This window comes from Bacteroidota bacterium, assembly GCA_013696965.1.
In the GTDB taxonomy this organism is placed as follows: Bacteria; Bacteroidota; Bacteroidia; order JACCXN01; family JACCXN01; genus JACCXN01.
The window spans coordinates 57,672-115,342 of sequence record JACCXN010000091.1; the positions used below are offsets into that span (position 1 = coordinate 57,672).

At 33.5% G+C, this 57,671-nt stretch carries 53 protein-coding genes (2 of these 53 cut by a window edge); 27 read left to right on the top strand and 26 right to left on the bottom strand.

Translation table 11 applies throughout. The annotated features are described in order from the left end of the window. A protein-coding gene (locus tag H0V01_13165) for a ring-cleaving dioxygenase (GenBank protein MBA2584326.1) crosses the window boundary here: on the bottom strand, window positions 1-47 show its 5' portion. The gene continues 910 nt to the left of window position 1, outside the view; 47 of the gene's 957 nt are visible here — the first part of the coding sequence; it begins with the start codon at window positions 45-47; its stop codon lies off the left edge, out of view. 189 nt (window positions 48-236) lie between these two features. Between H0V01_13165 and H0V01_13170 the strand changes: the two genes are divergently transcribed. The 3 genes from H0V01_13170 to H0V01_13180 all read left to right on the top strand — a co-directional run bounded on the left by H0V01_13170 (window position 237) and on the right by H0V01_13180 (window position 3,659). Continuing rightward, on the top strand, window positions 237-1,751 hold the full coding sequence (locus H0V01_13170) for an MCP four helix bundle domain-containing protein (protein ID MBA2584327.1): 1,515 nt from the start codon (window positions 237-239) through the stop codon (window positions 1,749-1,751). A gap of 290 nt (window positions 1,752-2,041) precedes the next feature. Beyond that, window positions 2,042-2,578: a 16S rRNA (guanine(966)-N(2))-methyltransferase RsmD gene (gene rsmD, locus H0V01_13175; protein MBA2584328.1), complete on the top strand. Its 537-nt coding sequence runs from the start codon at window positions 2,042-2,044 to the stop codon at window positions 2,576-2,578. A gap of 157 nt (window positions 2,579-2,735) precedes the next feature. Beyond that, the gene (locus tag H0V01_13180) at window positions 2,736-3,659 is read left to right on the top strand and encodes a hypothetical protein (GenBank protein ID MBA2584329.1); all 924 of its coding nucleotides are present in this window, start codon (window positions 2,736-2,738) and stop codon (window positions 3,657-3,659) included. A 10-nt stretch (window positions 3,660-3,669) separates the two neighbouring features. Here the strand turns inward: H0V01_13180 and H0V01_13185 are convergent, their stop codons facing one another. Together H0V01_13185 and H0V01_13190 are read right to left on the bottom strand one after the other, a co-directional pair. Further along, complete coding sequence (locus tag H0V01_13185) at window positions 3,670-5,349, bottom strand: PD40 domain-containing protein (GenBank protein MBA2584330.1); 1,680 nt, start codon at window positions 5,347-5,349, stop codon at window positions 3,670-3,672. 117 nt (window positions 5,350-5,466) lie between these two features. Then, on the bottom strand, window positions 5,467-6,225 hold the full coding sequence (locus H0V01_13190) for a menaquinone biosynthesis protein (GenBank protein MBA2584331.1): 759 nt from the start codon (window positions 6,223-6,225) through the stop codon (window positions 5,467-5,469). Window positions 6,226-6,322: 97 nt separating this feature from the next. On the opposite strand from H0V01_13190, the gene purB reads away from it, so the two are divergent. Continuing rightward, window positions 6,323-7,666, top strand: coding sequence for an adenylosuccinate lyase (gene purB, locus H0V01_13195; GenBank protein MBA2584332.1), 1,344 nt, complete (start codon window positions 6,323-6,325; stop codon window positions 7,664-7,666). Between the two features lie 66 nt (window positions 7,667-7,732). Here purB and H0V01_13200 read toward each other — a convergent pair whose 3' ends face one another. Genes H0V01_13200 through hemE form a run of 4 tightly spaced genes read right to left on the bottom strand, consistent with a single transcriptional unit; the run spans window position 7,733 to window position 12,022 of the window. After that, window positions 7,733-8,455, bottom strand: a complete 723-nt coding sequence (locus H0V01_13200) for a (Fe-S)-binding protein (GenBank protein ID MBA2584333.1) — start codon at window positions 8,453-8,455, stop codon at window positions 7,733-7,735. A gap of 7 nt (window positions 8,456-8,462) precedes the next feature. Then, window positions 8,463-9,791, bottom strand: coding sequence for an MFS transporter (locus H0V01_13205; GenBank protein ID MBA2584334.1), 1,329 nt, complete (start codon window positions 9,789-9,791; stop codon window positions 8,463-8,465). Window positions 9,792-9,849: 58 nt separating this feature from the next. After that, the gene (locus tag H0V01_13210) at window positions 9,850-10,983 is read right to left on the bottom strand and encodes an OmpA family protein (GenBank protein ID MBA2584335.1); all 1,134 of its coding nucleotides are present in this window, start codon (window positions 10,981-10,983) and stop codon (window positions 9,850-9,852) included. A 10-nt stretch (window positions 10,984-10,993) separates the two neighbouring features. Continuing rightward, window positions 10,994-12,022, bottom strand: a complete 1,029-nt coding sequence (gene hemE, locus H0V01_13215; protein ID MBA2584336.1) for a uroporphyrinogen decarboxylase — start codon at window positions 12,020-12,022, stop codon at window positions 10,994-10,996. A 319-nt stretch (window positions 12,023-12,341) separates the two neighbouring features. Between hemE and H0V01_13220 the strand changes: the two genes are divergently transcribed. Beyond that, window positions 12,342-12,614 carry an HU family DNA-binding protein gene (locus H0V01_13220; protein MBA2584337.1) on the top strand — a complete coding sequence of 91 codons (273 nt, stop codon included), beginning with the start codon at window positions 12,342-12,344 and terminating at the stop codon, window positions 12,612-12,614. Window positions 12,615-12,698: 84 nt separating this feature from the next. Here H0V01_13220 and H0V01_13225 read toward each other — a convergent pair whose 3' ends face one another. From H0V01_13225 to aroC, 3 genes are all read right to left on the bottom strand, one after another. Further along, window positions 12,699-14,228, bottom strand: coding sequence for an NAD(P)H-hydrate dehydratase (locus H0V01_13225; protein ID MBA2584338.1), 1,530 nt, complete (start codon window positions 14,226-14,228; stop codon window positions 12,699-12,701). A gap of 279 nt (window positions 14,229-14,507) precedes the next feature. After that, the gene (locus H0V01_13230) at window positions 14,508-15,788 is read right to left on the bottom strand and encodes a dicarboxylate/amino acid:cation symporter (protein ID MBA2584339.1); all 1,281 of its coding nucleotides are present in this window, start codon (window positions 15,786-15,788) and stop codon (window positions 14,508-14,510) included. 5 nt (window positions 15,789-15,793) lie between these two features. Then, window positions 15,794-16,891: a chorismate synthase gene (aroC, locus tag H0V01_13235; protein ID MBA2584340.1), complete on the bottom strand. Its 1,098-nt coding sequence runs from the start codon at window positions 16,889-16,891 to the stop codon at window positions 15,794-15,796. Window positions 16,892-17,022: 131 nt separating this feature from the next. Between aroC and H0V01_13240 the strand changes: the two genes are divergently transcribed. From H0V01_13240 to H0V01_13250, 3 genes are all read left to right on the top strand, one after another. Then, window positions 17,023-18,279 (top strand): imidazolonepropionase, encoded by a 1,257-nt coding sequence (locus H0V01_13240; GenBank protein ID MBA2584341.1) that lies wholly within the window; start codon window positions 17,023-17,025, stop codon window positions 18,277-18,279. A 76-nt stretch (window positions 18,280-18,355) separates the two neighbouring features. After that, a complete protein-coding gene (locus H0V01_13245; protein ID MBA2584342.1) occupies window positions 18,356-20,083 on the top strand; it encodes a T9SS type A sorting domain-containing protein in 1,728 nt (575 codons plus the stop codon). A gap of 393 nt (window positions 20,084-20,476) precedes the next feature. Beyond that, window positions 20,477-22,240: a T9SS type A sorting domain-containing protein gene (locus H0V01_13250; GenBank protein MBA2584343.1), complete on the top strand. Its 1,764-nt coding sequence runs from the start codon at window positions 20,477-20,479 to the stop codon at window positions 22,238-22,240. 629 nt (window positions 22,241-22,869) lie between these two features. Here H0V01_13250 and H0V01_13255 read toward each other — a convergent pair. The 3 genes from H0V01_13255 to H0V01_13265 form a co-directional block, all read right to left on the bottom strand. After that, complete coding sequence (locus tag H0V01_13255) at window positions 22,870-23,625, bottom strand: hypothetical protein (protein MBA2584344.1); 756 nt, start codon at window positions 23,623-23,625, stop codon at window positions 22,870-22,872. Between the two features lie 197 nt (window positions 23,626-23,822). Then, window positions 23,823-24,539: a bacillithiol biosynthesis deacetylase BshB1 gene (bshB1, locus tag H0V01_13260; protein MBA2584345.1), complete on the bottom strand. Its 717-nt coding sequence runs from the start codon at window positions 24,537-24,539 to the stop codon at window positions 23,823-23,825. Window position 24,540: 1 nt separating this feature from the next. After that, a complete protein-coding gene (locus tag H0V01_13265) occupies window positions 24,541-25,119 on the bottom strand; it encodes a glutathione peroxidase (GenBank protein MBA2584346.1) in 579 nt (192 codons plus the stop codon). 107 nt (window positions 25,120-25,226) lie between these two features. Between H0V01_13265 and H0V01_13270 the strand changes: the two genes are divergently transcribed. The 13 genes from H0V01_13270 to rplT all read left to right on the top strand — a co-directional run bounded on the left by H0V01_13270 (window position 25,227) and on the right by rplT (window position 36,335). Continuing rightward, window positions 25,227-25,889: a heme exporter protein CcmB gene (locus H0V01_13270; GenBank protein MBA2584347.1), complete on the top strand. Its 663-nt coding sequence runs from the start codon at window positions 25,227-25,229 to the stop codon at window positions 25,887-25,889. A 174-nt stretch (window positions 25,890-26,063) separates the two neighbouring features. Continuing rightward, a complete protein-coding gene (ccsA, locus tag H0V01_13275; protein MBA2584348.1) occupies window positions 26,064-26,732 on the top strand; it encodes a cytochrome c biogenesis protein CcsA in 669 nt (222 codons plus the stop codon). A 5-nt stretch (window positions 26,733-26,737) separates the two neighbouring features. After that, window positions 26,738-26,956: a CcmD family protein gene (locus H0V01_13280; GenBank protein MBA2584349.1), complete on the top strand. Its 219-nt coding sequence runs from the start codon at window positions 26,738-26,740 to the stop codon at window positions 26,954-26,956. Between the two features lie 106 nt (window positions 26,957-27,062). After that, window positions 27,063-27,470: a cytochrome c maturation protein CcmE gene (locus tag H0V01_13285; GenBank protein MBA2584350.1), complete on the top strand. Its 408-nt coding sequence runs from the start codon at window positions 27,063-27,065 to the stop codon at window positions 27,468-27,470. Between the two features lie 11 nt (window positions 27,471-27,481). Further along, window positions 27,482-29,893, top strand: a complete 2,412-nt coding sequence (ccsA, locus tag H0V01_13290; GenBank protein MBA2584351.1) for a cytochrome c biogenesis protein CcsA — start codon at window positions 27,482-27,484, stop codon at window positions 29,891-29,893. 4 nt (window positions 29,894-29,897) lie between these two features. Continuing rightward, window positions 29,898-30,695, top strand: a complete 798-nt coding sequence (locus H0V01_13295) for a DUF2520 domain-containing protein (protein ID MBA2584352.1) — start codon at window positions 29,898-29,900, stop codon at window positions 30,693-30,695. Between the two features lie 8 nt (window positions 30,696-30,703). Beyond that, window positions 30,704-31,234 carry an HAD hydrolase family protein gene (locus H0V01_13300; GenBank protein ID MBA2584353.1) on the top strand — a complete coding sequence of 177 codons (531 nt, stop codon included), beginning with the start codon at window positions 30,704-30,706 and terminating at the stop codon, window positions 31,232-31,234. A gap of 216 nt (window positions 31,235-31,450) precedes the next feature. Next, the gene (locus H0V01_13305) at window positions 31,451-32,398 is read left to right on the top strand and encodes a geranylgeranylglycerol-phosphate geranylgeranyltransferase (GenBank protein MBA2584354.1); all 948 of its coding nucleotides are present in this window, start codon (window positions 31,451-31,453) and stop codon (window positions 32,396-32,398) included. A 211-nt stretch (window positions 32,399-32,609) separates the two neighbouring features. Next, window positions 32,610-33,080 (top strand): hypothetical protein, encoded by a 471-nt coding sequence (locus H0V01_13310; GenBank protein ID MBA2584355.1) that lies wholly within the window; start codon window positions 32,610-32,612, stop codon window positions 33,078-33,080. 95 nt (window positions 33,081-33,175) lie between these two features. Continuing rightward, window positions 33,176-35,116 carry a threonine--tRNA ligase gene (thrS, locus tag H0V01_13315; GenBank protein ID MBA2584356.1) on the top strand — a complete coding sequence of 647 codons (1,941 nt, stop codon included), beginning with the start codon at window positions 33,176-33,178 and terminating at the stop codon, window positions 35,114-35,116. 18 nt (window positions 35,117-35,134) lie between these two features. Then, a complete protein-coding gene (locus H0V01_13320; protein MBA2584357.1) occupies window positions 35,135-35,692 on the top strand; it encodes a translation initiation factor IF-3 in 558 nt (185 codons plus the stop codon). 21 nt (window positions 35,693-35,713) lie between these two features. Further along, window positions 35,714-35,914, top strand: a complete 201-nt coding sequence (gene rpmI / locus H0V01_13325) for a 50S ribosomal protein L35 (protein MBA2584358.1) — start codon at window positions 35,714-35,716, stop codon at window positions 35,912-35,914. A gap of 76 nt (window positions 35,915-35,990) precedes the next feature. Next, window positions 35,991-36,335, top strand: coding sequence for a 50S ribosomal protein L20 (gene rplT, locus H0V01_13330; protein MBA2584359.1), 345 nt, complete (start codon window positions 35,991-35,993; stop codon window positions 36,333-36,335). Window positions 36,336-36,781: 446 nt separating this feature from the next. Here the strand turns inward: rplT and H0V01_13335 are convergent, their stop codons facing one another. From H0V01_13335 to H0V01_13360, 6 genes are all read right to left on the bottom strand, one after another. Beyond that, the gene (locus H0V01_13335) at window positions 36,782-37,804 is read right to left on the bottom strand and encodes a tetratricopeptide repeat protein (GenBank protein MBA2584360.1); all 1,023 of its coding nucleotides are present in this window, start codon (window positions 37,802-37,804) and stop codon (window positions 36,782-36,784) included. A gap of 54 nt (window positions 37,805-37,858) precedes the next feature. Further along, window positions 37,859-38,896 carry a recombinase RecA gene (recA, locus tag H0V01_13340; protein MBA2584361.1) on the bottom strand — a complete coding sequence of 346 codons (1,038 nt, stop codon included), beginning with the start codon at window positions 38,894-38,896 and terminating at the stop codon, window positions 37,859-37,861. A 35-nt stretch (window positions 38,897-38,931) separates the two neighbouring features. Next, window positions 38,932-39,393, bottom strand: a complete 462-nt coding sequence (bcp, locus tag H0V01_13345) for a thioredoxin-dependent thiol peroxidase (GenBank protein MBA2584362.1) — start codon at window positions 39,391-39,393, stop codon at window positions 38,932-38,934. Between the two features lie 78 nt (window positions 39,394-39,471). Next, window positions 39,472-40,140, bottom strand: a complete 669-nt coding sequence (nth, locus tag H0V01_13350) for an endonuclease III (protein ID MBA2584363.1) — start codon at window positions 40,138-40,140, stop codon at window positions 39,472-39,474. Window positions 40,141-40,215: 75 nt separating this feature from the next. Next, window positions 40,216-40,416, bottom strand: a complete 201-nt coding sequence (locus H0V01_13355) for a hypothetical protein (GenBank protein MBA2584364.1) — start codon at window positions 40,414-40,416, stop codon at window positions 40,216-40,218. A gap of 150 nt (window positions 40,417-40,566) precedes the next feature. Further along, complete coding sequence (locus tag H0V01_13360; protein MBA2584365.1) at window positions 40,567-41,148, bottom strand: sigma-70 family RNA polymerase sigma factor; 582 nt, start codon at window positions 41,146-41,148, stop codon at window positions 40,567-40,569. A 227-nt stretch (window positions 41,149-41,375) separates the two neighbouring features. Here H0V01_13360 and uvrA point away from each other — a divergent pair, with 227 nt between their 5' ends. After that, window positions 41,376-44,228 (top strand): excinuclease ABC subunit UvrA, encoded by a 2,853-nt coding sequence (gene uvrA / locus H0V01_13365; protein ID MBA2584366.1) that lies wholly within the window; start codon window positions 41,376-41,378, stop codon window positions 44,226-44,228. Between the two features lie 80 nt (window positions 44,229-44,308). On the opposite strand, the gene H0V01_13370 is transcribed toward uvrA, so the two are convergent. The 3 genes from H0V01_13370 to truA form a co-directional block, all read right to left on the bottom strand. Continuing rightward, on the bottom strand, window positions 44,309-45,343 hold the full coding sequence (locus tag H0V01_13370; protein MBA2584367.1) for a hypothetical protein: 1,035 nt from the start codon (window positions 45,341-45,343) through the stop codon (window positions 44,309-44,311). Between the two features lie 136 nt (window positions 45,344-45,479). After that, the gene (locus H0V01_13375; protein ID MBA2584368.1) at window positions 45,480-47,249 is read right to left on the bottom strand and encodes an ABC transporter ATP-binding protein; all 1,770 of its coding nucleotides are present in this window, start codon (window positions 47,247-47,249) and stop codon (window positions 45,480-45,482) included. Next, window positions 47,246-47,995 carry a tRNA pseudouridine(38-40) synthase TruA gene (gene truA, locus H0V01_13380; protein ID MBA2584369.1) on the bottom strand — a complete coding sequence of 250 codons (750 nt, stop codon included), beginning with the start codon at window positions 47,993-47,995 and terminating at the stop codon, window positions 47,246-47,248. The genes H0V01_13375 and truA overlap by 4 nt, the downstream gene beginning before the upstream one ends. An 862-nt stretch (window positions 47,996-48,857) precedes the next feature. Between truA and H0V01_13385 the strand changes: the two genes are divergently transcribed. The 4 genes from H0V01_13385 to H0V01_13400 all read left to right on the top strand — a co-directional run bounded on the left by H0V01_13385 (window position 48,858) and on the right by H0V01_13400 (window position 51,674). Then, the gene (locus H0V01_13385) at window positions 48,858-49,562 is read left to right on the top strand and encodes a carboxypeptidase regulatory-like domain-containing protein (protein ID MBA2584370.1); all 705 of its coding nucleotides are present in this window, start codon (window positions 48,858-48,860) and stop codon (window positions 49,560-49,562) included. A 2-nt stretch (window positions 49,563-49,564) separates the two neighbouring features. Beyond that, on the top strand, window positions 49,565-50,134 hold the full coding sequence (locus H0V01_13390) for a hypothetical protein (protein MBA2584371.1): 570 nt from the start codon (window positions 49,565-49,567) through the stop codon (window positions 50,132-50,134). An 8-nt stretch (window positions 50,135-50,142) separates the two neighbouring features. Then, window positions 50,143-50,877, top strand: a complete 735-nt coding sequence (locus tag H0V01_13395; protein MBA2584372.1) for a polyphosphate polymerase domain-containing protein — start codon at window positions 50,143-50,145, stop codon at window positions 50,875-50,877. Between the two features lie 248 nt (window positions 50,878-51,125). Further along, window positions 51,126-51,674, top strand: coding sequence for a DUF4956 domain-containing protein (locus H0V01_13400; protein ID MBA2584373.1), 549 nt, complete (start codon window positions 51,126-51,128; stop codon window positions 51,672-51,674). Between the two features lie 9 nt (window positions 51,675-51,683). Here H0V01_13400 and H0V01_13405 read toward each other — a convergent pair whose 3' ends face one another. Both H0V01_13405 and H0V01_13410 read right to left on the bottom strand, forming a co-directional pair. Continuing rightward, complete coding sequence (locus H0V01_13405) at window positions 51,684-52,355, bottom strand: DUF2490 domain-containing protein (GenBank protein MBA2584374.1); 672 nt, start codon at window positions 52,353-52,355, stop codon at window positions 51,684-51,686. A 212-nt stretch (window positions 52,356-52,567) separates the two neighbouring features. Next, window positions 52,568-53,359, bottom strand: a complete 792-nt coding sequence (locus H0V01_13410; GenBank protein ID MBA2584375.1) for a pseudouridylate synthase — start codon at window positions 53,357-53,359, stop codon at window positions 52,568-52,570. 663 nt (window positions 53,360-54,022) lie between these two features. On the opposite strand from H0V01_13410, the gene H0V01_13415 reads away from it, so the two are divergent. Further along, window positions 54,023-55,453 carry a TIM44-like domain-containing protein gene (locus tag H0V01_13415; protein MBA2584376.1) on the top strand — a complete coding sequence of 477 codons (1,431 nt, stop codon included), beginning with the start codon at window positions 54,023-54,025 and terminating at the stop codon, window positions 55,451-55,453. A gap of 162 nt (window positions 55,454-55,615) precedes the next feature. Here H0V01_13415 and H0V01_13420 read toward each other — a convergent pair whose 3' ends face one another. Next, window positions 55,616-55,951, bottom strand: coding sequence for a hypothetical protein (locus H0V01_13420; protein ID MBA2584377.1), 336 nt, complete (start codon window positions 55,949-55,951; stop codon window positions 55,616-55,618). Window positions 55,952-56,153: 202 nt separating this feature from the next. Continuing rightward, window positions 56,154-57,671 carry the 3' end of a lamin tail domain-containing protein gene (locus tag H0V01_13425; protein MBA2584378.1) on the bottom strand. 1,890 nt of this gene lie beyond the right edge of the window, so the window shows 1,518 of its 3,408 coding nt (coding positions 1,891-3,408); its start codon lies off the right edge, out of view — the gene reads right to left on this strand; it ends in the stop codon at window positions 56,154-56,156.

Consider the following 57,671-nt stretch of genomic DNA (forward strand, 5'->3'; position numbering starts at 1 on the left):
ATAGCAGTTATGTGATGTATTCCGGTAATTTTATTCTGTTTGTACATCCCTTACATTTAGAAAAATTTATACAATTCTTAAACTTCACATGCTTATCTAATTTAAGAAATTTAAAAGAGTTAAAAAAACCGGATGTATTCTTATTCCATAAAATCAAAAAAAAACCTCTAGAAATGTATTTTAACAGGATATAATTATTAAGAATAAATGACTAAATTTAAAGAAAGAGCAAAATTGTGAAACAATTAAAATTTATTCCGATAAAGAGGCAAATCATTTTGTTGTTCCTTGTAAATTCGATCCTCATTATATTGCTTGGCGTGCTCAATTTTATTGGCTTAAGACATTACGAAAGAAATATATCTTACATTAAAAATTCATCACTTTCCCAACTCTCCTTATTAAGGAGAATCGAATACAATACTGGCACTAATTACATCTATTTATTACACAATTTGTATTCAACTGAACCCGAAAAAAAAATATTTTATGCGATTAAAATACGTGAACTATTATTTCAGAATGATTCACTTTTTAAAGAATTAACTGATAAAATAACCAGATCAAGCACCAAAAACAGCCTTGAGGAAGTATTAAAATGGAAAAACCTGTATCAGAAAAAGTTAATAACAGCCCTTGAAATTAGCTGGGAAGAACAGGATGTTATGCCTTTTGAATATGAGGAACATGAAATAAGACCTTTAGCGGGAATTTACAAACAAAAATTAGAAGATTTCGCCCAACTTGTAGTGTATAATACAGAACAAGACATAACAACTACTTTGGAGAAAATAAGCAATACAAGATTATTAAGCAGGTTGATAGTTGCTTTCGGTATTCTTTTTCTATTATTAATCAGCAATTTAATGATAAGAATATCAAAAAGACTTACTAAAGATTATATTACATTAAAGCAACAAACAATTGAAAGGGAAAAAGCTCAAAAAGAGTTGCAATTGCTCAATGAAGAGCTCGAAGAAAAGGTAAAAAAACGTACTGAAGAGCTTAATGGTGCCTATGAAAACATATGTCAATATAATGATGAATTAAAGGAAGTTACACAGGCAAAAGATAAATTTATATCTGTAATTTCACATGATTTACGCAATCCTATTAACACTATTCTAAGTTCTTCAGAAATCCTGATGAATATGCTAAAGGAATCACCAGTTAATGAGCAGATAAAACATTTTGCATCCATAATTAACAACTCCTCAAATAAATTAATTGTTCAACTCAATGAACTATTAGAGTGGGCAAAAATTAAGAATAAAAGCATGATCTTTAACCCCCAAAAATTAAATTTAAAGGAAACTGTAACAGAATCATTCAAATTAATACAATCAAATGCAGAAGAAAAATACATAGAATTATTAAATGAAGTTCCGGGAAATATTTTTGTTAAAGCAGATAAACTCATGCTGCGATCAATATTTCAAAATCTTGTGACAAACGCAATTAAATTTACATTACAAGGAGGATCAGTTACTGTAAAAGCTGAAGAAAATGCTGAATTTGTAATAATTAATGTAACAGACACTGGAATTGGCATGACGGAAATTATAAAGGATTTATTGTTTAACGAAAGTAAAACTGTTTCTCATACAGGAACTGCCATGGAACATGGTTCTGGACTTGGACTTGTTTTGGTAAAGGATTTTGTTTCTACACATGGTGGAACTATAACTGTTGATAGCGAGATTGACAAAGGCAGTACTTTTACTTTTACTATTCCAAAGGCTGGGCGATAATAAAAATTTCCAGTGAAATGGAAAAAATAACAAAATCATGTATAATATTTTGTTTAAAGAAAATCGAATATTAAAGGAATTCACAAAATTACGAACAGGCTTTAGGCTTTATCCATAGAATTAACTTTGTTGTTTTTGCAATCTCTAAAACCTTAAGAATCATAAATATTTTAGACTCTATTGCAATTCTTCCTGAAAGGTTCGTATATTTCCCATTTCACCCTATTTTCATCCGTTTTACATGTGTATATATTCAAATGTAAAAGGAGTAATACTAAAAATTTGCATTAATGAGAATAATAAGTGGAAAATACAGAGGAAAAAAAATAAATCCTCCCAATAATCTACCAGTTCGTCCTACAACAGATTATGCGAAAGAGGCCTTATTTAATTGTTTAGCAAATAAAATTGATTTTGAAGACATTAAAGTCCTGGATCTTTTTTGCGGTACTGGTAATATCACCTTTGAATTTGCATCCAGAGGTGTTGAGGATTTAACTTGTGTGGAGATTAACTTTAAATGCGCTGAATTCATTAAACGAACCGTTTTAGAACTAAAAGCTAAAGGCATAAAAGTTATAACGAGTGATGTTTATAAATTCATTTCTTATAGCAGTGATAAGTATGACCTTATTTTTGCTGACCCACCTTATGATATGCAGGAAACACTATTCCTGGCTGATAGAATATTCGAAAAACAGTTGCTAAATAAAAATGGATATCTGGTTATTGAACATCCAGAGGATAAGGACTTTTCAAATAATCATTTCTTTGAAGAAAGACGCAAGTATGGAAAAGTAAATTTCAGTTTTTTTCACAATAAATAATTGCAGCAAGTTAATTGCGTTTGTTTAAAGTAAATTAGCAATTAAATTTTTTTAAAATTATCCTGTACCAATAGTTATTGCTAATGATATGTGAATTTGAATTAAAGCATACTTTTCTTACAAATAAAACATGATTTTTCGCTTGTGTTTGATCAATATGGGAGTGATACTAACTTCCCTAATTAATCCACTATATGCAATAAATCCAATTTGGAATGCAGGCGGAATAGTTGGAATATCTGCTACTTTTGGTACTAAAGTTAACCGTATTGGCTTTTTAACTGGAGCTTACATTGTCTGTGAAAATATTCAGCTTAATGCTTATGCAAACAGACTATATTGTTTCAACAGTTATGGTCCAGATTTAAAAAGAATAGAAAACCAGTTTAACCTGGGCATTACAGGAGCTTTTGGGCCTGAAACATTAACCCTTTCCAGGGAAGCAGTTTTCTTTAGTCCTGTTAGTAATTTCACTGGAAAAAGTAATAGCTTATCTTATGTTTTTAAAATTTATTCTGATAATATTTCTACTTCCCAAAATACTGGAATTATTGGCTTTCAATCCGGAAATTTTCATTTCTTTACTGAAAATGATCTGTTTATTTTTAAAGGATCAGATAAATATAGAACAGGTGCAGTTTCGGTAATATATCAAAACATGAATATGCAACTTGGAGTTAATCTATTGTTGTGGACTGGCAATAACAACGATGAAAAAAAGATAAAAATAAAACCAGGGGAATCTGATTATCGTTCAGAGTTTGGTTATTATGATCTTTCAGAGACAAAATACGGCAAATTTTCTCATGGAATACTTGCTTTTTCCGGGGCTTATGCTCTGCCTTATTCACAAACCATTAGCGCAATGGCAGGAATTGATTCAGAACAAATAAGGCATGTTGTGCAAAATAAATTTTTACACGATATGCCTTTTATCCCAAAAAAATTGAATAAAGCAATAAATCCTCATTTTCCTAAGCTGGATTCAAATGGTTTGCCCTATTTAAAAAAACAAGATCAAACCATGAAAAAATCAAAATTTTTTGGAACAGTATCAGTTAATCCTACCCTTTTCTATTAAAAATCCTAAACTAATCTTTTGGGAAGTTAAATTCCTTTGAAATCTTTTTTACCAAAAAATGCTTTACCATAACATAGGTTTTAGTATTATCTAATGGAAGATTAATTTTTTCACTTACCTTTTCGAATTCTTCTGCTGATATTACCAATTGGTAATTGATTCCCCCTGGCAGAGTTACAAAGTATTCACCATCTGAGTTTGTAAAAATAGAGGAAACTTTTTGTCCGGATAAATCCAAAACATCAATTGTTGCTTCTACTGCCTGGGCTGCATCCATATCAAAAACACTTCCTTTTAATATGGACAAACCATTGCTTTTGTAAACCTGGTTTTCTTTAAGATGAACAGCATAATTCTTCATGTCAATTCGATAGATATCCCGCTCCCCTAGTCCATTTTCTTTTATTGATGAATAGTAGGCTGTGCTGTTATCTGAGGACAATACAAAATGCAAATCGTTATGAAATGTATTAATGGGATAACCTAAATTTTCTGGAACAGACCAGCTCCCATTGTTATAAACGGATTTAAAAATATCATAACCACCCATGGTATTATGACCTTTTGAACTGAAAAACAAAGTTTTTCCGTCAGGATGAATAAAAACACTTACTTCATCTTCAGTAGTATTAATTACTGGTCCTAAATTTTCAGCTTCACCCCAAACGTTTTTTGATAATCTTTTACTTCTGTAAATATCCCCATTGCCAAAACCTCCCCTTTTTTCACTAACAAAATAAAAATAACTCTCATCAGCACAAATGCTTGCAGAACTTTCGAAATAGGAAGAATTTATTTCTTTTGCCATAGGTTTTGGAGCTGCCCAGACTTGCTTATTGTTTAATTTTGAAACATAAATATCGCCACTTCCTGTTTCTCCCGGTACATTTCTATATACAAAAATTTGAGTGCCATCAGGTGAAATACTTAAGGCTGCATCATGAAAATCAGTATTTAATCTACCTGGAACAGGTTTTGCCTCAGACCAAGTATTAGAAGCATCATTCCAAGAAGAAATGAAAATATCCTCATAAAATTTCCCATCACCAGGATCAGTTCTGCCTCCAGTTGTTTCTGGTCTTCTTGAAGTAAAAATCAAGGTTTTTCCATCACCAGATATGGAGGGTCCATAATCCTCAAAAGGTGAATTAATAAAGACCCCTGGATTGCTTATTTTCACGTTAACAGGATTAGCCATTAATTTTTTAGCTGTTTTACACTGCTCTATAAATGTCAAAGCATCTTTATTTTCTTCCAGAATTTCTTTAGAAGAATTCACGAATTCCTGTAATACCTCAATAGCCTTATCAATTTTCCCTGTTCTATGATATGCTTGTCCTAATATAAAATTCAAATTTTTATGAACCAATGAATTTTGAGCTTTTGAATTCTCTAAAAACTCAACGGTAGCAGCAAAATTGAGCAAAGCAAAGTAACATTCCCCCACTCTGAAATTTGCCATAGCATCATTCGGATAGGAGCTTTGCAACTCCCTGTAATTTTCTAAAGCAAGTTGATAATTCTCTGCCAAAAAATTATTTCTGGCTTGCTTGAGTTTAACTTGGTTGGATAGGCTGTTAAATCCTTTTTGGGAAGTTGTATCTTTTACGCTTATTATTGAAGCGTTTGAACACTCTGTTAACAGAATAATGGAAAATATTAAGAGAACTAAGTTTTTAATATAATTCATTCCACGTTTTTTAAAGATGTTTTCATATGACATTTAACAAATTTAAAAATAACTAAAAATTATGATAGTTAATAATCCTTTTAATTATTAACAATATAATAAAGTTTTCAAGAAAAATTAAAGCAGATTAATCTCAGAGGCTTTGTGTAAAAACAAGGCAAGTGCATCTTTTTTTTCTTTATCAAATTCATATTTAATATGTTTTGTAAAGTATTCCAACAGATTATTGTTTTTTAAAGCATGCAAATTAGCCACATGCTCCAAATTTTCTAATCCATGTTTTAGAGCATGATTAAAATCACGGACAAAATCATCGGGAAGTTTTTTATTTGCAACCCAGCAAGCAAAAACAAAAGGCATGCCGGTTAAGATTTGCCATTGTTCCGACAAATCATATTCATATTTATATTTGCCATTCATTTCAAAGGCTCTGTCACCAATTACAACAGCAGCAGTGGTTTTGCTTATCAAATTTTCATACCCATTTAAAGCGGGAATCCATTGAGGGTTAATATCCCATAGTTCTGATGCTAGTATTCTTGTTAACATAACAGAACTTTTTGATTGGTAATCTAAATAAATCTGTTTAATTTCTTTTACAGGAACCTCACTGTATAACATTACTGTCTTTACTGGGCCATTTGCACCTATGCAAAATTCGCTTATTATATAGGATTCCTTTAACTTAGGAATAACTATCACAGGAACCAATCCAATGTCGACCTTTCCATTAATAAGTTTTTCCGCACATTGTGCTGGAAGATCCAGCTGTAATTCAAAATCATGCTTTTTTAATTCTGGTGAATCCTGAATTCCATATATAAATGGCTTGGAATTAAGATAGGATACTACAGATATTTTAATTTTCGAAATCATTGCTTGCACTCATTAATGTGGGTATGGAATACAAATTTATCAATATAATCTCAAACAATTTGTAAATTCGTTGCCCTAAAAGAATAAACATTTTAAAATGAAACTATCCCAACTCACTGCAATATCACCTGTTGATGGCAGATATAGAAAATCCACCGAACAACTTGCCGACTTTTTTTCTGAATCAGCATTGATAAAATACCGTCTTTTAATCGAGGTTGAATATTTTATTTCTCTATGTAAACTGCCATTGCCACAATTAAAATCCGTTAAGCATGAGGTTTTTGAAAAGTTAAGGCTGATTTATACAGATTTCACTTTAGAAGATGCACAAAAAGTTAAGGACACAGAAAGTATCACCAACCATGATGTAAAAGCTGTTGAATATTTTTTGAAAGATAAATTTGAACAACTTGGTTTGGGTGAATCAATTGAATTCATCCATTTTGGATTAACTTCCCAGGATATTAACAATACAGCAATTCCTTATTCAATAAAGGAAGCCCTGGAAAAATGTTTTTATCCTGTTTTAGAAGAAACAATTTCAAAAATAAAAGAATTTGCAATTCAGTGGAAAGAAATACCAATGCTGGCCAAAACACATGGACAACCTGCCTCACCTACCAAGCTTGGTAAGGAATTAATGGTATTTGTGGAAAGGCTTGAAAAGCAAAAATCACAATTAAAAGCAGTACCAATGTCAGCTAAATTCGGTGGTGCAACAGGTAATCTTAATGCACATTTTGTAGCCTATCCTAAAACAGATTGGGTAAGCTTTGCCAATGATTTTGTAAATCATACTCTTGGCCTTGATCGCTCCCAATATACAACCCAAATTGAGCATTATGATAATATTGCTGCACTTTGCGATGCAATTAAAAGAATCAATACTATTCTAATTGATCTTAACAGGGACATGTGGATGTACATTTCAATGAATTATTTTAAACAACAAATAAAAGCAGGTGAAATTGGATCTTCAGCAATGCCGCATAAAGTAAATCCAATTGACTTTGAAAATTCAGAAGGAAACGCAGGAATTGCAAATGCTTTATTTGAGCATTTTTCCGCCAAATTACCTGTATCCAGGTTACAAAGAGATTTAACTGATTCTACAGTTTTAAGAAATATTGGGCTTCCCTTTGCCCATACGCTCATCACTCTTATATCCTTAAATAAGGGCTTAAGTAAAATAATACTCAATGAACAAGCATTGCATGATGATTTGGATGCAAATTGGGCTGTGGTAGCTGAGGCTATACAAACTGTTTTAAGAAGAGAGGGCTATCCTAAACCTTATGAAAAACTAAAGGATTTAACACGTATTAATACCCAAATAAATAAAGAGGCTATTCAAAGCTTTATTTCTACTCTTGATGTAAAGGATGAAATAAAAGAGGAGCTAATGAAAATATCTCCTTTTAATTATACCGGGGTTTAATTTTCTTAAAAAACAACAGGACACATAAAAGGAACAAAAACAATCTTCTTTTTATTCAAATAAGGATTACTCAATGCCCGAAGCAAGCACATCAACTAGATGCATAATCTTGATTTGATGATTTTCTTTTTGGAGATAAGTATCCAAGTGCATCAGACAGGACATATCAGTGGAAACAATATATTTTGCACCTGTTGCAACTGCATTGTCAACTTTTTGCTGAGCCATACCAATTGAAATAGATTCAAATTTTGCAGCAAAGGTACCACCAAAACCGCAACATGTTTCTACATCATGCATTTCAATTAATTCAAGGCCTTTCACTTTTTCCAACAAAACCCTTGGCTCTCTTTTAATGCCATATTCTCTTAGTGCTGCGCAGGAATCATGGTAGGTGGCTATTCCATCCAGTTTTGCACCCAAATCAGTAATTTTAAGAATGTTTACTAAAAAATCGCTGAATTCGAAAAGGTTCTTCTTCACTTGTTTGTATTCATTGTGCAGGGATGAATTGTGAAACATTTCTCCGTAATAGTTTTTAACCATGCCTGCGCATGAGGCCGAAGGAGTAATGATGTACCTGTCTTCGGGAAATTCTTTAATGAACTTTTCTCCCACCTCTTTGCAATGATCCCAATAACCCGCATTAAAAGCGGGTTGGCCGCAACAGGTTTGTTCAACATTGTAATTTACCTTACAGCCTACATGCTCAAGAATTTTGACCATATTAAGGGCTGTTCCTGGGTAAATCTGATCCATAAAACAGGGAATAAAAATATCTACAATCATAGGAAAACTAGTGTTTAACGGCTTTTACTCCGGGTATGCGAAGTAACAAAATAAAACCAACAACAAAAAATACAATCAGGGCCAAAACTGAATTTCGCATGCTTCCTGTTATCCCTTCTATTAAACCAAAGGAAAACATACCGATAACAATACCAATTTTTTCAAGAATTTCATAAAAACTAAAATAGGAAGCATGATCAATTGTTTCAGGAAGCATTTTTGCATATGTTGAACGTGAAAGAGACTGAATTCCTCCCATAACAAGCCCAACGGTGACTGCAACAATATAAAAATCAACAGAAGTATAAACAAAATAATAAGTTCCTGCACATATTAATATCCAAATAAAAACCGCAGTACTTAAGGCTTTAATATTTCCTATTTTTGAAGAAAGCCAGGAAAAAAAATAAGCCCCACCAATGCCTATAAACTGAATTATCAAAACACTTATAATAAGACTGCTTGTCTGCATATTAATAACTTTGCTTGCAAATAAAACTGCCATTAACATTACAGTCTGTACTCCCATGCTATAAACAAAAAAAGAACCAAGAAAAGTTTTAAGTGCTTTATTTTGCTTCAATTCAAGCCATACCCTGTAAAGTTCCTTAATACCTTGAAATACAAGGTTCCCCTTTGGTTTTTTATTGTAAATATTGTCGGGCAACCTGCTAAAAGTGATCTGGCTGAAGCCTATCCACCATATAGCTACAGATAAAAATGCCAAACGGGTAGGCTCTCCCGCATTATTAAATCCAAAAAAATCATAGTTCATGATTACCATTAGATTTAGTATCAATAATATTGAGCTTCCAAGATAGCCAAGTGAGTACCCTTTGGCACTTAAACGGTCGTGTTCAATTCTCGGAGCTATTTCTGGAAGAAAGGCATTGTAAAACACGAGACTCCCCCAAAAGCCAATACTTGCAAAAAATACAGAAAGCATACTAAGTTCCAGATTTTCTATATTAAAGAAGTACAAAGAGGCACAAGAAAAAGCACCCAGATAACAATAAAAACGCATAAACATTTTTTTACTGCCCGTATAATCTGCAATGCCCGATAGAAAAGGGGAGCTAAAAGAAACCACAAGAAAGGATAATGCAATTACATAAGAATAAAGTTCGGTATTAATAAAGGATGTGCCAAAGAATTGAACGGAATCAGAAACAACATTTCCATCAATTTTAGAGGATGTTAAATTTTCATAAAAAATGGGAAAAACTGCTGTAGTAATTACAAGGGGATACACGGAGTTGGCCCAGTCATAAAAAGCCCATGCATTTGTTAACCTATTCTTACTTTTAATAGACCTTTGTATTGTGGTGGCTTGCATTTAGGGGATTATGTACTTAATTAATACAAAGGGTATTGATATAAATTGGAAGATTAAATTATTCAATAATCACAGAGAAATCTACTTTTCTGCTTCTTGAAGCATCGACAACCCTGCCTGGCATTTTTGTAATTGTTCCACTAGAAGAAATTATTCTATCCTTTCTGATTCCATTCTTAACCAAATGCTCTGCTATTTTATTAGCCCTTTGTTCCCCGATAGTTGAATTTGCTGTTAATTCTGCATCATCACCATAACCAGTAATTTCTAAAACAAAATCATTGTTTTGATTCATTAATTTAATCAATACATTTAAATCAGCAAGGGCTGAAGTTGGAAAATCGATTTTGCCTGTTTCAAAATAAACATTTTTGGATTCAATTAAATCCTCTGGATGCAACCTTTCCTCATTTTCTCCGGTAACTTTGCTATAAACAATATTTACCGTGTTTGCTCCATGCGTTTTTTTAAAACAATCACAAGCATAATTCACATCTTGTTCAATAACCGATACATCATCAATAAAATAATACCCGTATTCATTTTGAGCACCAACCATTTTTGGTTTTTTTAATCTCCCCACCTTTAATTGCTTGTCAGTGGAAAAATTGCCAATGGTAATAAATTTCTCCCCTCCTTTTGCTTTCATTTCCCCGCAAACAATTTCCCACTCCGCTTGATTTCCCAAAACCCTTCCGGATTTATTTACAACTTGGGGAACAACACCAATAGGATCCATATTTTGGTAAGAAAATTCTTTTTCTGATAAATATGCTCCAACCAGATCAACAGAATATTTTGAAAAATCAGCAACATTTACAAAAAATTCAATACAGTAAACTTTTCCTGAATCAAGCTCTTCCATTAACTCAACCTGAATATATTCTCTTAAGTCCTGATTTTTTTTATCATAAAGTATAGCACCGGCATAATTATTTCCGGTGCGCGCAACCTGATAACCCAGTTTGTTTTTTGGTGAACTAATATCATCGGATTTTGAACCTGTCCAAAAAATTTCCGCTGTACCTAATGTTGGGCTTTTCCAGGGAGCGGCTTTATCAATTTCACCTATTTTTTTAGGTTTGCCATTAAGGTCCTCAAAACTTGGATTTGGAACAAGATTATCTTGTCCAAATAAAAAGTAAGCTTGTGAAACCAGAAAAAAACTGATTATTTGTTTTAAATTTTTCAACTTTCTATCATTAATAATGATAATCTTTCACTGCATTAATAAAGCATTTCACCTTTTCAGGTTCAATATCAGGATAAAGTCCATGGCCTAAATTAGCTATATGTTTTGTTTTACCAAAACGTTTAAGCATTTTTTTAGTTTCATTTTCAATAACATGAAAATCTGCATATAGAACGCAAGGATCCAGATTTCCTTGTAAAGTTTTATCCGGGCCAATAAGTTCTCTTGATTCCACCGGATCCATATTCCAATCAAGTCCTATTGTTTGACAATTTAAATCCCCCATTTGCTTTCGTGCAAAATAGGCTCCTTTTGCAAAAACAGTTACAGGAACCTCATGTATGGAATCACAAATTTTACTTATATAAGGTAAGGCAAAGGTATTATATTGGTCAGGGCTTAAAATTCCTGCCCATGAATCAAATATTTGTACCATGTCTGCACCGGCTTTGATTTGGGCTTTTAAATATCCAATAGTGCTTTGTGTAATTTTTTCAAGCAATAAATGTGCTATTTCTGGTTGTGTATAAAGAAACTTTTTTGCTTTTGAAAATGTTTTTGATCCTTGTCCTTCTGTCATATATGAAAAAATAGTCCAGGGAGCACCGGCAAAACCTATTAAAGGAACTCTTTGATTGAGTTCTTTCTTTGTCATTCTGATTGCATCCAATACATACTTTAAGTCAACATCTGGTGTTACAATTTTAAGCTTGTTTATATCTTCCAGGCTATTAATTGTATTTTCAAACCAAGGTCCTTTAGCCTCAATCATTTCATAGGGTAGTCCCATAGCTTCAGGAATAACGAGTATATCTGAAAAAATTATGGCCGCATCAACTTCAAGAATATCTACAGGCTGAATGGTTACCTCACATGCAAATTCAGGGTTTTTAACCAGATCTATAAATCCACCCATTTTCTTTCGTACTTCACGGTACTCAGGCAAAATTCTACCAGCTTGACGCATAAGCCAAACAGGAGTTCGTTCGACCTGTTCTCCCCTTGCAGCTCTTAATATTAAATCATTTTTAAATTCCATCTTATTTCACTCTATTGTTATTTAGGATTTTTACCCTTCTGATTTTTTACATCACAAAAATAGAGATTTATTGTTGTTTATGATTTATCTGGAATTAAAACTGTAAAAAAATTCATCGAACAGACATATTTAACCTGCATTTATAAGGGTTAACGGTTTATAAAATGAGCAAAAAGGCAGGTTTTAGGCAAAAGTTATTAACAAAAAGGTTCTTTTTAAACAAAAATGTACTTTTTTCCCTCTAAAAGTTGCGCAATAAAAGAGATTGATATAAATTCGTTACAGAAAAATCATTGTTTAACCCTTTAAAATTAAAAAAATGAACAAAGCAGAATTAGTTGAAGCAATTGCTACTGAAGCAAAAATGACTAAAGCAGATGCTCAAAGAGCACTTGAGGCATTTGTAAATGCTACTACCAAAGCTCTTAAAAAAGGAGACAGAGTAGCTTTAGTTGGATTCGGATCTTTCTCTGTAGCTAAAAGAGCTGCGAGAACAGGAAGAAATCCTCAAACTGGTAAAGAAATTAAAATTGCTGCTAAAAAAGTAGCTAAATTTAAGCCAGGATCTGAGTTAGCAGGAAAAGTTAAATAAGCTTTACTTTAACTGAAAAAAAAGAGGCTGACCCAAAAGGGTCAGCCTCTTTTTTTTTCAGTTAAAAGCCAATACAACATTTACTCAAACAGCGGGTTTATAACTACTCAAAGCAAGAAATGCCTTTGGCAAATACTTAATGATATCAGATGCTATTAATGCATCCTCTCCTAATTCCTCTTTTGCAAAGTCACCAGAGAGGCCATGCAAATAAACACCAAATATACTCGCTTGTAAAACACCATATCCCTGGGCTATTAGCCCAGTTAAAATTCCTGTTAAAACATCTCCTGAACCTGCAGTTGCCATGCCTGGGTTTCCTGTAGAATTAAACCAAACAGTACCATCAGCAAATGCTATAGCAGTATTAGCTCCCTTAAGAACTAAAACTAAATTGTTTTTTTTGGCAAACTCTCTTACTAAAGCAAGCCTTTGAAAACTATTTGAAGTTTTCCCTGCTAATCGCTCAAACTCTTTGAGATGGGGAGTTAGAATTGTTGAAGGTGGTAAAAAAGAAAGCCATGTTTTATTTTCTGAAAGTATATTTAACGCATCGGCATCAAGCACAAGGGGAGATGTGGAATTTTGCAAAAGCGCTTTAATTACTACTGCCGTTATTTTTTCCGTACCAATTCCAGGCCCTGCACCTATGGCTGTATATTTTTCAATTGCAAAGCATTCTGAAATTGTTTTTTCATTTATGTCACTGTGTACCATTGACTCGGGTACAGTAGTTTGTAATATTGAATAACCAGAACCTGGTATATGAGTGGTAAGTAATCCGGTTCCGCTTCTTAAACATGCTTTGGCAGCCAGCACTGCTGCGCCCATTTTCCCATATGATCCGGCAATCAGCAATGCATGACCAAAAATTCCTTTATGAGAAAATACATCTCTTCTTTTATATAATGATGCTGCTGTTTTAAAATCAATGTAATTATAGGGTGATGAAAGTTTTTCAATATACCCTTCATCCAAACCAATATTTAATACCTTCCACTTGCCTACATAAACCGAATTTTCAGAAAACATAAAAGCCAATTTTGGAACCTGAAAGGTTAATGTTATGCTTGCCCGGATAATATTGTGAGTATTATTAGAGGAATTATCCTCATCAAACAATCCTGAAGGAAGATCAATAGAAACAACTGGAATTCCTTTTTCCGAAACTAAATTTAAATGGTGTATTGTTTTGGCATATTCGCCCTGCACTTCACGGTTAAGACCAATGCCGAAAACTGCGTCTATTATAACTGAATTTCCCTTTATGAACGGTAATCCTTTTTCAGATAAACGAATAACATCAATACCATAATTCTTCAATTTTTTCTTGTTGATTAAATATCCTTCGGATTCATTTGAAGAAAAATCTGCCAAAAAAACTTTTACATCATAACCTCGCTCATAGAGTTGCCTTGAAATTGCCAGACCATCTCCACCATTATTACCCTGGCCACAAAAAACAAAAAACAACTTTGTTTTATCAAACATGGAACTAATTTCATCGGTACAAGCCATTGCCGCTCTTTCCATTAAATCTATCGAATCAATGGGTTCGTTTGCTATTGTGTGAGCATCAACATCCCGAATTTGTTGGGCGTTAAGTATTTTCATGGAATTGATGCATGTTAATAGTTTGGCATAGGTTTAAATTAAAGGTTCTATTTTAAAATTAAGTATTTTAAATAGATTGATTGCCAAAGGAAAGAAATAATTAAAAAAGAATAATTAAGGCTGATTTTATGCTTGTAAATGCAAAGAAAAAACAGACTTTCTAAATTTAAAAGATTTGAAAAGTTGAATCCTGGAAATTTATTTCAAATAAAATCTGATCCCAGCTCCATTTTTAGTCCTAATTTTAAGTTTGGAAATATTTTTATAGAATTGATATGACTAGGGAATGTCTTTTAATTGATTCTCACTACTTGCCACGATTACTGCTACAGATGCATCTCCTGTAACATTTACCACTGTGCGGCACATATCAAGTATTCTGTCCACAGCAACTATTAAAGCTAAACCTTCGGGATCAATACCAACCGATTGCAAAATAATAATTAGCATAACCATTCCTGCTCCTGGCACAGGGGCTGCGCCAATAGATGAAAGTGTGGCCATTAAAACAATGGTGAGTTGTTGAGCAATTGTTAAATCATAACCAAATGCCTGGGCTATAAAAACTACTGCTACGGCTTGGTAAAGGCTGGTACCATCCATATTAATGGTTGCACCCAGGGGAAGAACAAAACTTGTTACTTCTTCTGAAACACCAAGTTTTTCCTCTACTCTTTCCATTGTAACGGGTAAAGTGGCGGCACTCGAACTGGTAGAAAAAGCCAAAAGTTGCGCAGGAGAAATTCCAAGGAAAAATTTCTTATAGGACATTTTGGTGAAAATCATCATTAAACCAGGATAAACTAGGAATGCCATTATTGCCAGGCCAAGTAAAACAGTTAAGGAATACAATCCTAATGCCTGCATTAATTCACCTATTTGTCCGGCAAAATCAGCTACAATTGCAGATATTAATGCAAAAACACCATAAGGAGCAATTACCATAACAAGGTCAACTATTTTTAAAATAACTTCATTGGTACCTTTAAAAAAAGCCTTCACAACAGTTGTACTTTCTCCAGGTATGCTGATTAATGCAATCCCAAATAACAATGCGAAAAATATCACCTGAAGCAACCTTGTATTATCCTGAAGGGCTAAAAAAAGATTACTAGGAACAATATCAACCAAAAATTGCAAGGGTCCTCTTGTATTCACATCACCGGCTATTGCTTGTGTTGCCTCTACACGGGGGCCATACATTTGCTTGAATTCCTCCCTCTTTTGTTCGGAAAAATAATGCCCTGGCCGAATCAGATTTACTGCAGTTAAACCAATGGTTATTGCCACAACAGTGGTAAAAAGATACATTGCTACTGTTTTGCTACCCATCCTGCTTAGTCCGGCAACATCCTTAAGCCCCGAAATTCCTGTAATAAGCGAAACTAAAACAAGTGGAACGGCAATTAATTTTAAAAGATTAATGAAAATAGTTCCAAAAGGGGCAATCCAATTTGAATTAAATTCAACCAATCCTGTTTCTCCTGCAATTACACCCCAAATTGCTCCCAAAACAAGTCCTATTATTATTTTCCAGTGAAGTGCCATTTTTCTTTTCATCTTTTTTATCTCTGTATTGCGTTTGAAATTTTAGATACCCGGTTCCTTAAAAGATGATCTACTAATACAATTGCAGCCATTGCCTCCACAATAGGAACTGCCCTTGGTACAACACATGGATCATGCCTTCCACCTGGATTTATGTTTACTTTTTCCCCGTTAGAATTAACTGATTCCTGCTCCTTCATAAGAGTTGCAACCGGCTTAAAGGCAACATTAAAATAAATATCTTCCCCGTTTGATATTCCACCCTGTATGCCACCTGAGTAATTGGTCCTGGTTTTTATTTTATCATCCTTTGAATAATAAATGTCATTGTGTTCCGATCCTCTCATGCCAACAGCTTTAAAACCACTACCATATTCAAAACCTTTCACCGCATTGATGTTCAACATGCTTTTTCCAAGGTCGGCTTGCAATTTGTCAAAAACAGGTTCTCCCAATCCATCAGGAACATTTTTTATAACACAGGAAATTATACCCCCAATGGTATCACCTGACTTTTTAATTTCTTCAATGAAATGAATCATTTTACTCGCAATTCCCGAATCAGGACATCGCACTATATTGTTTTCAGATTCCTCCAAATTATAGGCAGAATAAGGCTTATCCAAACCAATGTTTCCTACTTGAGAAACAAATGCATTAATTTTTACCTGATTTTCATTTAATATGAGTTTGGCAATTGCACCTGCCACAACCCTTGATGCAGTTTCCCTTGCAGATGACCTGCCCCCTCCTCTATAATCACGAGTTCCGTATTTTAAATCATAGGTTAAATCTGCATGAGAGGGACGATAAACGTCCTTTATTTTATCATAGTCTTTGGATTTTGCATCTAAATTTTTTATAAAAAAACCTATTGGTGTTCCAATTGTATGAGATTCAAAAATCCCTGAAAGAAACTCTACACAATCATTTTCTTTCCTTTGACTTACAATTTTTGATTGTCCGGGTTTTCTCCTATTGAGTTCAGATTGTATAAATTCAAAATCAATTTTAAGACCTGCAGGACAACCATCAATTACACCTCCTATTGCTTCTCCATGGGACTCCCCGAAAGTAGTAAGTTTAAAAATAACACCAGTTGAATTACCTGTCATAAAGGCAAAAATAGAAAACATATTATCATCTACATACAAACAGGAGAAAAATCAATTAATTAAATGTGGTTTAAATTATATAAGCCTCTTATTTTTGCATCTTTGAAAAAATATTTAAACAAAAACAGGCAATGAATTTATTAATAAAAAACATTAAAGCACTTCTTCAAACAGAAACAATATTTCGCGAAAAAATTTGCGGAAAGGATATGTCTGTATTAAACAAAATAGAAGATGCCTGGATTTATATAGAAGAAGATACGATTATAGGATTTGGAGAAATGAAAAATTGCCCTGATTCATACAATGAACAGGCCAATATTAAAATAATTGATGCCACAGGAAAGATTGTATTGCCATGCTGGTGTGATTCTCATACTCATATAGTATATGCAGGAAGCCGGGAAAGGGAATTTGTGGATAGAATTAATGGATTGTCGTATGAAGAAATTGCAAAAAAAGGGGGTGGAATTTTAAACTCCGCTAAAAGATTACAGCAAACCTCAGAAGAGGATTTGTTAAAACAGGCTCTTGAAAGAACCAATGAAATAATGATGATGGGAACAGGAGCAGTAGAAATTAAAAGTGGTTATGGCCTTACTGTTCAGGATGAAATAAAAATGCTCCGAGTAATAAAAAAACTTAAAACAATTTCTCCTCTTGAAATTAAATCAACATTTCTTGGGGCACATGCCATGCCGGTTGAATATAAAAATAATCGTTCGGAATACATCAGGCAAATTACGGATGAAATGCTCCCTTTAATAGCCGAGGAAAAGCTTGCAGATTATTGCGATGTGTTTTGTGACAGGGGATTTTTTACTCCTGAAGAAACTGAAATTATTTTAAAGGCAGGCTGGAAATATGGGCTACAGCCAAAAATACATGCCAATGAACTTGATTATTCTGGAGGTATACAGGTGGGAGTCAATAATAAAGCATTATCCGTGGATCATTTGGAATTTACGGGTGATGCTGAAATCTTTGCATTGAAAGACACCGTAACCATGCCTACATTACTTCCATCAACTGCATTCTTCCTTGGTCTTCATTATCCACCTGCCCGAAAAATGATTGATGCAGGCCTTCCAGTTGCCTTAGCATCAGATTACAACCCTGGATCATCCCCTTCAGGAAAAATGAGTTTCATTTTATCCCTTGCTTGTATTAAAATGAAAATGACTCCTGAAGAAGCAATTAATGCTGCCACATTAAATTCTGCTTATGCAATGGGAATAAATAAAGAATACGGGAGTATTGCAATAGGAAAAAAAGCAAATTTAATAATTACTAGTAAAATTTCCTCCTATGTATATATACCCTATGCTTTCGGAGCAAACCATATTGAAACAGTTATAATTAAAGGAGAAATAATGAGCAAAAATTAAAAAACAATGTGCTTTTTACATTAGCTTTTTTAACTTTGTATCTATTAAATTAAATTATTCACTTAAACCATATGAAATGAAAAGAAAAATACTTTTAATATTAAGTCTTTTTGCAGGGATTATGATAAATAATCATGCAAATGCACAAATTGTTTTTTTAGTAGAAACACCTTCCAGTGTTGCAGGAAGTTATGGCTTTACTTATTCATCTGATAACAATTGGGGCGCTGATATAAATACATCGGCAGTTTCTGCTCCTGTTGTAGTAATAAATGATTCTTTAGCCTGCACACCTGCAGTTAATCCTACGGCAATTAATGGTAATATAGCCATGGTTTACCGTGGTAGTTGTATGTTTAGCCTTAAAGCCTACCATGCACAACAAGCAGGTGCAGTAGCAGTTATAATTGTAAACAACAAACCCGGCGAGGGCCTTTTTGGCATGTTGGCCGGTGATTCTGCATCAGCAGTAACAATTCCTGTTATTCTTATAAGTTATGAAGATGGCGCATTTTTAAGATCTGCTATTGATGCAGGAACCCTAAATGCATTTATTGGAAATAAATCAGGACTATATCCTAGCGACATGGGTTTTTATAATGGGGATATAGTAGTAGCATCCGGTGCCGCAATTCCGCAAGTATTAGCATCAGATAGTAATTCTTTCTCAATCCCTGTTGGGGCTTGGGTAACAAATTTTGGTTCTGACAATCAAACAAATGCTACTTTAAACGCTGAAATAAAACATGAAAATGTTTCTATTTATTCTCAGAGCATGAGCGTAACGCTACTTTCCGGAGCAGATATTTTTGTAGCTCTACCTAAATTCGCACAAGCAAGTTATCCTATTGGAAGTTATACTTTAACTTATACAATTTCTCCAACAGTTGCCGATGGTTATCCAGCCGACAACCAAATCATTACTTATTTTCAAATAACGGAATCTAAATATTCTAAAGTAAGACTTGATCCAAATACTTTATTACCAATTAAAACAGGTTCTACCAGAGCTGCTGGTGCTTATGCTGAATTTACCTGGTGTTCATCAATGAAAGTTAAGAATGCAGGCAATGCTAAAGTTCATGGATTTTCATTTAGCGCAACTCGCGAGAATAGCTCTTTAGCAGATAAAACTGTTTTATGCAAAATGTATGAATGGAACAATAAAAACCTTTCTAATTTTGATTCTATTTCCGAAGTAGGTAGTAAACTGTATGATTATTTAGGAAACTATCAGGATTCCGTTGTTTCTGCTTATTTTGAAAACAACCAGGAAGAACTTGAACCTATTACTCTTAAATCCAACCAATTGTATTTAGCTTGTATCACTGTATTTGATGATTCTATTAATTTGGGATATAGTTCCTCAATTGATTATTTGTCTAATACAGTTCTTCATGATGATGCTTTTAGTCCTGTTGCAATAAAAGAACTTCCGGGTCAAGCAAATCCTACATGGTATAATTCTGGGTTTGGAACTGAAATGGCTCCTGGATTAACTATTGAGTTTGGCCCTAGCACTGTTGGAATTAAGGAAAACAAAATTTCGACTTTTGAACAAATGCCTTACCCTAACCCAACCAATAATTACATCAGTATTCCTTTAAAGGGAGATTATGCAGGCATGGTTGAACTTTTGGTAATTGATATTACAGGTAAAATCGTGAAATCAGAAAGGATCAACATTTCAAATTCTACTATTTTAAACGTAAATACTTCAGATATTAATAGTGGAACTTATTTCTTCCAGGTAAAAAGTGAGAATAAAAAAACACTTTCTTTTCCTGTTGTTATTGCTAAATAGTTTATATTTATTTAATAAAAAAGAGGCTGCCCAAAAGGGAGGCCACTGAAAAAGCTAACCCCAAGGGCTGACAGGATTACAGAAAATAACAACAATTAAAACCAAAACCCCGAAGGGGTGTTATAAAAATAAACAATCAATAATTTCACACCTCCGGGGTTGAACTGGAATTAAAAATATTAATCTATAATTGTATCATCCCTTCGGGATTAGCTTTTTCAGTGGCTCCCCAAAAGGGTAGCATCTTTTGTTTTTTTAAACCCTTTAAAACAACTATTAGTAAAGAAAATTAAAAAAATTTGCAAAAAAAAAGTAAAACATAATGCTTTATTAATAAGCTTTTCCTAACTTTGTAAGAATAAATAAATTATCAATTAACTAAAAATTTACAAAATGAAAAGAAAAATACTTTTACTATTTGGTTTTTTTACAGCCCTGGCTATTAACAACCAGGCAAATGCACAAGTTGTTTTTAATGTAAAAACACCACTAAGCATGGAAGGTAATTACGATTTTACTTATTCATCATCATCTGCAACGGGTACTTGGGGCGCTGATTTGTCTACAGTGGCTATTACAGATACTCTTGTAATAATAAGAGACAATGCTGTTGGAGATTCCCTTGGTTGTACTGCTGCGATTAATTCTGCACAAATTGCAGGACAATTTGCAGTTGTTTACCGTGGTTCATGCCAATTTGGAAAAAAAGCGCTTGAAGCTCAAAATGCAGGCGCTACTGCAGTAATAATTATAAACAATGTAGCAGGTGGAGCAGTTGGAATGGCTGGTGGAGATTTTGGAAGCCAGGTAACAATTCCAGTTGTTATGATAAGTGCTGAGGACGGTGCATTATTTAGATCTGCAATTGATGCAGGAACAATGACTGCCTTTATTGGTTCTAAGGCAGGCCTTTTTGTAACTGATCTTGGATTTGATAAATCTGATATCATCGTTGCATCAGGTGCAGCTATTCCTAAAGTTTTAGCCCAAAACGGAAGTGACTTTAATATCCCTGTTGGACTTTATGTTTATAACTATGGTTCTGCGAACCAAACTAATGTAACTGTTAGTGCTCAAATTATGCTAAGTACATCATCAGTTTATTCTCAAAGCACTACCATTAATCTTGCAAGCGGTGCAGATGCATTTGTTGCTCTTCCTACTTTTTCCTTACCAAGTTATAGTGTAGGTGAATATACAATGACATATTCAATTACTCCTAGTGTTGCGGATGAAGATCCTTCTGATAATTCAGTTGTAAGCAAATTCAGAATTACTGATTCTCAGTATTCCAAAGTAATGCTTAAACCAGATCCAAACAACGATGCGAATATGCTGCCAATTACAACAGGTTCTACAAGTGCAGGAGGAGTTTACGAAGAATTTTACTGGTGTACTGCAATGAAGGTAAACAATGCAAATGGTGCACAAGTTCACGGATTTTCTTTTAGCACAAGAAATAATTTTAGAGATTTGACAGGATCATCAGTAAGATCTGAATTATACAAATGGAATAACATAAGTCCTTCAGGATTTGATTCACTTGTTCAAATAGGATCAATTTTATATGATTATGAGTCTGATTTACAAGATACTCTTGTCTATTCTTATTTCTTAGATTCTAATGAAGAGCTGCAACCAATTGCACTTGAAAATAACCAGTTGTATTTAGCTTGTGTTGTTGTATTTGAAGATTCAACAAACATTGGATATAGCAATGCTATTAACCACAACGCAAGTACTGAAAAGTACAGAGATGCGTATAATCCTGTTGGGATTAAAGATTTATCAACTCAAGCAAGCGTTACATGGTATACAGGATTTTCTGGTGGTAATTCATCCCCAGCTATAACTATCCAGTTTGGCCCTAGTACAGTAGGTGTTGAAGAAAACAAAATTTCTACAATAGAGCACATGCCTTACCCAAATCCTGCCAATAATTACATCAGCATTCCTTTAAAAGGAAATCATGCAGGCATGGTTGAACTTAAGGTAATTGATGTAACAGGTAAAATTGTGAAGTCTGAAACCATCAACGTTTCAAATTCAAATGTTTTAACTGTAAGTACTTCTGATATTGAAAATGGTATCTATTTCTTCCAATTAAAAAGTGGAGATAACAAAGCAACTTCATTCTCTGTAGTGATTGCTAAATAATTTAATATTTTCTTTTCATAAAAAAAGGCTGTTCCAAAAGGACAGCCTTTTTTTATGAAATAGCCATGCACGAACCGTTCACAAACGCTAATGAATATAGCATCGGGATGGCCTTAAAAAAACAAATTATATACATATGAAATAGCCATGCACTAACCATGCACTAACACTTATAAATATAACATGGAGTCCAAATAAATCGGGATGACATTTAAAAGACAAATGCTTTAGCATTCATGATTTCCTTAGAGGAATAATTAAAAAACAATTAATTATCTGCATTAAAATAGCAATTCATAAAACATTAAAAAAACAGCGAGTTGGTCAGTTTTTTTTGATCATAAAGTTCAGGAAATCTCTGCGGCTCTCTGTTACTTCTCCGTGTAACTCCATGAAATAATAGGGTCCTGCAATCTGTGCAGACACTGCTTTTTTATTTTACAGAGGGGACCGGAATAAATCCTAAAAGTTTAGGGAATCTCTGTGGCCCTCTGTGACTTCTCCGTGCAACTCTGTGAAATAAAAGAAACTATGCCATCTCTAATATGAAGCTCAGCGTAATGAGGAATCAATATCGGGGTGCAGAAGTGTCATTTATATTCGAACTCAGGTTATTACAAAACTTATAGCTAAAACCTAAAAAGAAGATTAGCTTGAAAAAGACTTTGGTTAAAATCAAATTGGGTTGTACCCGAATTCTTGATATGTACTCCTGTTGTTCGATCAATTAATTCACGCTCTCCAACAGAAAAAACAAAATCCATATAAACCTGGGCTGATAACAAAAAATGCTCTGTAAGCGGGAAAATAAGTCCTGCAACAACACCTACTCCTCCTCCCATCAATTGATTTCTTTCCTGATAAAGTTCTTCAGGATCACCCATTGGTCTAACGTACTTATGCCTTTCAGGAAAAGCAGCAATGGAATCAATAAAATAATCTTGTTCCACAATTCTTCTAAATGTATTTTCTTGCCTATAAATAAGATCCGCGCCTATAAATCGTGTTATTTTGCTGTTGGTTTTCCGGTATTCAATTCCAATAAAACCAGCATAATGGTAACCTCCTCTTTCATTGGAAGTTGTAATTAGCAAACTATCCCCAACAATTACATCGTAACTTGTTGGGTCCCAATAATTTTGCTGGGGTGAAACTATGCCTCCTGCTCTTAACCAATATTTACCCTTTAAGTGTCGCTTATACATCAAACCAAACTCTGATTGATAAGGAGCACCAGCCCCAATAATAACCTGAACAACAGGAGTGAAATTAAGCCAAATCTCATTTTTGTTAATGGTATCTAATATACCTTGCTCTTCTATTTCCTGCGAAAAACTTTGATTGGAGCCAATACAAACCATAAAGCAAAACATTATTTTTTTCATGATGTTAAATTTAGTGGATAAACAAGATGTAATTTAATAAAATTGATTGAATATCTCTTATTGGTATATAAAAACAAATGTTTCTTATTAATTTTTTTATAGCAGGAATAAGCCAATGAATGGAAAAGGTTAATTTTTCATAAACATCAGCATACTTAATTTTAATGGGCCTTAATCTTTAAGTTAGTCCAATACTACTATTTAAGGTCAAAGAAGCTATTCACTCCAATTAATCTTTCAACCGTATAACCCTCTGCATACCTTACTCCTATTTGGCGGCCAAAATCAGCGGCCCTTGATTTTACCACTTCCAGGAAATCTTCACCTGATATAGGGGTTTGGGGTTCTATGGAATCAGGATTAAAAAACTGGGATGAAAAGGCAAGTATTGCTGTTGTTTTTTGCTCCATAAAGGCAGTAATATCTATTGCAATATCGGGTTTTATATACCTATCCTGTACATAATGATAAACAGAATCGGGTCTCCAGGCTTCTTGCGGAAAACCATTCATATTTGTTTCAATCTTTATTAATCCTGAATAAAAACAAGCATCTGAAATAAGCTTGCCTGCTCTACCATGATCAGGATGTCTGTCTGACATGGCATTACAGAGAACAACCTTTGGCTTATAATGCCTTAATTTTTTAATCACTTGTAACAAATGATACTGGTCTGTATTGAAAAATCCATCGGCAAATAAAAGATTTTCTCTTACTTTTACTTCAAGTATTTCTGCCGCTTTTTGAGCCTCTTTTACCCTTAAATCTGCATTACCCCTGGTTCCTAGTTCACCACGGGTAAGATCAATTATTCCGGTTTGCAATCCAAGGGAATTATGGTGCAAAATGGTGCCTGAACAGCCAAGTTCAACATCATCGGGATGAGCACCAAAGGCAAGAATATCAAGTTTCATACTAATTGTTGAGCCAGTTTAACACCTCTTCAGAATCAGGGCTTTCTTTAGGGGAAACCGATTTAACCCAATTGCCGTTTTCATCTATTAAAAATTTCTGAAAATTCCATGTTACTGAAGCATCTTGCACACCATTTTGTTCCTTCAATGTCAACCATTGATATATGGGATGGATTGCCTTTCCCTTTACTGATATTTTTTCCATCATTTGAAAAGAAACACCGTAATTTTTTTGGCAAAATGCGGCAATTTCCTCATTGCTTGCCGGTTCTTGGCCAAGAAAATCATTTGCAGGAAAACCTATAATTACAAACTTTTCGGCTCCATATTTCTTGTATAATTGCTCTAATTGAACATATTGGGGAGTAAGTCCGCATTTGGAGGCCGTATTTACTATCATTACTTTTTTCCCTTTAAGTTCCGAAAAATTAAATTCATTTCCATCAATGGTAGTGGCCCTATATTCATGCAATGTTTTCATAGTTACTTGATTTTTCGTGTTCGTGTTTTTCGACTTATTTCCCTGTGCGCAACCAATTACTGGTATTAATACAAGGAAAATAAAAAAATTTACATTCATCAACTTTATTTATTTAAGGATTAGAATAATCAAAAGTATGAAAATAACGGATATTGAATACATTTTAGTTTTAGCTAATATGCACAAATAAGTATCTTTGGACTCAAATTATGATTCTAAAAGAAATAAAACACTTGCTTCATAAAGAAGTAATGCTGGAATGGAGACAAAAATCCTCAATAAACGGTATTCTGCTTTATGTTGCCTCTACAATTTTTGTGGTGTACCTATCCTTTAGAACAGTAACCCATCCTGCAACCTGGAATGCTCTTTTCTGGATTATAATGCTTTTTGCTGCCACCAATGCAGCTGGCAAAAGTTTCAGCAGAGAGAGTAGATCAACAGGCCTATATATTTATTCTATTGTAAGTCCACAGGCCGTTATCTTATCAAAAATAATTTATAATATCATCCTTATGATTGTAATTTCAATGATCAGCTATTTTTTTTACAGTCTGTTTATAGGAAATATTGTTCAGGATGTTCCAATGTTTTTGCTCTCCCTTTTATTAGGAAGCATGGGCTTTGCCTCTGTACTTACCCTTGTTGCTGCTATTGCATCCAAATCAGGCAACAACCTTACTTTAATGGCTATTCTGAGTTTTCCCGTGCTACTTCCTCTTTTGATAACATTAATAAAAATCTCGAAAAATGCCATTGATGGTATCGATCCATCCATAAGTTATCAATATATGTTCATATTAATGCTTATAAATATGATAATTGTCATTCTCTCCTTTATATTATTTCCATACCTTTGGCGGGATTAATAGAAAAGTTGAGAACAGATGAATTTAGAATCAACATTTTTAATTGGTTCTACTTTTTAGTTGAAATTCTAAATGAAATAAAAATTTACAGGATAAATTGCTTTCATTTTGAAAATTAAATTGAAAATTAACTTTAATCCTGAAACCTTTAACCTATATTAAAACTTGCAACAAATATTAAAAAAACACTGGTGGAAAATTCTTGCCGTTGTTTTAATTGTCTATACTATTATCGCGGGTTTTTTGTTTGATGTTCCCCGACTTCCAATATTAAATGAAACCATTAGAAATCTTTATTTCCATGTAACCATGTGGTTTAGCATGATGATCATTTTACTGGTTTCCTTGATTTATAGTATAAAATATTTATCCGGATTCAACATTAAGCATGATATTATTGCCTGTGAAGCTGCTAATACAGGAATTTTTCTTGGTGTATTAGGTTTATTAACAGGAATGGTATGGGCTAAGTTCACCTGGGGAGATTGGTGGGTGAATGACCCAAAACTCAATGGTGCTGCTATAACCATGCTTATTTACCTTGCTTATTTTGTGCTAAGAAATTCTATGGATGAGGAACAAAAAAGAGGACGTGTAGCTGCAGTATACAATATTTTTTCATACATAATGCTTATTGTCTTTTTAATGATCCTGCCAAGAATGACCGATTCTCTTCATCCGGGAAACGGAGGAAATCCTGGGTTTGGAGGATATGATTTGAATGATAACATGAAACTTGTATTTTATCCCGCAATCATTGGTTGGACATTAATGGGGGTTTGGCTAATGTCACTAAGGATTCGGACAAGTAAAATTCAAAGAAAAGTTGATTTTAACAATTAGGAAAAATGGCGAAAAATAAATGGGTTTTAACCTTGTTTTTAATACTTACAGGCAAATTAATGTATGCTCAAGGCAATGATGTGGAAATGGCTGATTTTTTACACCAGTCAGGAAAAATATTTGTAGTTGTTGCGGTTCTTCTGATTATTTTTACAGGAATTCTTGTGTACCTTATTACGCTTGACAGGAAAATAGGCCAATTAGAAAAAAGAATAAAGGATTAAAAGAATAATTGAAATTTGGAGTTGTAATAGCACCTGTGGTGATTAGAGTTTGAGTTGTTAAATGAACAAGCAATTTGATCTCATATACTAAACAAATTAGATAAATATGAAAAAAACACATATTATCGGAATTATAATAATTGCTCTTGCAATTGGCGCTATATTAAGCACAGTTGCTGATTCTAGCACTTATGCCTCTTTTGAATTGGCTGAGAATAACCCTGGAGAAGAATTTCATGTGGTTGGACAATTGAATAAGGAAAAAGAAATGCTTTATGATCCTCAAGTAGATGTTAATTTATTTACTTTTTATCTTATTGATAATGAAGGTAAAGAATTAAAAGTAAACTTCAAAGGAACTAAACCTCAGGATTTTGAACGATCAGAACAAATAGTTTTAACCGGAAAATATGAGGAGGGAAACTTTATTGCCAATAAAATTTTAATGAAATGTCCCTCAAAATACAATGAAGGAGCAAATTCAGAATTCACAGAGGTAAAAGCCAATAGTTAGGAAAAAAGTTAATGGAAATACAATATATAGGGGAACAACTATTACCTGGCCAAACAGGTAATTTTTTCATTGTTCTATCATTCATAAGTGCGCTTGTTGCCGCAATAAGCTATTTTTTTGCAGTAAAGGAAAATCCACTTATTGGGTCTTGGAAAAGATTTGCAAGAGTTTCTTTTCTTGTACATTCCCTGGCAATTTTTGGAATTATTGCAACCTTATTTTATCTTTTGTTTAATCACCGCTTTGAATATTACTATATCTGGCAACATTCATCCACGGAACTTCCAATGCGTTATATACTTTCCTGTTTTTGGGAAGGACAGGAGGGCAGCTTTTTGCTCTGGTCATTTTGGCATGTGATTTTGGGTCTTTTTCTTTTGCGTGTTTCTAAAAGTTGGGAAGCCCCTGTTATGTCAGTATTTTCAATGGTGCAGGTGTTTTTAACATCTATGCTTTTAGGAATATGGGTTTTAGGATACAAATTGGGAAGTAACCCTTTTCTCTTACTTCGCGATCATCCTGATATGGCAAATTTGCCTTTTCTTTTAAACCCTGAATATTTAGCTCAAATTGATGGAAGGGGACTTAATCCACTTTTACAAAATTATTGGATGACAATTCATCCCCCGGTATTGTTCCTTGGTTTTGCCTCTACACTTGTTCCATTCGCTTATGCCATAGCAGGCTTATGGACACAAAAATATACAGAGTGGTTAAAACCTGCTATTCCATGGACTTATTTTGGAATAATGATTTTTGGAACAGGAATATTAATGGGTGGAGCCTGGGCTTATGAAGCATTAAGTTTTGGAGGATTTTGGGCATGGGATCCGGTTGAAAATGCCTCCCTTGTTCCCTGGCTTACAATGGTAGGAGCAGCTCACGTGATGATTATTCATAAAAACAAGGGAACTTCCCTTTTCACAACCTTTTTTCTTACAATAATCACTTTTATCCTTGTTTTGTATTCAACTTTTTTAACCAGAAGTGGAATATTAGGTGACTCTTCAGTCCATGCCTTTGCTGACCTTGGTATGGCAGGACAATTACTGGTTTACCTGTTGTTTTTTTCAATTGGAGCAGGAATTTTATTGGCTTTTAATTACAAGCATTTGCCAAAAAACGAAAAGGAAGAAAGCATAATGAGTAGGGAATTCTGGATGTTTATTGGTTCTCTTGTGCTTTTAATCTCTGCATTTCAAATATCTTTTACAACTTCAATACCTGTAATTAATGCTGTTTTTCAAACTAACCTGGCCCCCCCTCTGGATCCTGTTGCACATTATAACAGCTGGCAGCTTCCTTTTGCCATTATTATTGCCTTGTTAATTGCTATTGGGCAATATTTAAAATACAAGGATACCTCATTAAAAGAATTTTTTAAAAAAATAAGTATTGCACTTGCTGCTGCAATCATTCTTTCTGCAACCTTTGCCTGGTCATTAAAAATGGATAATGTTTTTCATATCCTTCTTTTGTTCACCTCTATGTTTGCTGTAATTGCCAATATCAATTACTACATTTTTATTTTAAAAGGGAAAATAAACTTTTCAGGGGCTTCCATAGCCCATATTGGTTTTGCTTTATTACTTTTCGGAGCACTTTTATCTACTTCAAAAAGCACCATTATTTCCACCAATACTTCAGGAATTGATATAAAAAGCCTTGGCGATAGTTTCAGTAATCAGGATAATATAATGCTGGTAAAAGGCGATACGCTTAGAATGGGCAATTATTTTGTGATCTACAAGGGAAAAAAGACTGAAGGAATCAATATTCACTATGAAGTAGAATATCTTACAAAAGACAAAGAAGATAATTACACATCTGAATTTACGCTTTTTCCGTTAATACAAACAAATCCAAGAATGGGAAATGTAGCAGAACCTGATACAAGACACTTCCTTAGCTTTGATGTTTATACACATATTACCTATGCAGAATTAGATGAACCTAAAATAACTGATTCAGATAAATACAAAGCCGCAAATTCCTTTATGGCCTCAATTGGCGATACTCTATTTTCAAGTAACAGCATAATTATTTTGGAAGATGTTTCACGAAAGGTTGATAAAGAGAAATATCAACTGGCCGAAAATGATATGGCTGTAAAAGCAAGGTTAAAAATTACTGATATAAACAACACTGTAAGCTTTGTAGAGCCCTTATTTATTTTACGTGATGATTATATTGTTCCAGTTCAAGCCAGCAGTGAAGAATTAGGATTGAAATTCACCTTTGATAAAATTGACACAGAGACAGGGAAAATACAAATCAATATTGCAGAAAAACATTCAAATTCTAGAGAATTCATTATTATGAAAGCCATTATTTTCCCTTACATTAACATTCTTTGGATGGGTTGTATTATAATGGTTATTGGTACTATGCTTGCCATAAGACATAGGTTGATAAAAAAATGAAACGATGAGTAAAAAGGCTTCAGCAAATTTCCCGGAAATTGTTTTGATCGGAGCCGGAAATCTGGCAACTCATCTGGGTAAATGCCTTTATGGAAAAGGTTTTAAAATAGCCCAGGTTTACAGTAAAACCCAAAATTCTGCCAATATACTTGCAAAAGCCCTTAAAGCAGAGCCAATAACCAGTTTTACGAGTATAAAAAAAGATTCGGATTATTATTTTATCTGCCTAAAGGATGATGTAATAAACGAATCCGTTAGTAAGATTCCTGTTGTGAAGGGAATTGTAATACATACTTCCGGGAGTGTTTCTATGGGCCTGTTGAGTGAAAAATTTGAGCATTGCGGGGTTTTATATCCCATTCAAACATTCAACAAAAAAATTAAAAAAATATCCTTTAAACACATACCATTATGTACAGAGGCAAGTAATGAATATTCCCTGAATTCAATTTTACAGCTTGCCAATACCCTTTCAGATGATGTGAGGCTGATAAATTCAAAACAACGACAGGTTATTCACTTAGCAGCTGTTTTTGCTTGTAATTTCTCCAACCATCTTTTTGCTATTGCTGCTGATTTATTAAAAAAAGAAGAAATTGATTTTTCCATTTTATATCCCTTAATTGTTCAAACCATTGAAAAGGTTAAATCAAATACTCCACTTGAAGTTCAAACTGGTCCAGCAGTAAGAAGTGATCTTAAAACAATTGAAAAGCACATGGAATTATTACAAAACGAAATAAATTACCAGGAAATATATAGAGTAATTACCGGAAATATTTTAAATTCACATCAGAAATAAGCCTAGATATGGAAGTTAATTTTAAAATCCTTATGAAAGATATCACCACTTTTGTATTTGATGTGGATGGTGTTTTAACAGATGGCAATGTTATACTTCTGCCTACAGGAGAACAAGCGCGCAGAATGAATATTAAAGATGGTTATGCCTTGCAGCTGGCCATTAAAAAAGGATATAAAATTTGCATTATTACGGGTGGAAAATGTGAAATGGTAAAGCAAAGATTAAAGGGGCTGGGAATAAATGATATTTATTTAAATATTTCAGATAAGGCAGACAAATTAGAGGATTATATTTATGATAATGATTTGAAAAAAAAACACATTCTTTACATGGGTGATGATATGCCTGATTATGAGGTTATGCTTATGGCAGGAATAGCTGCTTGTCCAAACGATTCAGCTCCTGAAATAAAAGAAATTTCTGCCTATGTTTCTCATTTAAATGGTGGGCAAGGTTGTGTTAGAGATGTAATTGAACAGGTTCTAAAGGTTCAGGGTAAATGGCAACATGAAGCTTCAGTAAAAAGTATAATTTAATCCTATCTTAAGTCATTTAAGCATTTCTCCTTAATAAATGCAAAAGTAATTTCTGTTGATTTAAAATTTTTCCCCTTTCTATTCCATTTTCCAAATTAGCTCCTTTTAATTCAATCTTATTTTTATGGATTTTTATCAGAGAATATACTTGAAAGAGGATATATTTTATACACTTAAAAACCAAAAGGAAAGCCAAAGTTTATTATCTTTAATACAATGATTCCATTTTTTAAATTAATCCGTTGGCCTAACCTGCTAATCATTGCACTTATCCAGTATCTAGTAAGGTATCTGATATTAAAGCCAATGTTAGCATTGTCACATATTGATTTGCAATTAAGTCATTTTGATTTTTTTCTTTTGGTTTTGTCAACAATGCTTATTGCAGGGGGAGGATATATTATCAATGATTATTTTGATACAAAAATAGATCGCATCAATCGTCCTGAAAATGTAGTTGTGGGAAAAACCATTAAACGAAGGGTAGCAATAGTTTCTCATATATTTTTAAGTCTTATAGGTATATTTCTTGGTTTTTACGTAGGTTATAAAGCAGGGATGTATAAATTGGGATTTGTTCATTTTATTTCTTCAGGCCTTTTGTGGTTCTACTCCACTGATTTTAAAAGGCTTCCCTTTACCGGTAATTTTATTGTTGCCATCCTTTCAGCCTTGGTTCCCGTGATTGTACCCTTATTTGAGATTCCTCCATTAAATAATGCCTATTCAGATATTTTAATAGAAACACAAACCAATTTCAATTTCCTGTTTTATTTTCCTGCAGGCTTTTCCATTTTTGCATTTTTGTTCACCCTAATCAGGGAAATAATAAAGGATATTGAAGATTACAACGGGGATAAAGCTTTTGGATTAAACACTCTGCCAATATTGTATGGGATAAATAAAGCAAAAACACTTGTAATGACGGTAATTTTATTTACTATTATTTTGCTCGGATTTCTTCAATTCTGGCAATTGAAAAACAGTGATATTTTATCTTTCATGTATATTTTACTGGCAATTCAACTGCCTACTATTTATCTGGTATTCAGATTAAAACAAGCCACAACCCCTGAAGATTTTCATGCTGCCAGCAGTTTCACCAAACTCATTATGCTCCTTGGCATATTGTATTCAGTAATAATATTTATGATTTTAAATTAAACCAATTACACAACATATGAAATAGCCATGCACAAACCATGCACAAACGCTAATGAAGATAACCTGGCTATCCCGATAAATCGGGATGACAGTTAAAAACAAATTATATACATATGAAATAGCCATGCACAAACCATTCACAAACAGCAATGAATATAACCTGGCTATCCCGATAAATCGGGATGACAGTTAAAAAACAAATTATATACATATGAAAAATATTATTCGCTTCGCATTAATTTCTACTGCTTTTTTTTCTCCTTTTACTGTAAATACTGGATTTTCTCAGTGTAAATCAAAGGAAATCGTAAAATCATCAAAAACCAAACTTCAGCCCTATAAATATTCTGGTGCTGCTGTTAATGATTTTATTATTGATGATAAATCAAAAATGATTGATATTGAATTTACAGTTTACGAAGGACAGGAATACAGACTTGTTTTTTGTCCTTCGTTAAATCTCACTCAAGACATTAAAATCAGTATTTACGATAAAAGAAAAAACTTTAAATCACGAAAACTTATTTTTGAAACATCATCAAAAAGTGAAAATCCTCTTTTCTTTGATCCCCCAAAATCCGGTAACTACTATATTGAATATACAATACCTGCTAATGAAAATCCAGAAACAAAAAGTGAAGGTTGTATGGTACTGATGATTGGTTATCAAACAAAGAAATAATAGATACTTTTTATTACTTAATAAAGAATAATGATCCGGATCATTTATTCATTTAATTATCGCAATCAATAATATAAAATACTCCGCAGATTATAATGATTAACATAACCCTACCTGACGGCTCAATAAGAGAATATAAAGAAGGCATTACTGCCCTGGAAATTGCAGCTTCAATTAGTGAGGGATTGGCACGCAATGTACTTGCTGCTAAAGTCGAAAATGAAGTTTGGGACGCAACAAGACCTATTCATAAAGATTCATCCTTAAAGCTGTTAACATGGAATGATCAGGAAGGAAAGAATGCAATGTGGCATTCATCTGCCCACCTTTTAGCGGAGGCACTTGAAACAATTTACCCTGGAGTTAAATTTGGAATAGGCCCCCCAATTGAAAATGGTTTTTATTATGATGTGGATTTGGAAGGTCAAAACATTTCATCGGATGATTTCAAAAAAATTGAAGATAAAATGCTTGAACTTGCCAGGCAAAAAAATAAATTTGAACGAAAAGAAATTTCAAAAAAAGAGGCCGTAGAATTTTTCAAGAAAAAAAAGGATGAATATAAATTAGAACTTCTTGAAGGTTTAAATGACGGAGATATTACCTTTTATTCCCAGGGAAATTTTACTGATTTATGCAAAGGTCCTCATATTCCAGATACTGGTTTTATTAAGGCAATAAAATTATTGAACATTGCAGGTGCTTATTGGAGAGGAGACGAAAAAAGAAAACAATTAACCCGTATTTATGGTATTACTTTTCCTAAACAAAAGGAACTGGATGAGTACTTGATTTTATTGGAAGAGGCAAAGAAAAGAGATCACCGCAAATTAGGTAAGGAACTCGAGCTTTTCACTTTTAGTGAAAAAGTAGGAATGGGTCTGCCATTATGGCTTCCCAAAGGAGCAGCACTGCGCGAAAGACTGGAGAATTTCCTTAAAAAAGCGCAACTAAAAGCTGGTTATGAACCGGTAATTACTCCTCACATTGGCCATAAAAATTTATATGTAACTTCCGGTCATTATGAAAAATACGGGGCTGATTCATTTCAACCAATAAAAACACCACAAGAGGGTGAAGAGTTTTATTTAAAGCCCATGAATTGCCCCCATCACTGTGAAATCTATAAAAGTAAACCAAGATCCTATAAAGACCTTCCTGTTCGCTATGCTGAATTTGGGACAGTTTACCGGTATGAACAAAGCGGTGAGTTGCATGGCTTAACAAGGGTAAGGGGATTTACACAAGATGATGCTCACTTGTTTTGCATGCCCGAGCAAGTAAAAGAAGAATTTATTAAAGTAATTGATTTAGTGCTTTATGTATTTAAAGCACTTGATTTTCCTGATTATACCGCACAAATATCACTTCGGGATAAAATCAACAGAAGTAAATATATAGGAAGCGATGAGAATTGGGAAAAAGCAGAATCTGCAATTATAGAAGCTGCTGCAGAAAAAGGACTAAGCACGGTTGTGGAATATGGAGAGGCGGCCTTCTACGGCCCCAAACTCGATTTTATGGTAAAGGATGCTTTGGGAAGAAAGTGGCAGTTAGGTACAATTCAGGTGGATTATAATCTCCCAGAGCGTTTTGAACTGGAATATACCGGAAGTGACAATAAAAAACACCGTCCGGTAATGATACATCGGGCTCCATTTGGTTCCCTGGAAAGATTTGTTGCGGTTCTGATTGAACATTGTGCCGGAAATTTTCCTATTTGGCTCACACCAGACCAGGTTGCAATACTCCCTATCAGTGAGAAATACAACGATAATGCAAAAAATCTTTTAAATGTGTTAAAAAATTACGATATTCGCGGCTTTGTTGATGACAGGAATGAGAAAATAGGCAAGAAAATAAGAGACACTGAAATGAAAAAAGTCCCTTATATGCTGATTTTGGGAGAAAAAGAAGTCAATGAGAATACCATTGCAGTAAGAAAACACGTTGAAGGAGACTTAGGTACTTTTACAGTTGAAGGATTTAAGGATTTATTAAATAAAGAAATAGAAAACAAATTAGTAACATTTTAATTTAAGGAGGATTAATTTATAGCAACAGATAATAGGTTTGTGCGGCCAAGGTTTCAAAAAAAAGAAGAAGCGCATAAAATAAACGAGAAAATCAGAGCCAGGGAGATCAGGTTAGTAGGAGATAATGTAGAAACTGAGGTTGTTTCACTTGAAAAAGGATTAGAAATAGCCAAGGAAATGGATCTTGATTTAGTAGAAATTGTTCCCAATGCTACCCCTCCAGTTTGTAAAGTAGTTGATTATAAAAAATTCCTTTATGAACTTAAAAAGAAGGCCAAGGAAATAAAAGCCAAAGCATCTAAAATAGTTGTAAAGGAAATACGTTTTGGGCCCAATACGGATGACCATGATTTTAATTTCAAACTAAATCATGCCATAAAATTTTTGGAAGAAGGAGCAAAAGTGAAGGCTTTTGTGTTTTTTAAAGGAAGATCGATTATTTATAAGGAACAAGGCGAAGTTTTACTTTTAAAGTTTGCCCAGGCCCTTGAAGAATTCGGAAAAGTTGAAAGTATGCCTGCACTCGAGGGCAAAAGAATGATTATATTTTTAGCACCTAAAAAGAAAATTAAATAACAATTAAATATATCCACGGAAATGCCAAAGATGAAAACAAATTCCAGTGCTAAGAAAAGGTTTAGACTAACCGGCTCTGGAAAACTTAAAAGAAAGCAAGCTTTTAAAAACCACATCCTTACTAAAAAATCTACCAAAAGAAAAAGAAATCTTACTGGTTTCACAATGGTACATGATGCAGATCAGGGGAACATCAAGCTTTTGCTTTGTATAGGTAAATAAAAAATTATTAACCAGGTATTCAGCAACAAAGATTCTCTGAAAATGAGAACGCTGCTTATCAAAAAACCAATAAATTATGCCAAGATCGGTCAATACGGTGGCTTCTAGAGCCCGCAGAAAAAAAATATTAAAATTAACCAGAGGTTATTTCGGTGCAAGAAAAAATGTTTGGACTGTTGCTAAAAATACTTTAGAAAAAGGTTTAACTTACGCATATCGCGATAGAAAAGCAAAAAAGAGAACTTTCAGAGGACTGTGGATCCAAAGAATTAATGCAGGAGTAAGAGAACACGGTATGTCTTATTCTGAATTTATGGGTAAAGTTCATGCAAAAGGAATTAACCTTAACAGAAAAGTACTTGCTGATTTAGCAATGAACCATCCAATTGCTTTTAAAAGCGTTGTAGATTCTGTAAAGTAAAATCATATATCAAATAACAAAAAAGGGAATCCTAATTTTAGGATTCCCTTTTTTATTGCATCATTTTTTCTGCTTAGCGGTCTTTGCATTTTTCTGGCTTGATCCATTTTTCTCGGTGCGCTTTTTACGTGAAAACTATTATTCTTCACTTTTTGTGTGAAAACATATTAGCGGACTTGCACATTTTTTCTCTGCGCTCTTTGCGTGAAAATCGTATAGTTAATAAGAAATCAAGGACTGATTACTTAATATTTGACTTTATTTTTAGATGGTTGAATTTGCAATATCTTAGCGACCTTTGCGTCTTTTTTTCTTTGTGCTCTTTGCGTGAAAATGCAAATATAATTCCGAAATAAAAAAAAGCGAAAAATCCGGTTAATTCTATTTCTCTTTGTGTGAAAATTATTTATTCCCGTTTTTTGTATGAAAACAAATAAAAAAGAACATTAATTCTTTTTTACTCTGCTTTTTCCAATATAAGCCAAATAATAATCAGGATTGATTTTCAATGCTAAATCATAATTTTCCAGCGCTTTAGGAAAATCCCCCAAGCGCTCATAACAATAACCGCGCATGTATAAAGCCTCATAATAGGAAGGCTTAAAAGATAAGGCATTACTAAAATGATCAATTGCTGTTTTATACTCTTTAAGATATTCAGAATGAACATAACCAAGGTTATAATGAGCATAGACATGTTCAGTGTCTATTTCCAAAATATTGAAATAAGATTCAATCGCTTTCTTATGCATGTTGTTTTCCTGGCAAAAAACTCCTGCTGCATACCAAGCCTCAATACTATTGGGTGTTACTTTTAATGCATTGTTATAGTAATCAAGAGCAAGTTTGTTTTTTTGGGTTGCAAATAAAAGCCCCAGTTGCATATAAGCGTGGTAATAATCAGGATCCTGCTCAACAGTAGTTTGAAAGCTTGAAACAGCCTTGGCAGTATCTCCGGATTCCTTAAAAGCCATTCCCTTAATAAAATAAGCCTTCGCATTATACTTGTCTATTCTTAAAATTTTATCGATGTTTCCAATTGATTCCTTGTAATTTTTTAAATATAAATGCAGTTCTGCCAATTTCATACGTGCATCAATATTTTCAGGCTCTAGCTCAAGCGCCTTTTCTAAGGCTGCCTTCACATTTCCGGCAAGACCTTTTGTAAAATACAAGTCGGAAAGAGTAACAAAATATTCTGCCTTTGAGCTATCAAGCTTAAAAAGCCTGGACATATCAGAAAGCGCAGCATCTATATTGCCATTTGTTTGCAAAAAGTACTTTGCCCGCTCATGATAGAGCTTGGGATCATTGGGGTTTTTCTTTATTTTTTCATTAATAAAAACAAGGGCGGAATCTGCAGAAACAGCAACAACAACATCTTCAATTTTTTCTTCCTGCTCTTTTTGAACACATGAAAAAAGCAAAAAAGAACAAATAAAAACGAGTAAAATCTTTGGATTGTACATAATAAAAAAAAGCCGGCTTACCTGTTTTGGGATAAGCCGGCAGAATTTGATTTTTTAATTAACCGGTACTTTATATAAAACAGCTTTAATTTTCATTTCCAATTCCTCGGCAAGCTCAAGGTTATCCAGCAATAAATTCTTAACAGCATCTCTTCCCTGTCCAAGTTTGGTATCTCCATAACTGAACCATGATCCACTTTTCTTTATAATATTTTGCTCAACACCAATATCAATAATTTCTCCAACCTTTGAAATTCCTTCTCCATATAAAATGTCAAATTCAGCCTGACGAAAAGGTGGAGCAACTTTGTTTTTTACAACTTTTACTCTTGTTCTGTTCCCAATTACATTATCGGCATCTTTAATTTGGCCTATTCTTCTTATATCAAGTCTTACAGAAGCATAAAACTTAAGTGCATTTCCACCCGTTGTAGTTTCAGGATTACCAAACATTACACCGATCTTTTCCCTTAATTGATTGATAAATATGCAACAGCAACCTGTCCTGCTTATAGTGGCGGTTAATTTTCTCAATGCCTGTGACATCAATCTTGCTTGTAAGCCCATTTTAGAATCACCCATCTCCCCTTCTATTTCACTTTTTGGTGTTAATGCGGCTACAGAGTCAATTACAATAATATCAATAGCTCCTGATCGGATAAGGTTTTCAGTGATTTCAAGTGCTTGCTCCCCATTATCTGGTTGAGAAATTAGCAGGTTATCTGTGTCAACACCTAAATTGTGAGCATATACTCTGTCAAATGCATGTTCTGCATCTATAAAGGCAGCTATTCCACCATTCTTCTGGGCCTGGGCAATAGCGTGAATGGCCAGGGTTGTTTTACCAGATGATTCAGGGCCATAAATCTCAATAACTCTTCCCTTTGGAAATCCACCAATCCCTAATGCAAGATCAAGTGTCAATGAACCTGTGGATATTACCTCTACATTTTCAATGGCTGAATCTCCAAGTTTCATAATGGCACCTTTGCCATATGTTTTTTCCAACTTATCTAAAGTTAATTGAAGTGCTTTATACTTCTCCTTGTTAATTTCTTTATTCACGTCTTTTGTTTCTTTTTCTTTACTCATATAGGTTCAGGTATTTATATGTAACAATTATTATTTTAATTTAGTATTGATAGGATTTGTTCTGTATGATTTTTAGTTGTCACTTTGGTAATTAGAGCCCTAATCAAGCTGTTTTCATCAATTAGAAAGGTGCTACGATGAATTCCATCAAACACTTTTCCCATAAATTTCTTTTCTCCCCATACACCATAAGCTTTACAGATTTTTTTGTCGGTATCTGCAAGTAAAGGAAACGGCAGGTCATATTTTTCAATAAATTTTCTGTGTTTTTCCTCAGAATCAGCACTTACACCTAATATACTGATCCCTTTACTTTTTAAAACAGAATAATTATCCCTCAAATTGCAAGCTTGAAGAGTACATCCAGGGGTATTGTCTTTGGGATAAAAATACAAAACAAGCATTTTGTCTTTAAAATCACTTAAAGAAACAAGGTTCCCATCCTGATCAACCCCTGTGAAATCGGGAGCTTTATCACCTTGTTTTAAATGTGTCATAAGTTTATTTCTCTATCCTACAAAGTAAACATAATATTTGACAAAAAACTTCAGTGAAATTATTTTTTTTTGAACAAATTAAGTATTGGTAATTTTATCTGGCAAAACAGAACTATTTTTCTGATAGTATTTGCAGTAGGCAGTTAGCGGACATATTAAACATTTGGGTTTTCGGGCTATACAAACATATCTTCCATGTAAAATCAACCAATGATGAGCAACAGCAATTTGAGATTCGGGGATGTATTTAACAAGCTGCCTTTCTGTTTCAAGAGGAGTTCGCGCATTAACAGTGAGCCCTAATCGGGCTGATACTCTGAAAACATGAGTGTCTACAGCAAGGGCGGGTTTATTAAATACAACTGAGGCAATAACATTTGCAGTTTTTCTGCCAACTCCGGGCAATTTTTGCAAGGCATCAATTTCCGAGGGAATAATTCCATTAAATTCTTCACAAAGCATTCTGGCCATACCAATAAGGCTCTTGGCTTTATTGTTAGGATAACTTATGCTTTTAATGTAATCAAAAACCTCCTCTTGGGATGAGGCAGCAAGAGTTTGTGGATCAGGAAAACGTTTAAACAAAGAAGGAGTAACAATATTTATTCTTTTGTCGGTACATTGAGCAGATAGAATTACTGCTACAAGTAGTTCAAAAGCGCTGGAATAGCGCAACTCTGTTTCAGCCTCAGGATTGTGCTGGGCAAAATATTCCAATACTTTTTTAAAACGTTCTGTTTTGGTCATTGTAGAATAGAAAGGTACAAAAATAAAAAACCTCCGCACTAAAAGTGCAGAGGTTAATCTTTTAATAAAAAAGAATTAATTAAGAACCATTTCAATATTTTTACAATATTCAGATCCTGAAACACTCAAAACCTTAGAATAATTTAAAATATTGCTGATTGCAAAAGATGAAGGCTGAGGGCCATGTTCAAAATCTGCACCATTAATTAACTCTTCAAGAAGAGCATCGTCTTCAATAAATGATAAAAGATCTTTTAAATTGTAGGTTTGGCTCATAGGCACTTTAGAGGTTTATAAATATGATTTTTTTAGCTAACGTGAAGATAGTAAAAATTATTTCACTTAAAAAATCTTTTTTTTATAAAACAGCCTATTTGCGCACCAGTCAGGCCTATCCGTGTAGATTCAATCCAGTAATAAATACTTTTACCTGGTAAGAATTATGTCCTTTTCCGCAATAAGTTTTCTTAAATTAATCAAAGCGTATCTCATTCTTCCTAGCGCAGTATTTATACTAACATTAGTAAGATCAGCTATTTCTTTAAAGCTCATATCACTATAATGTCTTAACATTAACACTTCTTTCTGATCGGGTGGAAGATATTGAATAAGTTTTCTAACATCCTCATGGATCTGATCCTTGATTAATTTATCTTCAATATTACCCTGTTTTAAAGGTAAAATATCAAATATGTCAAAATCCTCACCACCGTCAACTACTGGCATTCTCTTGTTTTTTCTGAAATGGTCAATAACCAGATTATGCGCAATACGAAGAACCCAGGGAAGGAATTTCCCCTCTTCGTTATAATTTCCTTTGCGCAAGGTGTTAATTACCTTGAAAAAAGTATCCTGAAAAACATCCTCTGCGAGTTGATGATCTTTAACTATTTGTAATATGTAGGAATAGATTTTGCTTTTGTGTCTGCTGATTAGCGTCTCAAGGGCATTTTCATTTCCACTTAAATACTGACTTACGAGTTCATGGTCATTTAATTGCTGACTCATTTTGACCTCCCTTTTTTATAATTTGTGAATAAAAGGTAGCTGTTTACTCGATAGTTTTTGGTTTAAAGTGAAATTAAATGTATTTTTTTCGTTATATTAATTGACAAATTTAATATAATTTTTTTAAATAACACAATAATCAGAATTTTTACTGATTATTCTTTTTGTTTTTATTGCCTTATTAATTATATTTTTGCAAATTATTTGCTACAACTATTGCTAAATCTATGCCAAAACAAGATATAAGTTCATTAGATCCTAAAAAATTCATCATTATAAAGGGTGCCAGGGTTCACAACCTCAAGAATGTGTCTATTGCCCTGCCCCGCAATAAATTTATTGTTATTACCGGTTTATCCGGCTCGGGTAAATCCTCCCTGGCCTTTGACACTTTGTTTGCCGAGGGCCAAAGGCGCTATGTGGAGAGCCTTTCCAGCTATGCCAGGCAGTTTTTGGGAAAAATAGACAAGCCTGATGTTGATTACATAAAAGGAATTTCGCCCGCTATTGCCATTGAACAAAAAGTAATTACAAGAAGCTCAAGATCAACGGTTGGAACAACTACAGAAATTTTCGATTATTTAAAACTTTTGTTTTCAAGAATAGGAAAAACATACTCTCCAGTATCAGGCAAAGTAGTAAAAAGGGATTCTGCTATGGATGTGGTGGATGTTATTAATTCATTTCCAGAAAACACTAAAGTAGCCCTTTACGCTCCTCCTGTTATTCCTGCGGGTAGAAAAATAAAAGAACACCTTAAGGTTTTATTGCAGCAGGGAATAACCAGGATTAAACATAAGGATGAAATTATAACCATTGAAGACTTCCTTTCATCCACTGCCAGTGAAAAAGATCAGGTACTTATTTTAGTGGATCGTTTTTCTGTTCAAAAGGAAAATGATGAAAACAAGGTAAGAATTGCCGATTCGGTTCAAACTGCCTTTTTTGAAGGCGCGGGAGAATGTATGGTGGAAATGTTTTTGGAGGGGGGAGAAACTAAAATGCATTCATTCAATAACCGTTTCGAGGCTGATGGAATCATCTTTGAGGAGCCAACAGTACATTTCTTTAGTTTTAACAATCCTATTGGTGCATGTAAAACCTGTGAGGGCTTTGGAAGCATTATCGGAATTGATGAAGATCTAGTAATTCCTGATAAAAGTTTATCGGTTTTTGAAGATGCTATTGTTTGCTGGAAAGGGGAGAAAATGAAGGAATGGAAAGAAAAACTAATCCATTGTAGCAGCAAATTCGATTTTCCAATTCACAGGCCTTATTATGAACTCTCAAAAAAAGAAATTCAACTCATTTGGAATGGAAATAAATATTTCCAGGGATTAAATGATTTTTTCAAATTTCTTGAAGAACAAAGTTATAAGATTCAGTATAGGGTAATGTTATCTAGATTCAGGGGGAAAGCAATATGCCCTGAATGCCTGGGAACTAGATTAAGAAAGGATGCATCTTACGTTAAAGTGGATAATTATTCAATTATTGATATTGTTTTATTACCAATTGAAGATGTAATTGAAGTTTTTAAAAAAATTAAACTGAATGAATATGATACTCAGGTAGCAAGTCGATTATTAATTGAAATTAACAACAGGCTTAAATTCATGGATAAGGTTGGGCTTGGTTACCTAACCCTTAACCGTTTATCAAACACACTTTCGGGGGGTGAATCACAGAGGATCAATTTAGCTACTTCTCTTGGAAGTAGTCTTGTTGGATCAATGTATATTCTTGATGAGCCTAGTATAGGACTTCACCCCAGAGATACTCACAGAATGATTGAAGTTTTGATAGCATTGAAAAATGCTGGAAATACCGTAATTGTAGTGGAACATGATGAGGAGATAATGAAAGCAGCAGATCAGTTAATTGATATGGGACCATTAGCAGGAAGCCTTGGAGGAGAATTGATTTTTCAAGGAAACCATCAGGATATTCTTGTAGAGGAAAAAAGCCTTACAGCAAGGTATTTAACAGGAAAAGATTTTATCTCCATTCCTGAAAGAAGAAGAACCTGGACAAGGTTTATTGAAATTAAAGGGGCCAGGGAAAACAACCTGAAAAACATTGATGTAAAAATCCCTTTGCATACACTAACAGTCATTACAGGAGTAAGCGGATCAGGCAAGAGCACATTGGTTAAAAAAATATTATATCCTGCTTTAAAAAAAATGCATAGTGGTTATGGAGAAAAAACAGGAAATCACGATAAGATCGAAGGAAACATCCGGGCTGTTGAGGCTGTAGAGTTTATAGATCAAAATCCAATTGGAAAATCAACCCGGTCGAATCCGGTAACCTATGTTAAGGCATATGATGAAATCAGGGCTTTATTTGCCAATATTCCGCTTGCTAAAAACAAGAGCTACAAACCCTCGCATTTTTCTTTTAATGTTGAGGGCGGAAGATGCGATGTGTGTGATGGAGAGGGCGAAGTGAAAATAGAAATGCAGTTTATGGCAGACATTCATCTTGTTTGCGAGACTTGTAAGGGAAAAAGATTTAAAGATGAAATTCTTGAAATTGAATTCCAGGGAAAAAACATTTCTGATGTACTTGATATGACTGTGGATGATGCCATTGACTTTTTCGCATCAAACATGAATAAAGAAAACCCAAAAGAAAGTACTTTTGAAAGAAAAGTGGTGGAAAAACTAAAGCCTTTGCAAGAAGTTGGTTTAGGTTATGTTCATTTGGGGCAATCCTCCAATACTTTGAGCGGTGGCGAGGCCCAGAGAATTAAGCTTGCCTCTTTTTTGAGTTTGGGAACATCGGCCTCCCCTACTCTTTTCATTTTTGATGAACCAACTACTGGTTTGCATTTTCACGATATTAAAAAATTGTTAACTGCCTTTAACGCCTTAATTGAAAAAGGACATTCACTGGTAGTGATTGAGCATAATGTGGAAATCATTAAATCAGGAGATTGGATTATTGATTTGGGGCCTGAAGGAGGAAACAAGGGAGGAGAATTAATATTCCAAGGAACTCCTGAGGACTTAGTTCATTGTGAGGGATCGTATACCGGTAAATTTTTGAAAGGCAAAATACCTGAAAAGGTGAATTAATTCAGAATTCTTTTTCATTTGAAAGGGTATCAAAATAAAGAAAAATTGAACTGCAGTTTTTTAATTATTTAAACAGGCTATTAAAACGGGGCTGGTTTGTTTAAAACAATCTTAATGTTTAAGCGCAATATTTCAGCCATGGAATTGCATTTTAGAAACATTTTGGATTCATGTTGTTTTGATAACTCTTCCCTGAGTTGAACTATTTTCTCTTTAGATGAGATTGTATCCAGGTTTAAATTATCCATTAAATCCTTCATTCGGTAACGGTTTGATTGAAGCCTTTTTCCAATCAATGTTCTTTCTTCAAATTGATATTGCTTAATTGTTTGAGGGTTCAGAAGTTCGGAGCAAAGTTTTACCAGTTCGCTATTTTCCTTATAAAACTGGGGCAAATAAAGGCTTTTTCTTCCCTCATAGGATTGCTGGTCAAAATCGATGGCCCTTATGCGGTATTGTTCATCTTCAAAATCGGGGGTAATGTCAATTACATAATTGTAGGAACGCATGTCACCTAAAAGCCGGACAAAACAGCGCTCATTGAATTTCACAAATTCTTTGGCAATCCTTACTTTATTCACTCTTTCGGTAACTAAATATTCAAGGATAAAATTATCTCCTGGAATTCCTGCAATGTGTTCCTCTATAAGTGTTTCTTTTGATACAAAATAATTAATGTGATTTGGAGAAAGCATGTGTTCAAGTTCCAATCCATAGATCCTTGAAGCATCGGCCCTTTTAATATAGAAATAATCATAATTATCGTTAAGCTGATTCACTATTCTAACTCTAAAGGGTTTTGAATTTCCAAAAGTGCAAAAGTCAATGCGATCCACATAAAGGTGTTCCATTACAGAAATGTCGCCATCGGTTTTCAACAATGAATACATTTGGGTTAATCCTGTATTAAGTTCCTCATTACGGTATGGATCATAAAATATAGTTTCCCATAATGTGTCCTTGCCATATTTATCAATAAGAGGAAAAGCCTGAGCATACTGAAGCAAATCATTGTAATAAATGGTTAAATTAACAACTCGTTTGTATTTATCAAGGTATTGAAAAAGCCTTTCGTTTATTTTATAATAGGGCTTTTTTTTGGAGATATTGTTAATCATTTAGGACGTATTGGATGTAATCTAAAAGGATATATTAATCTTTGGTTCTTTGAGGATTTTGGATTAAGCAAAAGGATCAAATATAAATTTAAAACCTTTTATAGAAAGATACCCTACTATTTCTAATTATTTATCAATCATTATAGGTTCCTTTAAATTGAAGTTCAAATAATTTTCTGTATTGCCCATCAATTTTAAGTAATTCTTGATGGCTTCCCGATTCTACAATTTGCCCCTGGGAGAGTACTATAATTTTATCTGCCTTTTGCACGGTAGCAAGCCGGTGTGCAATTATTATGGAAGTTCTATTTTCTGTAATTTTATCAATAGCGTATTGAATAAGCTGTTCGGATCCTGTATCAACCGAGGAGGTAGCCTCATCAAGAATCAATATTTTTGGATTGTAAACATAAGCCCTGATAAAGGAAATTAATTGCCTTTGACCAACTGAAAGCATTCCTCCCCTTTCCATTACATTAAAATCATATCCACCAGGGAGTTTAATAATAAAATCATGAGCACCTACAATTTTGGCCGCTTCTATTACCTCATCCCTGGTTATATCCGGATTATTCAATGTAATGTTATTTAAAACAGAACCTGAAAAAAGAAAAACATCCTGTAATACCACAGCAATATTGTCTCTGATTGAACTAATCTTGTAATCCTTTAGTTCCTGATTATCAACCAATATTTGGCCTTTCTGGTATTCATAAAACCTTCCAAGCACATTTATAATGGATGTTTTTCCTGAGCCTGTAGAACCAATCAAAGCAAGGGTTTCTCCCTTTTTAGCGGTAAAGGAAACACCCTTTAAAACATAATCTTCCTCATTGTATGCAAACCACACATTATTAAATTCAATGTTTCCCTGCACCTTATCCATACTATTTGTACCGGTATCCTGAATATATGCGTGAGTATCCATCACTTTAAAAACCCGCTCGGAACTTACCATTCCCATTTGAAGGACATTGAATTTATCAGCAAGTTCACGGATAGGCCTAAAAAGCATGTGCAGGAAAAGTATGAATGCCGTTAATGTTCCCAGTGTAACACCCTCTACTTGTCGAATAATCGAGTTTGCTCCCCACCAAATAAGTAAACCAATGGAAACTGCGGAAAGAATTTCAACAACAGGCAAAAACACGGAATAATGCCAAACAGATCTAATATTGGCATCACGATGACGCATATTGATGTGTTTAAACTTGTCCATCTCAGTTTCTTCCCTATTGAATATTTGAACAATGCTCATTCCTGTAATATGTTCCTGAACAAATGCATTGAGATTTGCAACCTGAGTCCTTACATCCTGAAAAGCAGATTTAATAGCATTTTTAAAAACCCATGCACTGAATATCAATACAGGCAGCACGGATAAACTAATCAGTGTTAGTTTAATATTGAGAAAAAACATTACCCCTACAATTACAAAGATCTTTAATAAGTCACCAATAATTACCAAAAGACCTTCGGAGAAAATATCAGCTATAGTTTCAATATCAGAAATTGAGCGTGTTACCAATGTTCCTATTGGAGTTCTATCAAAATACTTTAATTTGAAACTCAAAAGGTGTTTGTAAACATCTACCCTTAAATCCTTTATAACTGTTTGCCCAAGCCAGTTTGCCATAAAGGTATTGTTGTATTGAACAATTGCCTCTACAAACAGCAATGCAGTCATAATTAGCGTCATTGTCAATAAACCAGAGGCATTGGAAAGTAAAATAAAATTATCAAAAGTATATTTAATTAACCATGGTCTTAAAGGCGCTAAAACAGCAAGTAAAATTGTAGTAAAACAAGTAAGGAAAAAAGTTCTATTGTATGGTTTTACATATTTCAACACCCTTTTTAGCAGGAATAAATCTACTGCTTTCCCAGTAACGCTTTTACTCATAACATCAAGCCCTCCGGATAGGTAACTTTATCTAAAAACAATCCACAAGCAGGAACAGAAAAACCCGCAGCAGTACGATCTTTATTCTCTATGATTTTTTTAAAACCATCAGTAGTTAATTTATTTTTTCCAATGTCAATCATTGTTCCTACAATTGCCCTTACCATGTTTCTTAAAAAACGATCGGCTGTAATGGTAAACAAAATGTGATCATCCTGTTTTGCCCATTTAGCATCTATTATTTTGCAAACATTTGTTTTTACATGTGTACCTGTTTTGCAAAAGCAACTAAAATCAGAATAATCAAAAAGCAGAGCTGATGCACTATTCATTTGTTCCAAATTCAATAATCCTGGATAATAATAAGCCGTATCGAAATTAAATGGATCTTTTTTTTGTACAATATAATATTTATATGTCCTGGAAACTGCATCATAGCGTGCATGCGAATGCTCCACGACTTTAACAATTTTTTTTATAGCTATATCTTTAGGCAAAAGTCTATTTAATTTGAAAGTAAAATCGGGATGAATTAAATCTGCTCTTTCTGCATCAAAATGAGCGTAAAAATCCCTGGCGTGCACACCTGTATCAGTTCTTCCGCATCCTGTTGATTCTATTTTTTCTTCAAATATCAAAGTCATTGCATTATTAAGTTCTGCCTGAACTGAATGTGCGTTTTGCTGAATCTGCCAGCCGTGATACCTGGTTCCCTTGTATGCTAATTGAATAAAATAACGCTGCAATTTTTGCTTTTAATAATGAACATGCAAAATTACTAAAAGCTTAAAGAAATAAGGGCGTATATTTTTCTTTCTTTAATTAATTATTGAAAATTTAATTATTATACAGATTTTTTCAGAATTTAGGCAAGCAAGAAAGTGATAAAAAGGTAATTATCAAAATGGAAAAGAGTGAATAAATAAAAAGATTTTTACTGATTTAACAATCCATTTTCCATTGCTCTTTTCTTAAAAACAAGACTACAAAAAGTCTTGTTTTTTTTACACATTTAATTTTTATTCATTTTTATTCATACAGCTATTCTAATTGCATGCGAATGAATTTTCATATCACCATTCATTTTTATTAAATTTGCTTTTTTCTATTGAAAAAAGCATCGAAATTTTACTTATTAACCTGAGTTCGATTATAATTACTTTTCTTCCAATTTGTCAGAGATTCCACTTTCCGTCCGGAATGACTGTCATCGCAGAAATGAAGCACGGTGTAATTAGGAATCAGTATCAGTATCAGATTGCAGGAGTTTCATTTAATAACCGAAATAAGGAAATAATGTTAAATTTTTATGTTTATGGTAACACCAAGGAATCCAAATCAAATAATTACAAATTGAGGAAAAAGCGGATAGAATATTTTAAGGATATAACTGTTAATGTATAAAAGTTGAAAAAAATTATGAAATGCCATTTTACTTATGAATAACATGGTTATACTCTTTGACTATTAAAAGACGAATTATACACATATGAAATAGCCATGCACGAACCGTTCACAAACGCTAATGAATATAACCTGGCTTTACCATATGACAATTAAAAAACAAATTATATACATATGAAATATTGGTTCAAGATTTTAATTATCATGCCACTTTTGGTCCTATTTTTTTATAGTTGCAAAAAGGATGCAGGAGAAGGTGGAGGAGCTAGCATTTCGGGAAAACTGTTCAGTAAAAATTTTCATTCTCCTGAAGCTCCTTATACTGAAGATGACATTGAAGCAGACAAGAAAATTTACATAACTTATGGAGATGAAAAAATACCTGATGATGATACTCGGACAGGGATTGATGGTAGTTTTAAATTTTCATATTTAAGAAAAGGCACATACAACATTTTTACATATTCCCTTAATCCGGCATCCGCTTCTGATGATAGTGAAATACCGGTTATACAAACGGTAGAAATAACAAAAAACAATCAGCAGATAACACTTGATGATCTTGTTATTTATGAAAAGGCCGATAACAATGGCAGTTCTACCATAAGAGGAAGAGTGTTTGTGAAAAAATACATCTCATCCTTTACTTTTGTTGTTGATTCCTTTTATGTTGCAGATGAAGATGTATTTGCCGTGTATGGCAGAGAATTTGGAATTAGCAAAAGGATAAGAACCTCACATGATGGTTCATTTGAATTTTCTAACCTTAGAAAAGGCACCTATAGTATTTACGTTCTTTCAAAAGATAAGGAAATGCAAACCTCAACAAATATCCCTGTTCTAAAAGAAGTTAAAATAACCGCAAACAACCAGGTAGTGGTTATGCCAGATATAGTTATAGCTAAATAATCATGAAAAATTTACTACTGTTTTTTTATATAGTTTCCTCTTTATTTGCATCAGAGTTATATGCTCAAAGTAAAAAAAACATTAAAAAAAACAAGATAGAAAGCTATAGGGAAGTAGTAACTGAAGGCATTGACGAAAAGCAAGTGACCTATACGGCTGTTGAAAATAATTACAATCCCAATGGAAAATTAAACAGTGAGACTGTAAAAACAAAAGATGGAAAATTCAAAAAGAAAAGGATTATAACTTTCGACAAGTTGGGTAATGAAATTGAGGAAGAAATATACAACTCAGAAGGAAAACTAAAAGAAGTTATAAAAACCAAATACAAGGATGGAAAAAAAACAGAAGTAAGTACTTTCGATCCTAATCAAAAGCTCCTAACTAAACAAATGATTGTTTATAATAATCTTCAGGATAAGACCCAGGAAAAATTATTTGATGCCAGCGGTAAACTAATTGAAAAAACAAATTACGAATACGATAAACGGGGGCTTAGAACCACCAAAACAATTTCAGATGGCAATGGGAAAATAATTTCCACAAGAAAATACGAATATCGTTTTTATTGATTTTGAACATGCTTCAACAGTTTAAACAAATATCTCTTGCTGAAATGGATAAGGTAAAACTCCAAGACAGGGTTGATACTAAGTACTCCTTTCAGGCAAAACTACTTCCTGTTTTACTTGAAATGCTTTGCCCATTTTATAAAATTGTTGAAATAAATGGAAACAGGCTAAATAGTTATCATTCAATTTATTTTGATACTCCCAAACTGGATATGTTTATTGACCATCACAGGGGAAAGAACAACAGGGTGAAAATACGCTTGCGTAATTATGTAGAATCAAATCTGAGCTTTTTTGAAATAAAAAAAAAGAACAATAAAGGAAGAACCATAAAAAACAGAATTAAGGTAAATGGTTTATCTGAAAAGCTTAATGAAGAATTAAAAAGTTTTTTAAATTCATTTGATTCAACTATCCCTCTGAATTTAACACAAACACTCACTGTAGATTACAATAGAATTACATTGGTTGGAATTAATGACCCCGAACGACTTACCCTTGATATAAATCTTTCTTTTAATTCGGGTTCAAATTCATGCAATTTTAATAACATTGTGGTTGCTGAACTCAAGCAGGAAAAGCCAAATCCGTCTTCTATAGCAGTAAAAGCGCTGCATTCACTGCATATAAGGGAAGGATTTATGAGTAAATATTGCCTTGGCATAAGCTGTCTTTATAGTGGTGTTAAAAAAAATTTATTTAATTCGCGTATCCGATACATTAAAAATCTCAACTCAATATGAACCGTAACAATCTGCTATTTCTACTAATTATTCTCATTGCATTTATTTCTCCCTCCTCTGTTTTTTGCAGCAGTCATAATTATTCAGGCATTTCACCTAATGCTAATTTATTGGCTCAGAACAATGCTATGGATGAATTTGAAGAAGATTTAACTGAGGAGGATAACAAAAGCAAGAAAAAAAAGAAAGACAAGGACAAAGACAAGGACAAAGACAAGGATAAGGCCAAGGAGGATGTAAGCCTGAACATGGACTTCTTTTTGAGTCTTTTAATAAATATTATAACAGTTATTCTTATCATTCGTTTTATTTATTATCCAAATTATAAGAACCAGGACTCCCTTTTTACTTTTTTCCTTTTCAACATTATCGTATTCGTTCTTATGTATCTTCTTAACCAGATAAAAATATCTCTTGGAGCTGCCTTTGGATTGTTTGCAGTTTTTTCAATGCTTAGGTATAGAACAGAAAATATTACTGCAAAAGAAATGACCTACCTGTTTATAGTAATAGCTGTAGGACTTATTTCTGCTGTAAGGCTTGATACAATGGAATTAATAATGATAAACAGTGTTATTATTCTTATTACTTATGCCCTTGATGGCAACATATTGTTTAAAAGGGAATATTCAAAATTAGTTCAATATGAAAATATTGAATTAATAAAGCCTGAACGTCATTTAGAACTCATTGAGGATTTAAAAAACAGAACAGGATTAAAAATCCGCAGAATAGATATAATTAAAATGGATTTTTTAAGAGATACGGCTTCAATAAAAGTGTATTACCACAATTAATCTCAACTATTAAAAGGCACGAATTTTATAACTTAAGCCAAGCACATATCTTTGCTTTGGTTGGTTTGAGAAAAAATGCTGATAAAGGTAATAAATTTCAATTCTTGAAGTAGTATTTAGCCTGTAACCCAATCCTGCCCCTAACCTAATTCGGCTTAATTCAGGAAATTCAAATCGTGAGAGCTGATGTTTTAATTCAGAATAAACAAAAGGGAGATAGGATTTCTTAATTTTATATTCCAGCTTAACTTTATTTCTTCCGGCAGTCCTGGGAATCATTTCCCTGGCATCGTTAATAAAATCCTTGTGATTGTTTTGAAGAATAAAATCATAATTTATACTTATTCCATTTATTTTCTTCTCATAACCTAAAGCTCCATAATATTGATGATGAGTTAAAAAACCATTTTTCAAGGTGTTTTTTCTAACAAATACATATGCCCCTGATACTTCTACATTCTTAGAAAGGCGATAGGCTAAATTAAAATCTGCAAAAGCAATAGAAAAATGCATCATGTTTTCATTCAACCGTGATTGAAGGGTTAGAGTAGTTGCAATTCTCCTTGAATGAACTGTTTTATATTTAATTCCAGTCCAAACCTCAAAATCTTTTTGCTGCGCAAATAATGGAAAACTCAAAATAAAAAACAAGAGCGAAATACAGGCTTTCTTAAATTCCATTTTAATTTTATCTAACAACAAAGTTATTATTATCCTCAAAAATAATGTTAAAATTAAAAACAACACAGAGAAAGCCTAAAAAACAAGGCGTTTGAGTAAAAAAAATTAAAAGCAAAGGAATTGGGTGGCTATAATATAATCCTCCTAAAAATGCGAGATGGCATAGGCATAGTTATATTTTTTATTTCTTGCTTGATTAAATTCCAAGAATATTATTTCCGTATTTCATCCAGTTCCATGCCTTCAAGCATATGGGATAAAATAGGTTCGCATTTTTCGCGGCAGGCAGGGTAAAAATGGCCATGTTTCCAAAAGGCTGATTTAGGAGATAAACCCCACCAAAACTCAGCCATTGCCAAAGGTTTCATGTTATTTTGAAATGCATAATGTAAAAGCTTTGGGGCTGCACATTCTCCTGCTCCGCTTGGTGGATTTTTGTTTGAGTTCTTTTGAAAAACATCCCTTAAATTTTTTGCCTTCCCTGCCTGATTCAGAAAATAGTATTGATCAAAAAGCTTTTCTTGAAGGGCGGATGAGTTTTTCTTTCGCAATTTTTTAAGAGCTTCCGTTTTCTGTATATTTTCAGCTGACTTGGATTCTTGAAGTGTTTTTATTTCTTGATTTATTCGGGTAAGCTCTTCCATTCCAACATTTAAAAAACTGCCTTTTGTAAGTGCATCAAAAACCGGGGGAACAAATTTAGAATGGTGGTAACCTCCTGCCAATTTACCTGAAAATGCTGCAATAAAACCAATTTCATTATGCCGGGTTTTAACCAACAAAACACCAAACATTTTTCCAATAATTATCCCTGCTTTTCCTTGCTCCAGGCCAAAATTATGTTCCCATTCTTTTTGCTTTTGTATATAAATTTGAAGTTTTTCTACAGCTAATAAACACAATGGATGAGGGGTATATTCAAAAGGGAATGTAAACTTTTCAGGCAATAAATAATTCTCAATTGATTTATCAAAAGGGGTAAAATAAGCGTCTATGGCTACCAATGGATTTGTCAATAGTTTAATTTTTATCTTTATTTTACTGCATTTCTTTATTCTAATGCTAAATGTCCAAAAATTTTCAGGCATTTAATTGTACACGAAAATAAAGAAAATTCCTTGAAATACGTGGAACAGGAAAAGTAGCTTCTGTAGAAATAAAAATTTACTTGCATTGAGCTGTTTTTTTTTAATATAATTCAAGGCTCTGTCGTATGTTTCAATACCATGGCTAACATTATAAAAACTTTAAACACCTTTAATATCTTAAGAGATTATTAATTAACCACTTAAATTTCAATTTTATATTTTAATTTCTATGCTCCCTTTTTACTGTATTAGTATTAATTTTTTTGATTCTTTTTTAAATTTACTCGCTGTTATTTTATGTGTTTTTTAGAATTTATTGGAAAAAAGAGGATTTGTTTCTTACTTTATCACTGCAATATTTAAATGAATAAATATGAATTCATTTAAATATTGCAGTGAAATGCAAAAAAAACTTTGTTTAAGGCCAGGCATAATTAATCCGTAGTGCTATTGATCAAAAAAACAACATTTAAAATCACAATGTGAAATAGCCATGCACCAAACGTGCGCAAACACTAATGAATATAACATGGCGTCCCGATAAATCGGGATGACCTTTTAAAAACAAATTATCTACATATGAAAAAAACGGTTCAACTTTTAATCCTTCTGATGTTTCTATTTTCATGCGCTACTTCGCTTTATGCAAGGGCTGGTGGCGGTGGTGGAGGTGACAGCAGTTCAGGTTCATCTTCTTCAGGGTCCTCCTCCTCTTCATATTCCTCTTCATCGAGCAGTAATTCATCAGGCAATACCGTTGATGCCCCACCTTGGGTTGTAAAAGGGGTAATTGGTTTTGTTTCATGCTTTGTAATATTCATTCTATTTAATGTTATCAGAGAACTTATTTATTCAAAACGAAAACCTGGGCAATCCCCATCAAAGCGAAAAGATAACAACCAAGCTGTTTTTGACAATGTCTTTTTATCTGCAAATCCTGGCTTTGACAAAACCGTTTTTAAAACCAAAGTAAAAACTGCTTTTATGGCAATCCAAAAGGCATGGGAGGAGCAAGACCTTTCCTTGGTGAGAAACTGGATAAGTGATGGTGTATACCAGCGTTTTTGTTTACAGTTTGATATGATGAAACATTTGGGACAGAAAAATATACTTTCCAATATTTCCATTACTAAAATTCATTTTATTAAAGCTTCCCTGGAGAGCAGTTATAGTATTATAACAGTGGCCATTTACTTTAAAATGGATGACCGTTTTATTTCAGAAAAACTACCTGAACTCACTAAAAACTACACAGGGGAAGCGGCTATGGAATACTGGACTTTTGTTAAAAAATCAGGCGCTGTCCTTAATGACCTTTACTCCAGTAGTTCTTGCCCAAATTGTGGAGATGAATTAAGCAAAACAGGTGGTCAGATTAGCAAATGCCCATCCTGCTCAACAGTTACATATCTTGGGGATTATGATTGGGTTTTATCAGAAATAACACAGGAAGCTGATTATTCAGAAGATACTTCCCTTTGCATAGAGGATGAAAAACTAGAAACCCTTAGAACCGAAGAAGAATTTTGTATACAAAACATGGAGGATAAAGCCTCCAATGCATTTGTTCATTACTTGTTTGCATCTGCCTGGAATAAAACCCTGCATTTTAAACGGTTTGCAACAGATGAGGTTATTTCTAAAATTGAAAAAGAAAAGGATGAGCCATACATATTCAATCGAATGTACATTAACCGGGTTACATGTTCCAATTATAATTGCACAGAAGACACTCATAATCTCATCTTTGTTATTGTTTATTCTGCCCAAAAAGTAATGCATAAGGATAACAAAATAAAAAAATTAAATCGTGATGTGGAGTCGTTTCGAACTGCTATTACGCTGAGTCGAAAAATTGGAAAGGCCTCTTCCAAAAGCAAATTATGGAGTCATGAATGTTCAAATTGCGGTTCTCCATATGGAGATTCAATTAACTCCCAATGCGATTACTGCAAGGAAAAAATAAATTCCACAAAACATGATTGGATAGTCACTGGAATTTTAGATTGAGGAATGAGGGCTATTTTCAGGTTAGATAACACCAGCATAAATGAATTATGAGCCTTTATACTTTACAATAACTTCCTCTAATACCCTGAGCGGCAAATCTGGTAAGGAACGGTGTCTCAGTACTGAAAAAAAAGAAGATGCAATCAATGCACAGGAAAGTTCCTATTTCTTTTTCGGTGCGGAACTCATTGTAACCAAATACTTCAAAATTAACTCTTGCTGGCCTTCGTCAATCTTTAGTGTTTTTTTATTTGCTTTATGAACCATTCTGGGTACAATTTTATTCCATTGTTCCTCTGTGCGTGATGTTGGCTTTTTCAGGCCATGACAAGAACCACATTTTTGTTCAAAATGGGCTTTTCCCAAATTCAAATCAGCAAGGGTATAATCAGGAAATTTATTCGCTCTATCTACATCCTCTTGGGTTGGAATTGCAAGTTTAACTGAAACACAACTCACTAATAAAGCAAATACTGCAACAATACTTATTTTTTTCATTTTTTGATCATTTCGGTTATTTAGTCCCATTTTTTGAACAGGCAAGGCATAAAATATGCAAAAACAAAAGTACTAAATGAATTTCAAATGCTTTTTATTCAAAAAAATAAAATGAAATAGAAATGCAAACTTTATGCAAACATTTTATTGGTATAATTAAATTTATATTTACTATTGGAGCCAAATCAGAAGAAATTTCAGCTTACAATTTTGCACCGAGCACACAAGTCTTTTTATATTTTTTTACATTTCCTGAGAGATCAAAAATCTCAAAATAAATAATGTAAATTCCAATAGAAGCTTTCTCTCTACCTTCGTTAATTCCATCCCAGGAAATTATTCCTTCAGTACCAAGCAGTTCGCTTTTCATCAAATACCTTACAATTCTTCCCTGGGCATCAAATATGGTGATACTACCCACATAACCTGGGTTATCCAGTTTATAACTGATGTTTACAACATCATTGAAACCATCATTGTCTGGTGAAAATATTTTGGGTTCAATACCTATTGGATCTTCCGCAGGCACAATTCTTTTAAATTGCGAATTTAAGTATCCTGGGGTTGCAAAGCCAACACTTTCTGCTGCCGAATGCCAGTTGGAATTATCGCTGCTTGGCCTTTCAGGATCAATACGCTCAAGAGAAACACCTTTAAGATTATTCAATAATGGAAAATGCATTTTTTCTGTATAATCAAATCTGTCAACTATGGTATTGTCCTTTTTTGAAAGCACTACTCTGCCTTCTAAATTCGTAAAAGAAGGCAATGAGGCCATCTTTAAAAAAGCCTTTTCATTATCAGTTTCATAATGCTCCTGAACAATTACCGGGTTAGTGGATAAAACAAGAAAATCACCCGGAAATAAAATGTAACCAACAGTATCAATGTCCTTTATTGAAGATAATTCACCAGTGGTAGCCTCAGCAGTTGAAAGTCTTATTTCTTTTAAATTAATAATTTTGTTTGAACGATTAAAAATCTCAACAAAGTCAACACCCATATCTTTGGGATTGAATAAGATTTCATTAATAATAATATCATTACCTACACAAGATTCAGCAATTGCAAAGCGTGCAGAACTTTCGCTTACATTAATTTGATTTCCTACACAATCCCTGATATCCTGTGTTAGGGTAACTGTATAAATGATTTCACTTTTAATTGAAGATGGAAGCTTAAGAATTACAGAATTAAATTCAGGTTCGATCCCAATTGCCATCAAAGGATTTCCCATATCATTGTCAATTGAGTAAGAAAGCACATTGCCAATAGTTTGGGCACTAAGCGGTTCATTAAAATACAATCTAATCGTTATGGAATCTATTATTGAAACCCGAATCAATTGAGGAGTTTTGTTATCAGGATTTAAAGAATAAGTTGAATTTATTTTCCCAGGGGTTCCGCCTGAAAGGTCATTTGAAGCTTTCCAATTGTTAATTCCCCCACATGGATTTAAGGGGTCAATTTGCTCCAAAGACCAACCACCACCCGATTTATTGTTGTTTTTATACCAGGAATCCAAATAAGATACAGTTGATATTATTTCTCCTGTTTGATTTTTAATTGTTACCGTTCCACCTGTATTTGCAAGTGTACCCAAAGAAGCGATGCCTGTTGTTGAACCAAAGGTCGAAAAAACATCTACTGCAGTAGAATTGCATACTATTAAATAATCATTGGGCATTATGCTAATGCAAGGAAAACTTTTGGTTGTATT

Excerpts from the sequence above, each read along its gene's own strand:
- H0V01_13415 (MBA2584376.1), top strand. The coding sequence starts at position 54,023 with ATGAAAAAAACGGTTCAACTTTTAATCCTTCTGATGTTTCTATTTTCA.
- purB (MBA2584332.1), top strand. The coding sequence starts at position 6,323 with ATGAAACTATCCCAACTCACTGCAATATCACCTGTTGATGGCAGATAT.
- rpmI (MBA2584358.1), top strand. The coding sequence starts at position 35,714 with ATGCCAAAGATGAAAACAAATTCCAGTGCTAAGAAAAGGTTTAGACTA.
- thrS (MBA2584356.1), top strand. The coding sequence starts at position 33,176 with ATGATTAACATAACCCTACCTGACGGCTCAATAAGAGAATATAAAGAA.
- H0V01_13310 (MBA2584355.1), top strand. The coding sequence starts at position 32,610 with ATGAAAAATATTATTCGCTTCGCATTAATTTCTACTGCTTTTTTTTCT.
- H0V01_13205 (MBA2584334.1), bottom strand. The coding sequence starts at position 9,791 with ATGCAAGCCACCACAATACAAAGGTCTATTAAAAGTAAGAATAGGTTA.
- H0V01_13395 (MBA2584372.1), top strand. The coding sequence starts at position 50,143 with ATGCTTCAACAGTTTAAACAAATATCTCTTGCTGAAATGGATAAGGTA.
- H0V01_13245 (MBA2584342.1), top strand. The coding sequence starts at position 18,356 with ATGAAAAGAAAAATACTTTTAATATTAAGTCTTTTTGCAGGGATTATG.
- H0V01_13390 (MBA2584371.1), top strand. The coding sequence starts at position 49,565 with ATGAAAAATTTACTACTGTTTTTTTATATAGTTTCCTCTTTATTTGCA.
- bcp (MBA2584362.1), bottom strand. The coding sequence starts at position 39,393 with ATGACACATTTAAAACAAGGTGATAAAGCTCCCGATTTCACAGGGGTT.
- H0V01_13375 (MBA2584368.1), bottom strand. The coding sequence starts at position 47,249 with ATGAGTAAAAGCGTTACTGGGAAAGCAGTAGATTTATTCCTGCTAAAA.
- H0V01_13230 (MBA2584339.1), bottom strand. The coding sequence starts at position 15,788 with ATGAAAAGAAAAATGGCACTTCACTGGAAAATAATAATAGGACTTGTT.
- rsmD (MBA2584328.1), top strand. The coding sequence starts at position 2,042 with ATGAGAATAATAAGTGGAAAATACAGAGGAAAAAAAATAAATCCTCCC.
- H0V01_13190 (MBA2584331.1), bottom strand. The coding sequence starts at position 6,225 with ATGATTTCGAAAATTAAAATATCTGTAGTATCCTATCTTAATTCCAAG.
- H0V01_13185 (MBA2584330.1), bottom strand. The coding sequence starts at position 5,349 with ATGAATTATATTAAAAACTTAGTTCTCTTAATATTTTCCATTATTCTG.
- nth (MBA2584363.1), bottom strand. The coding sequence starts at position 40,140 with ATGACCAAAACAGAACGTTTTAAAAAAGTATTGGAATATTTTGCCCAG.
- ccsA (MBA2584351.1), top strand. The coding sequence starts at position 27,482 with ATGGAAATACAATATATAGGGGAACAACTATTACCTGGCCAAACAGGT.
- H0V01_13295 (MBA2584352.1), top strand. The coding sequence starts at position 29,898 with ATGAGTAAAAAGGCTTCAGCAAATTTCCCGGAAATTGTTTTGATCGGA.
- H0V01_13240 (MBA2584341.1), top strand. The coding sequence starts at position 17,023 with ATGAATTTATTAATAAAAAACATTAAAGCACTTCTTCAAACAGAAACA.
- aroC (MBA2584340.1), bottom strand. The coding sequence starts at position 16,891 with ATGACAGGTAATTCAACTGGTGTTATTTTTAAACTTACTACTTTCGGG.
- H0V01_13305 (MBA2584354.1), top strand. The coding sequence starts at position 31,451 with ATGATTCCATTTTTTAAATTAATCCGTTGGCCTAACCTGCTAATCATT.
- hemE (MBA2584336.1), bottom strand. The coding sequence starts at position 12,022 with ATGGAATTTAAAAATGATTTAATATTAAGAGCTGCAAGGGGAGAACAG.
- H0V01_13265 (MBA2584346.1), bottom strand. The coding sequence starts at position 25,119 with ATGAATGTAAATTTTTTTATTTTCCTTGTATTAATACCAGTAATTGGT.
- H0V01_13420 (MBA2584377.1), bottom strand. The coding sequence starts at position 55,951 with ATGAAAAAAATAAGTATTGTTGCAGTATTTGCTTTATTAGTGAGTTGT.
- H0V01_13250 (MBA2584343.1), top strand. The coding sequence starts at position 20,477 with ATGAAAAGAAAAATACTTTTACTATTTGGTTTTTTTACAGCCCTGGCT.
- H0V01_13300 (MBA2584353.1), top strand. The coding sequence starts at position 30,704 with ATGGAAGTTAATTTTAAAATCCTTATGAAAGATATCACCACTTTTGTA.
- H0V01_13285 (MBA2584350.1), top strand. The coding sequence starts at position 27,063 with ATGAAAAAAACACATATTATCGGAATTATAATAATTGCTCTTGCAATT.
- H0V01_13225 (MBA2584338.1), bottom strand. The coding sequence starts at position 14,228 with ATGAAAATACTTAACGCCCAACAAATTCGGGATGTTGATGCTCACACA.
- H0V01_13360 (MBA2584365.1), bottom strand. The coding sequence starts at position 41,148 with ATGAGTCAGCAATTAAATGACCATGAACTCGTAAGTCAGTATTTAAGT.
- H0V01_13400 (MBA2584373.1), top strand. The coding sequence starts at position 51,126 with ATGGACTTCTTTTTGAGTCTTTTAATAAATATTATAACAGTTATTCTT.
- H0V01_13335 (MBA2584360.1), bottom strand. The coding sequence starts at position 37,804 with ATGTACAATCCAAAGATTTTACTCGTTTTTATTTGTTCTTTTTTGCTT.
- H0V01_13405 (MBA2584374.1), bottom strand. The coding sequence starts at position 52,355 with ATGGAATTTAAGAAAGCCTGTATTTCGCTCTTGTTTTTTATTTTGAGT.
- H0V01_13180 (MBA2584329.1), top strand. The coding sequence starts at position 2,736 with ATGGGAGTGATACTAACTTCCCTAATTAATCCACTATATGCAATAAAT.
- H0V01_13255 (MBA2584344.1), bottom strand. The coding sequence starts at position 23,625 with ATGAAAAAAATAATGTTTTGCTTTATGGTTTGTATTGGCTCCAATCAA.
- rplT (MBA2584359.1), top strand. The coding sequence starts at position 35,991 with ATGCCAAGATCGGTCAATACGGTGGCTTCTAGAGCCCGCAGAAAAAAA.
- H0V01_13220 (MBA2584337.1), top strand. The coding sequence starts at position 12,342 with ATGAACAAAGCAGAATTAGTTGAAGCAATTGCTACTGAAGCAAAAATG.
- recA (MBA2584361.1), bottom strand. The coding sequence starts at position 38,896 with ATGAGTAAAGAAAAAGAAACAAAAGACGTGAATAAAGAAATTAACAAG.
- H0V01_13280 (MBA2584349.1), top strand. The coding sequence starts at position 26,738 with ATGGCGAAAAATAAATGGGTTTTAACCTTGTTTTTAATACTTACAGGC.
- bshB1 (MBA2584345.1), bottom strand. The coding sequence starts at position 24,539 with ATGAAACTTGATATTCTTGCCTTTGGTGCTCATCCCGATGATGTTGAA.
- H0V01_13200 (MBA2584333.1), bottom strand. The coding sequence starts at position 8,455 with ATGATTGTAGATATTTTTATTCCCTGTTTTATGGATCAGATTTACCCA.
- H0V01_13385 (MBA2584370.1), top strand. The coding sequence starts at position 48,858 with ATGCCACTTTTGGTCCTATTTTTTTATAGTTGCAAAAAGGATGCAGGA.
- uvrA (MBA2584366.1), top strand. The coding sequence starts at position 41,376 with ATGCCAAAACAAGATATAAGTTCATTAGATCCTAAAAAATTCATCATT.
- H0V01_13355 (MBA2584364.1), bottom strand. The coding sequence starts at position 40,416 with ATGAGCCAAACCTACAATTTAAAAGATCTTTTATCATTTATTGAAGAC.